The following is a 55,871-nucleotide window of genomic DNA, read 5'->3' as shown; positions in this document are numbered from 1 at the left end:
CGGTCGCGACGCTTGGCGTCGAAGGGGCTCGCGTCTCGGTCCGCGAGCGGTTGCCACGCCACGTCGGCTTCGGCAGCGGGACACAGCTCGCGCTGGCGGCAGCCGTCGCCGTCGCGCGGGCCCACGAGATGGAGGTCGACCCCCGCGAGCTCGCCCCCGACCTCGGCCGCGGGGGGCGCAGCGGCGTCGGCGTCGCGGCCTTCGAGGACGGCGGATTCGTCGTCGACGGCGGCCACCCGACGGAGCGCTTTACCTCCGAGCCGCCCGCCAACGGCGACTGGACGGTCCCGCCGGTGATCGCACGCCACGAGCTCCCCGACGACTGGCGGTTCGTACTGGTCGTGCCCGACGCGGAGCCGGGAGCCAGCGGGGCCGAGGAGGACCGCCACATGCGCCAGGCCGTCGAGCGGGCCGATCCCGGTATCGCCGACGACGTGGCCGCGACGCTGACCCGGACGCTCCTGCCGGCCGCCGCGGAGGGTGACCACCGGCGGTTCGGGACCGCCGCAGCCCGAGTCGGACGGCTCAACGGAGCCTGGTACGCCGACGAACAGGGAGGGGTCTACCGCCCGCCGGCCGGCCGGATCGTCGAGCGACTGGCCCAGCAGCCGACCATCGCCGGTGCCGGCCAGTCCTCGTGGGGACCGGCGGTGTGGGGGCTGACGACGCGTGGCGACGTGGAGGCAGCCAGGACGGGCGTCGAGATGGCCCTGAGCGACCTCTCGGTCGACGCCGACGTACTGGTCGCCAGCCCACGCAACGAGGGCGCGACGGTCGAGGACGGGCCGACGCTGGGCTGACGCCCTCGGATAATCGTTCGCGATAACTGCGGCCGAAGCGTTAAGCGACGCCACGGGTCACTGGGCGGTATGGACCGCATCCCGTTCGGCGTTCGCCAGCTCGACACCACCATCAAGGGGGGTGCTCCGAGGGGCAGCGTCGTCCTGGTCTCGGGCGAGTCCGGTGCCGGATCGCGGGAGTTCATGTACACGAGCGCGCTCATCAACGGGCTCGCGGCCGGCGACAGCGACGAGCTGTACGACCTCTACTACGGGTCGCCCACGGCCGACGCCGTCGATCCCGACGGCGTCCACTACATCTCGTTTACCGCTTCGAAGGAGGATCTGGTCGACGAGATGCGCCTGGCGATGGACGACGAGATCGTCGAGAACGGCGCAGATGCCATCCAGTTTCACGAGCTGACAGAGCGGTACTTCCACGTCAGTCCGGTGCCCCGCGACTGGTACGCCGACGCCACCGAGAGCATCACCGATCTGCGCAAGCGTCACGAGCGCCAGGGGCTGCTAGAGGCACTGGGAAGCAAGCTCAGCGAGATCGCGCCGAACAACCTCGTCGTCATCGACTCGCTGTCCGATCTCGTCGGGGCGATCGGCGACGACATGGAGTGGTCGGACATCAGCTACCTCGTCCAGGGGCTCACCAAGGCCGCGAACCACTGGAACGGACTCATTCTGGTCCACCTGAACCACGAGACAGTGTCCTCGACGCGGTACGCCCAGCTGACCGACGCGACGACCGGTGCGATGCGCTTCGAGTGGGAGTCCGGCGGCTCGACGCGGGCACGGACGCTCGTCGTCTCGCAGTTCCGGGGCGTCCTCTCGCAGATCGAAGACGAGAACATCGTCCGTTTCGAGACCGAGATCGGCGACAGCGGCTTCGACATCAGTGACGTGCGCAAGATCCGGTAGCGACGGCGGCCAGCGGGTGTCGTATCCGCCTATCAGCGCCTGAAATCGGCGGCAAACGCTTAACTGTCTGGTTCCGAAACCGGTCCACAATGGCGAGTGAGTCGCGTGAAGAGCAGTCTGTCTCGGTCGATCTCTCCGACGAGCTCGACGAGTGGCTCGACCAGCAAGCCGAGCGCACCGACACGGAGCGGTCGGCGATCGTCAGACAGCTCCTGGAGACCTATCACGCGACAGAGACGCTCGACGAGACGGCCATCGAGGAGATTCAGGCCACCGTCGAGGAGACCGTCACCGCCGAGGCGACGAAGGCGACGCGGGCGATGGTCGCCGACCGACTGGAGTCCGAGCTTCCGGCCCAGATCGAGGCGGAACTCGACGAGCGCGTCGAGCGAGCGGTCGAGTCGACCCTCGACGATCGACTGGCAGCGGCCGTCGAGCGGGCGATCGGGGACGAACTGCCCACCATCGCCGACGCCGTCGAGAGCCGACTCGACGAACAGCGCTCGACGACGATCGACGAGGTCGGGGCACAGGTCCAGCAACTCGACGCGGAGTTTCAGGAGAAGCTCGACGACGTCCGCCAGCGGGTCGTCCAGGTGAAAAAAGAGGCCGACGCCAAGGCACCGGCCGAGCACACCCACGAGGCCTTCGAGCGGTTCGACGAACTCGACGGCGAGATCGAGACGGTGGAGACCGATCTGGGGGCCGTTCGGGACGACCTCGAAGACCTCGACGGGCGCGTCGACGAGACCGACGAACGCCTCGACGACGTGGTCGAACGCCTCGACGACGCCGAAGACAAGCTCAAGCGGGTGGCGTGGGTCGTCAGCGACCTTCGCGACGAGACACAGGGGAAAGACAGCCACGAGCGGGCCGTCGCCCGGATCAAACGCGCCGCCGCGCAGGAGGGGCTCACGACGGCCCGCTGTGAGAACTGCAGCGAGTCGGTCGAGATCGCACTGCTGACCGACCCGGAGTGTCCCCACTGTCACGCTGCGGTCTCGGACGTGCGCCCCGAGGGCGGGATCTTCAGGACGAAAGCGCGGCTCGTGACGGCGTCGGAGCTGGAGGCCGGTGACGAGACGTGAGCGACGACGATCCCTTCGAACGGCTCGACGATATCGAGCGGGAGGGCGATCCCTTCGAGCGGTTGGACGACGAAGCCACGGCCGGCGACTCCGACGACTCCGGGGACGAGCCCGGCGATTCCGCTGGCGCGCGCGAGAGCAGTGACGAATCCACGCCGGCAGACGATCCCTTCGCCGCGTTCGACCGCGACGACGCGGCGACGGCCGACCGGGAGGACCCGGCGGTCGATCCGTTCGCGGACGTGCCCGACCGCGACGGCGACCCCTTCGGCGACGGCGAGAGTGCCTTCGAGCAGGTCGACGTGGGCGAGATCGACGCCGACGCCGTCTGGGAGTCGATCGACGAGGATGGAGCGCCCGAGGTGCCCGAAGCGAGCCGATACGCCGAGGTGTCGAAACACGCCTACTGCGAGCAGTGTCCGTTCTTCTCCGAACCACCGGAGGCCCACTGCACCCACGAGACCGCCGAGATCATCGAGTACCTCGACATGGACCGGGTCCGGCTACTCGACTGCCCGGTCGTCGCCGAGCGCGAAGACCTGGAGTGAGGCTGGACCCCCGCAGCGATCGCCGGTGTCGGTGGTGGTTCACAGAGGGGCGGCCACGGCCTATCTACGCGGCGTCGGTGACCAGCTCGACGGCCAGCTGTGCCGCCGACTCGGCGGTCTCGCCGAGCACGTACGTGATCGGCTCGATCCCGAACGCTCCCTCGTGGTAGACGACCCGTGGCACGTCGCCCTGTCGCTCGAACTGTTCGCGGAGCCGCTCGGCGCGGTCGTCGTAGTCGGCGTCGAACTGTAACGGCTCGATGCCGCGTTCGCGAGCGGCCGAAAGCAGCGCGTCGTCGGTCGCGAGGTTGAGTGCCCCTCCGATCGACGGATCGACGGCCCGAGCCGCGAGGATCACCGTCGAGACGTTGCTCGAGGCACCGAACTCCGGTTCGGAGGGGACCTCGACCCGGCCCCGCATCGCGTGGATGCGGCCCGGAATCGCCGCCACGTCGGTCAGGTCAGTCGCCTCGGGGAGTGCCGTCCCGACGTTCGTGCCGACGTTGGGGATCGCCGCCGCCATCCCGTCGGCCGTCGACAGGAGCCGGGCGGCTCGCCGGACGGTCGCCAGCGTCTCGCGTTCGGTCGCCAGTGCGGGATCGTCGCCGCGGACACAGAGGTCACAGCCAAGTCCCTGCAGGGCCGGCATCGCGTCCTCGTGGAGCGTACAGATCGGGCCGCGATCCTCGAACGCGGCGATCAGGTCCAGCAACTCGGCCAGCGCGTCGTAGCCGTCCATCGATCCACTCGCCAGCCCGGCGGCGATCTCCTCGACGGTCGCCTGTGTCCGGGGATCGCCCGCGACTGGTCCCGTTCGGTCGAGGTCGCCGTCTAGATACGTACTCACCGCGGCCTGGGTCACGCCGAGGTGGTCGGCGACGGCCTGCTGTGTCAATCCCTCGTCGGCGAGTTCGCGTGCGAGCATCGTACGGACCTGCGGGAGGACCTCCTCGACGACGATCTCGCTCGGCAAGACCAGCGACATACCCGGGGTTCGATCCACCCCGACAAAAGTCGTGTGGGGTCGCCTGGAATAACTGGCTAATATCGGTAGATTATAAGACCGCGAACCGAGGAGACATACGCATGACGGGGACCGACGAACTGGCGACGATCGGCGAGCCGATCTGGGAGGCGATCCTCGACCACCCGATGGTGCGACGACTCGGTGCGGGCACGCTCGACGAGGAGCCGTTTCGCTACTGGGTCCGGCAGGACTATCGCTACCTGATCGACTACGCGCGGGTGTTCGCCCACGGGGCGGCGACGGCACCGACCCTCGACCGGATGGGCACCTTCGCGGAACTGCTCGACGAGACGATCAACACAGAGATGGATCTCCACCGGGCGTACGCCGCCGAGTTCGGCATCAGCGAGGCGGAACTCGAAGCGACCGAACCGTCGCCGACGACCCGGGCCTACACCGACTTTCTCGTTCGGACGGCCGCGACGGGCACCTTCGGGGACCTCGTCGCCGCACTGCTACCCTGTATGTGGGGGTTCAACGTCACCGGCAAACGACTGGCCCAGCGGGGGCGGCCCGACGACGAGCGCTACGCCGAGTGGATCGACACCTACGCGGGCGAGGAGTTCACCGAACTGACAGAGTGGTGCAAAGAGTGCATGGACGACGTGTGGGCACGGGCCGGCGAGCGCGAGCGCGACCGCTACCGCGACCTGTTCCGAACGTCGGCCCGGTTCGAGTACCGCTTCTGGGACGCCGCCTGGCGACAGGAGGGGTGGGACGTATGAGCGACACCGTCCCCGAGGACTTCGCCGTCTATGCCGACGAACGGGACGCGGCTCGTTTCACGGACTGGTGCCGCCAGCGGGCCGAGCCCGACTGGACCGCCGCCGTCGAGCATCCCTTCACGGCGCGGCTCCGCGACGGAACCATCGAGGACGCGGCCGTCCGGCGCTATCTCGTCCAGGACTACGCCTTCCTCGATTCGCTGGTGGGCGCGATCGGGCACGCGCTGGGCGACGCGCCGTCGATGGCGGCCAAGCGTCGACTCGCCGACTTCCTCGGGACGCTGACCGACGAGGAGAACGACTACTTCGAGCGCTCGTTCGACGCACTCGACGTGTCCGAAGGCGAGCGCACCGATCCCGACCTGACCCCGACTACGCGGGCCTTCCAGGACCTGCTGGGCCGGGCGGCCCGCGAGGGCGGCTACGCGGAGACGCTGGCCGTCCTCGTCCCCGCAGAGTGGATCTATCGCGAGTGGGCCGGCCGCGAGAACGCCGCTCCGGACCGGTTCTACCTCGCCGAGTGGATCGCTCTCCACGACAATCCCGCGTTCGACGAGACCGTCGCGTGGCTGCGGCGCGAACTGGATCGAGCGGGAGCGGCGGCCCCACCGGCCCGCCAGGGGCGACTCGCCCGGCTGTTCGAGCGGACCGTCGAACTGGAGGTGGCCTTCTTCGACGCGGCGATGGCCGACGAGCGACCGGCAGCGGTGACGGACGGCGGTGATCGGCAGTGGTGACGACGACGCTCGCGCTCGGGCTGACCGTCGCGACGCTGGTCTGCTTTACCGCCGTCGGCCTGTGGTTCTCCCGCGGATCGGTCGGGAGCGTCGAGGACTTGCTGACCGCCCGCGGCTCGGCCGGCCGCGGCCGCATGACTGCGACGCTGGTCGCCTCCGTGATGGGCGTCTGGATCCTGCTGTCGGCACCGGAAGCGGGCGCGAGCTTCGGGATCGCCGCCGTCGTCGGCTACGCCATCGGCGAGGCCGTCCCGATGCTGGCCTACGCGAAGATCGGGCCGCGGCTCCGAGCGCTCGTCCCCGACGGCCACTCGCTGACCGAGTACGCCCACGCCCGCTACGGCTCGGCGATGTACGCGTTCGTTCTGCTGGTGAGCGGACTCTACATGTTCGTGTTCGTGGCAGCCGAACTCACGGGCATCGCCAGCGCACTCTCGCTGGTGGCCGGCGTCCCGCAGTGGCAGACCGCAGTGCTGGTCGGCGGGTTCGTCCTGCTGTACACGAGCTACGGCGGACTCCGGGCCTCGATCCTGACCGACACCGTGCAGGCCCTGCTGGTGCTCCCGCTGCTGGTGCTCGCGCTGGGCGGTGCGGTGTGGGCGCTGGGCGGAGCGGGGACGATCCACGCCAACGTCGTCGCGACGAACCCGTCGCTGCTCGATCCGGGCTACGTCCCCGGCCTCACCTTCGGACTCGCGCTGTCGTTCGCTATCTTCGGGGCGGAACTCATCAATCAGACCTGGTGGCAGCGGATCTACGCGGCCGAAGACGACGCCACCGTCGGTCACAGCTTCAAGATCGCCAGTCTCACAAACGGTGCGATCATCTTCCTCGCGGCCCTGTTCGGTCTGGTCGCGGCCGGCAACGCCGACGTGGTGACGGACGTGACCAGCTCCGGGTACAACGCCGACGTGGCCTTCTTCGTCCTCTTGGAGTCGGCCTTCCCCGAGTGGCTCGTGCTCGCGGTCGTCCTGCTCGCGCTGTTGCTCGTGATGAGTTCGGTCGACTCGCTGTTCAACGCGCTGGCGAGCGTGGTCACCGCGGACCTGCCTCGCCTGCTCGACGATCCGGACGACCGGACGCTGCGGCTGGGTGCCCGCCTGCTCACTGTCGGCGTGGCCGTCGGAGCCGTCTACGTCAGCCTGCGAGCCCGGAGCGTCCTCCGACTCTTCTTCCTCGCCGACCTGCTGGGTGCCGCCGTCGCGGTGCCGCTGGTCTATGGCCTGTTCTCCGAGCGACTCACGGGGTTCGGCGCGCTGGCCAGTAGCCTCGGCGGTCTCGCGGTCGGGCTGACCTTCTTCCCCGACTTCAGCGGACTCGTCCGTTCGATCCCGGTCGTGGGCGGTCTCCTGCCGGCCCCCGACCCACTGTACCTGCTGGCCTTCGGCGGCGCGGTCGTCGTCTCGTCGCTCCTGACGGTCGTCGCCGCCCGGCTGTCGGCCCCGACGTACGACCACGACCGGCTGGGCGAGGAGATCAGATCACTCGACGACGCCGCGGGGGAACGCCCGGAGGTGGGTGACTGATGGCCGTCATCGGTGCGACGGCCTTCGCCGTCATCCTGTGGGGGGCACTCCTCGCCGTCGCTGCCGTGTTCTGCTACGAGTGTTACACCGTCGCGGCCGAGGTCGGGCTGCTAGCCCGGGACTGATACCGCCGGCTGTCACTGTTGCAAGCGATCCGCGACCACGGGGTCGCGAAATTATTCACAGATTTACAGCCGGCAGTACGTGACGGCGTATCGTCGCCGTCCGGCCGACCGTACACCACTCGATGGTACAACTGGGTTCAGCAGACTTTTACGTCGGTACGTGTAGGTGGTGGCAATGAGCAACGAGACGACCGAACTGTCGGGATTCGGGCGTGGGACAGTCCGTTCGTACATCGACGAGATGGGTCCGGCCTGGGTCGCCGGTGCGATCGCCGCCGGCCCGGCGACGATGGGGAGCCTGCTGTCGGCGGGGGCCGGCTTCGGCTACACGCTGCTGTGGGTCGTGATCGTCTCTGCGGGGGCGGGCGCGCTCTCGCAGTTCCTGGCGATGCGACTGGGCCTGCTGACCGAGCGTGGCATCGTCGCCGTCGTCGAGGACGCGCTCGGTGAGAGCTGGGCGTGGCTGCTCGTGGCCGACGCGGTACTGGCCTCCGGTGTCGCACAGCTGGTGATCATGAAGACCGTCGCCGGGGTTTCGGCGACGATGACCGGGATCGACGCCGGCATCTGGGGCGTAATCTGGGGGCTCGTCCTCGCCGTCGGACTGGCCGGGCGGGGCTATCGCTTCCTCGAACTCGCTGCGAAGGTGCTGGTGTCGCTGGTGGTCCTGGCCTTCGTCGCCTCGCTGTTCGTCGTCCCGATCGACGCCGGTGCGGCCGCGGCCGGACTCGTTCCGTCCCTGCCCGCCGGAAGCGCGGTGATGGCGGCCGGCATCGTCGGCGGGGCCGTCCACATCACGCTCATCACGATGCACTCCTACACGATGCGGGCCCGCGGGTGGACCGAGCGAGACGGCGACCTGGCGACGTTCGACATCGGCGCGTCGATGCTGCTCGTCTTCGGGCTGTACAGCCTGGCGATCTTCCTGGTCGCCGCGAGCGTCCTCACGTCGACGGATCTGACGACGATCGGCGCGGCACAGGCGCTCGGTCCGATCGCGGGGGACAGCGCCCAGTGGCTCTTCCTCGTCGGCCTGGCCGGCGCGGCCGTCTCGACGCTCGGCGCGAACACGATCGTCCCGCCCTTCCTGATCGCCGACAAGTTCGACTGGGACACCGACGTGAGCGACGCCCGCTACCGGGCGCTGCTGGTCGCTGTCGCGCTGCTGTCGATCCCCGGCGCTTTCATCCCCGGCAACGTGCTCGGACAGCTGGTGTTGATCCTGGCGGTCGGCACGCTCGGGACGCCCTTCGCGATCGCGATCGTCCTCTACCTGCTCAACACCGACACGGTCTCGCGACAGAACTCGACGGCGACCAACCTCGGCGGCGTCGCGCTGCTTGCCGTCACCGGCGTGCTCGCGGCGAACTTCGTCCGCGAACAGGTGGCTGCCGGCGTCGGCCCGCTCTCCGGGTTCGTCGTGGCGTTCGGCGCGGCGATCGCGCTGGCGACGCTCGTCCTCGGGGGCAAGTACGTCCGCGAGGAACTGCTGGCCTGATGGCAGTCGAGACCGGGCGGACCCTGATCGTCGGACCCGCCAACGTCGGCAAGACGACGGCGACCGGGGAGCTGCTGGAGCAGTGGTGTTCTGAGCACGGCACAGACGGCGTCGTCGCACTCGATTTCGCCCCCGAGGTCGAACGCGACGGCCGGATTCTGGGCGGTCGCCTCGACCGCGTGACGGCGCTTCCGGCGGCGGTCGACTACCGCCCTCTCGACGCACACGCACCGCGCTCGGAGGGGGCCGACGACGAGGCGGCGCTGGCGCTGGCCCGGGACAACGCCGACCGCGCCAGAGCGCTGCTCGCGGACGCTCCCGACGATCCGGCGGCGGTGTTCGTCAACGACGCCACCATCCCGTTCCAGGCCGACGGCGACATCGGACCGCTGTGTGAGTACTGCGAGACGGCCCAGCTGGTCGTCGCCAACGCCTTCGAGAGCGACGAACTCGGCACCGACGATCCCGTGTCGAGACGCGAACGGACCGCACTGGCGGCACTGCGCGAGTGGGCCGATCGGATCGTGACACTGGACGAACCACGCGGGTGAGAGCCTCATCGGGACGGCGCTCTCCCGTCCAGCTGCGCCCGGTCAGTCCTCTTCGCCGGGCGTTTCGAGGACGAACTCCCACTCGTCGCCGATGTTCGGGTAGTGGGCTGCGAACTCGACGATCTTTTCGCGCCCCTCGCCGACGAACACCGTCTTCTCGTCGAACGTCGTCCGTTCCGCTGCTCTCGACTGGAGGCGTACGGTGACCTCTCCCGGGGACCCGTCGTTCCGTATCCGGACGGTTCGGGTCGCGATGTCGGCCGTGAAGTAGTAGCCGTCGGCGTCGCTGGGTGGCTCGCCGGTCACTTCGACCGTCCGGCGTTCGTCGGCGTCGAAGAACACGGTCTTCTGTCGGTGCTCGCGGAAGCCGGCGGCGATACGCTCGAGTCGCGAGTCGGGTATCTCGTCTTCGTCCGCCGACGTTCCCTCCGGGAGCCACCACATCGTCACCCGGATGTCCCCCGCGACGCCGGTGTTCTGGAGCGTGAGTTCGAAGGTGTCGGCACCAGACGCGTCCGGGACGTGGTCAGACGAGACGATGCGGGGTTCGGTGTGGTCGACGGCGACGATCTCCATCGACGCGTCCCTCTCATCGGAGACCGTCCCGAGGTCGTCCATGTCGATCCCCTCGACGGGCGTCTCGGTCGCCGTCTCCGTCTGTGCGGCTTCTGCGGCGTCGTCGCCCACCTTCGCACCCGTCTTTGCCAGCTTCGAACAGCCAGCCAAGGCGGAGAGACCGAGCGTCGCGACGAGCGACCGTCTGGTTACCATGTGCGCTCCTCATTTTCGATCGCAAAAAGCACCGGGGTCACGGCACCGAATACGAGTCTATATCCGTTCGAAGCGAGAACTGAGGCGGTACAATGCAGTTCTGCGACGACTGCGGTTCGATGATGCACGCGGACGGCGACGAGATGGTCTGCAAGTCCTGTGGCAGTCGCGTCCAGAAGGACGCCGACCGGGCCGCCGAGTTCGTGAGCACCGCCGCACAGAGCGACGACGACGTGATCGAGACCGAGGAGGGCGCGAACTTCGAGGGCAAGCCGACTGCCGAGGACGTGACCTGCGCGGACTGTGGCCACGGCAAGGCCTGGTACACGATCAAACAGACCGGCTCGGCCGACGAGCCGCCGACGCGCTTTTTCAAGTGCCAGGACTGTGGGAACCGCTGGCGCGAGTACAACTGATCTGTCGGCTGGCGCTGTTTCGCGGTGCTCCCGACGCGACGGATCGCGGCGACACACGTCCCAGACGACCACCTCGGCCGGCAGTTATTAGTTCCTGATATTGGGACCGCGGCTATTTATCCGCAAGCAGACTAGCACCGAACGACCGAATGTCAGCACTACTGGGGTTCTCGATGCAGGCTGTCTACGGCGTTTTCTTCCTGGTTGCTGCACTCGCCTGTCTCGGGAGTATCGCCAGAGCGCGGACCGTCGACGATCGAGATACCCGGCACGGACTGATCGGACTGTTGCTCACCTCGGGACTGTGGGCGCTGACGTATCTGGGCATCATCTACAGTCCCACGACGACGCTCAAGGAGGCGTGGTACACCGTCGGCCTCGTCGTCGGCTTCGGGACGGTCTTCGCGTGGCTGTACTTCTGCTCGGCCTACACCGACCGGACCTACCACGAGAGCCGGTCGACGCAACTCGTCGGGCTCGGGCTGTACGCCTTCGTCGTGGGGATCAAACTCACCAATCCCCTCCACGAACGGTACTTCACGGCTCGAATCGTGCAGGAGCCGTTCACGCATCTCGCGATCCAGCACGGGACGGTCCACTGGCTGGCGACCGGGCTGGCGTACGTCCTCGCGGCCGTCGGCCTGTTCATGCTGTTCGAGGCCTTCGCCAACGCGGGGTACGACACGCGGTCGCTGGGCGGGCTGACCGCGCTGACGGCGCTGCCGATCGCGCTGGATCTGGTGGCCTTCGAGTCGACGGCGCTGATCGACATCATCTACGCGCCCCTGGGGGTCGCCGCCTTCGCCGTCGGCGTGTTGTTCGTCGCTCGCGACCGGTTCCTCGCGGTCCAGTTGACCGGCAACATCCCCGAGCCGGTCGTCTTCCTCGACGAGGACGACCGGATCAGAGAGTACAACGATGCCGCGGCCCGGCTCTTTCCGACGCTGTCGGGGACGCGCGGTCAGTCGGTCACGGCGGCGCTTCCGATGGATCAGGACCTCTCGGGCCAGGAGATCGTCGCCGTCGAGGGCGAGGAGACGCAGTACTTTCTGGTCAACGCGAGTCCGCTGACCAGCGTCCAGTCGAACATCTGCCGGATGCTCGTGTTCGTCGACGTGACCAGACTGGAGCGCCAGCGCCAGGAGCTCGAACGCCACAACGAACAGCTGGAGGACTTCTCTGCGGGCATCAGACACGAACTGCTCAACTCGCTGCAGGTCGTCGGCGGCCAGGTCTCGGCGGCGGGTACGGCACTGGAAGCGGGCAACGTCGGACAGGCTCGCGAGACGCTGTCGACGGTCTCGCGGCGCGCCCGCGAGATGGAGACCGTCGTCGACGGACTGTCGACGCTGGCTCGCCACGGCCAGACTGTCGACGAACTGGAACCGATCCGTCTGGACGACGTCGTCGCCGACGCTCGCAACGCGGCCCAGCAGGCGGAGGTCGCTGTCGACGTTCCGCCAGCGACGACCATCGAGGCCGATCGCACGCGGCTCCACGAACTGTTCGTCAGCATCTTCCAGTTCCTCTCGCACAACGGCGGCACGGACGTCCGCGTCGCGATCCGACCGGACGGGTTCGCCGTCGAGACCGACTGGGTCCCGCCCGAGGAACTGGCCGACGACGAGCTGTTCGAGTACTCGGGTGGGTTGACCGACACGAAGACCGGGCTCACGCTGCCGAAAGTGCGAACGCTGGTGCGAGTCCAGGGCTGGGAGGTGGCCCTGGAGCGGACGGGCGAGGGCTCGCGGATCGTCGTGTCCGGGGCGCGCGTCCGCGAGGGCGTGCCCCCATCGTCCTGAGCCGTCGCCCTTTTGCTCGCCGGCCGCCAAGAGCTGGCAGTGTCGACCCAGCCCACGACAGTCGAGGTCTACCCCGGCAAGGAGGCCGTGATCGACTTCGACCCCGCGCTGACCTTCGAGTGCGTCGAGGAGTGTACGTGGTGCTGTCACCACGGGGTCCTCCTGTACGAGAAGGACCTCATGGAGCTGGCCGCCCGGGAGAACCTCAACGAGTCGACGACCCAGTTCCGCGGGCAGGACTTCGTCCGCCAGGAGCACAAAGACCGCGAGGACCACGTCGACGAACAGGGCCAGGCCTGCTTTTTCCTGCGCGAGGACGGGCTCTGTGCGCTGCACGACGAACACGACTGGAAGCCCGCCCGCTGTTCGGTGTTCCCGCTCCACGTCACCGTCGAGGAGGGTGACGCGACCGCCCGCGAGGGCGGGGACATGCACGTCTCGATCCGCGACACCGCCCACGAGCACTGCGAGGGGCTGAACGTCTCCGAGCGCCGGGTGATCGAGCACCTCGACGGATTCTTACCGGAGTTGCTCTGGGAGCTGGACGACCCCGAGACCTACCGGGAGCTGTGAACGTGTGCTTCTCATACTGCCGGCTGTCACTTCGTGAAGAGCTTCGCCACCGCGGGGTGGCGAAATCGTTCACAGATGTACAGCCGGTCGTATCAGCGGCGGGAGTGGCGCGGTCGCTGTGACTGTCGCAGTGACCGACGCCCGTAACGGTGAATCGGCGGGCGACGGTTAGACCAGTCCCCACGCGGCCACGACCGCGACGACGCCGACGATCGTCGAGGCGACGGCGTGGGTCCGGAGTTCGTCCAGCAGGTGGTGTGCGCCTTCCTGTAGCTGGACGACCTCGTCGATCTCGCTGCCGGCCTCGCACTTCGGGAGGAAGTCCATCGCGATGTGGAGGAAGATTCCGGCGGCGAAGCCGAAGACGATCGCCTTGACTGCCGGTGCGTCCGGAACGGACAGCAGTGCCATGGGGATCGCCGTCAGTCCGACGCCCGCCGCGGGGAGCAACAGCGCCGTCGTCGACTTGTCGGCGCGGGCGAGTCGCCGGGCGGCGGCGTAGCCGGCGGGGCCTTTGTGGGAGACGATCGCGAGCCCGAGCAGGTAGCCGGGGTCGGGCATCGAGGCGTAGACGAGGCCGATGATCAGGCCGGCCGACAGCGCGTGAGCCGTGATCTCCAGGGTGGTCACGTCGAAGGAGGTCTCGACGTGGGTCAGCCGGTGACTGATCGTGTGCGAGCTGTAGCCGACGGCGATGCCGGCGGCGACGCCGATCCCGCCCAGCCGTGCGGAGCCGGCCCCTTGTCCCAGCCCCATCGCCTGGGGGAGCAGGAACATCGCGGCGCTCGTGACCATCGCACCGCTGGCCAGTCCGTACCCCCAGACGAGGCGGTAGGCGTTGGTGGTGTCACTTCGACCGCCGAACCACGCGCCGACGGCCATCGCCGCGAACGCGACCCACGCGATGACCAGGACCTTCTCCGCGTCCAGCGCGACAGCCAGGGGCGAGAGCACCACCAGCGCGACGACGCCCGCGATGCCGGGAAGCGAGAATCGATCCCCGATCGTTGTGAACTCTGACGCTTCGTTTGCAGCCATGTTAATAACACAAATACCTTCGTTAATAACTCCGTCGGTCACCGGTCGACCGGTGGTCCCGGCTCGCCGACCCAAGCCCCTACAGGTTTGGGCCGCAATTTAACACCGACGCCGTCTTTCGTTCGCGTAATGAGTGATCTGTCCGGTGACGAGATCGTCGTGGTCGGTGGCGGCGTCGGCGGGCTCTCTGCCGCCTGTTTCCTCGCCGACGCCGGTGCCGACGTGACACTGCTCGAAAAGAACGAACAGCTGGGCGGGCGTGCCAGCCGACTGGAGGCCGAGGGCTTCCGGTTCGACATGGGGCCGTCGTGGTACCTGATGCCCGACGTGTTCGAGCGCTTCTTCGCCCACTTCGACCGCGAGCCCGGCGACTACTACGATCTCGAACGGCTCGATCCACACTACCGCATCTTCTTCAAGGACGGTGACCAGCTCGACGTCAACGGCGACCTCGAGGCCATGCGGTCGAAGTTCGAGGCGTACGAACCCGGCGCGGCCGAGGCCTTCGACGACTACCTCGCGACCAGTCAGGAGCACTACGAGACGGCGATGGAGGACTTCGTCTACACGGATCGGCCGCGCCTGCGAGACTGGGTCGACCCGAGCGTCATGCGGGCTGCCCCGATCGGGCTCTCCCTGATCGGGTCGATGCATGGCCACGTCTCGGACTACTTCGAGCACCCCAAACTCAAGCAGATCGTCCAGTACACGCTGGTCTTCCTCGGTGGCTCGCCGAAGAACACGCCGGCGCTGTACAACATCATGAGCCACGTCGACTTCAACCTCGGCGTCTACTACCCCGTCGGCGACGACGGCGAGGGCGGGATCGGCGTCGTGGTCGACGCCTTCGTCGAACTGGGCCGCGAACTCGGCGTCGAGTACGTCACCGACAGCGAGGTCGACGAGATCACGAAGCGACGCGACAGCTTCCACGTCGAGACGGTCGACGGCGACGTGTATCGGCCCGACGAGACCGTCGTCAACGCCGACTACGGTCACGCCGAGCGCGAACTCCTGCCCGACCACGAGAGCCAGTACGAGGACGACTACTGGGACGACCGGACGCTGGCCCCGTCTGCCTACCTCATGTATCTGGGCGTCGAGGGCGACGTGGAACCGCTCGAACACCACACGCTCGTGTTCCCGACGGACTGGTCGGACCACTTCGACGCGATCTTCGACCGCCCGCGCTGGCCCGACGATCCCGCCTACTACCTGTGTGTCCCCTCGAAGACCGACGACACCGTTGCACCCGAGGGTCACTCGAACCTCTTCGTGCTGGTGCCGATCGCCCCGGACCTCCACGACGGCGACGAGATCCGGGCCGAGTACCGCGAGCAGATCCTCGCCGACATCGCCGAGAACACCGGCGTCGACCTCCGGGACCGGATCGTCTTCGAGGAGGGCTTTGCCGTCTCCGATTTCGCCGACCGGTACAACGCGACCGAGGGGACGGCACTCGGACTCGCACACACGCTGCGTCAGACCTCGCTGTTGCGCCCGCCGATCCGTTCGTCGGCCGTCGACGGGCTGTACTTCACCGGCTCTTTCACTCGACCCGGCGTCGGCGTCCCGATGTGTCTGATCAGCGGTGAACACACGGCCAACGAACTGATCGAGGACCAGCGCTAAGAGGGCTCACCGATTGAGTGCCACCATGAGCGCCGCTCTCAGCGACCGGCTGGCGACCCTGCTCCCCTCCGAGGAGTCGCGCCTGGGATATCTCCTCTGGCTCTCGCGGCCGCGCTTCTGGCTCTACCTCGCGGGGCCGGTCATCATCGGCGTGACCTACGCCGCCGACTCCTCTGCCCAGTTGTTCGCACCGATCGCCGTCGCGCTGTTCGCGTACTTTCTGGTCCCCGCGAACGTCTTCCTCTACGGCGTCAACGACGCCTTCGACGCCGACGTCGACGAGTACAACCCGAAGAAAGACGACGAGGAGGGCAAAGAGGTGCGCTTCCAGCGCGATCCGGTCGTCCTCGCGGCCATCGCGCTGTCGGGTCTGGCCGCGCTGGCGTTCGTCCCCTTCCTGCCGACCGTCGCGCTGGTCGTCTTCGCCGCGTGGGCCGTCCTCTCGGTCGAGTACAGCGCCCCGCCGGCACGCTTCAAGACGACGCCGCTGCTCGACTCGCTGTCGAACGGGCTGTACATCCTGCCGGCGGTGATCGCCTACACCACGATCGAGGGCGCGCTGCCGCCGACGCTCGCGGTCGTCGGCGCGTGGCTCTGGTCGATGGGGATGCACACCTTCTCCGCGATCCCCGACATCGAACCCGACCGGGAGGCCGGGATCCGGACGACCGCGACGTGGCTCGGCCAGCGCCGCACCTACTACTACTGTGGTGCCTGCTGGGTCGCCGCGGCGGCCACGTTCGGTCTCGTCCACCCGGTCTTTGGCGTGTTGCTCGGGCTCTACCCCGTCCTGATCTTCGGGATCACGCTGGCCGGCGTCGACGTGCATCGAGCCTACTGGTGGTACCCCGCGATCAACACGCTGGTGGGCATGTCGTTCACGCTCGTCGGTCTGTGGGTGATGTTGCATGGATGACCTGCTGGCGACGCCGACCCGCGAGCGGGCGCTGGACCGCCTCGACGAGCTGGTGCTGGAGAATCGCTTCACGATCGCCGTCGTCTTCCCGGTCACCGGGGCGATCTTGCTGACCGCCAGCGCGCTCCGGCCGCCGTGGCTGCCCGATGTGCTCGTCTTTCATCCCCTGTTGATCCTGCTGGGGACGCTGGTCATGCGGCTCCCGCTGGGGGCCGGACTCGCGCCCCTCGTCGACCGCAGGGCGGGACTCGCGCTCGTGTCGCTGACGGCCTACGCCTACGCGATCGAGTTCGTCGGTATCGCGACCGGCTGGCCCTACGGCGAGTTCGCCTACGGCGTCTCGCTGGGTCCCATGCTGGCCGGCGAGGTGCCCCTGGGACTGCCGATCTTCTTCGTCCCGCTGGTGGTCAACAGCTACCTGCTGTGTACGCTGTTGCTCGGACAGCGAGCGACGAACCCGTGGCTCCGCCTGCCGGCCGTGATCGCGACCGTGCTGGCGATCGATCTGGTGCTCGACCCCGGCGCGGTCGCGCTCGGCTTCTGGGAGTACGGCGGCGGGAGCTACTACGGCGTGCCCCGCTCGAACTACGAGGGGTGGATCCTCTCGGCGACGGTGGCGGTCCTGCTGCTCGACTGGGGGTTCGACTGGCAGACGCTGGGCGAGCGACTACGCTCCTGCGTGTTCATGCTCGACGACATGGTGAGCTTCGTCATCCTCTGGGGGGCCATCAACGCCGTCTTCGGCAACTGGCTCCCGGTGGGGATCGCCGCCGTGCTGGGGCTGGGGCTGGTCGTGACCGACCGCTTCGACGTGCCGACTCGACCGAGGTGGCTGGGATCGTGAGCGACGCCTTCCCAGCACCCGAGACACTGACCGTCCTCGGCGTCGCCGCCGTCGTCGTCGGTGCGCTCCTCCCCTGGGAGGTCACCGCCGCGGGGACGACGGTCGGTCTCGGAGCCAACGGCTTCGTCGCGGTGCTCGCGGCCTTCGCCGTCCTGGCGACGGTCGCCGTTATGCGCGGTTCGGCGACCGCCGGCCGGGTGGCACTCGCGGGTGGACTGGTCGCGACGCTGGTCGCGGGCCACTGGATCGCTCTCGTGGCCGGACTCGACGGGGCCGGACTCGGGGTCGTCGTGTCGCTCCTCGGCGGCGTCGTGATCGCCGTCGGTGGCGGGCTCCGCCTCGTCCGTGGCGACTGACACCGTCGACACGCGTCCACACACGTGATACTGCCGGCTGTCACTTCGTGAAGAGCTTCGCCACCCCGGGGTGGCGAAATCGTTCACAGATGTACAGCCGGTAGTATGAGTCGACGCGACCGCTCTCTGGCTACTGTAGCCACACGCTCGCGAACGAGTCGAAGTACTCCTCGCCTGTCTCGACCAACACGTGGTCCCCACCCAGTGCCGTGACGCGGTTCGATACCGAGTCGACGTGGGCGTCGAGACGCGACCGGTAGGTCTCGGCGAGCGAGCCGCTGAAGTACGACCGACGCGTCTCGTCGCTCTCGGGGTCGGCAAACAGCACGTCACCGACGACGCCCGGGTCCCGTTCTTCCGGGGCGACGACGCGGACCAGTAGCACGTCGGCGTCGTTGCGTGCGAGTGCGGCGATACCGGCTTCCAGCTCCTCGGGCTCGGTCAGACAGTCGCTGAACACGACGACGAGCGACCGCGAGCGGATGCGCTCGGCGTAGGCCGCGAGCGACGACTCGAACGCGGCTCGCCCGGCGAGCGTCGACTCGTTCAACTGGTCGATGAGAGAGAGGAGCTCCCCCCGGTTCGACTGGCCGGTGTCGATACGGTCCACCCGGTCACGGAACGTACAGAACTGGAAGTCGTTGTTCTCTGCCGCGGTCAGGTAGGCGAACCCGAGCGCGAGCTTGGCGGCGTACTCGAACTTGTGGCTCGACGCTTCCCCGTAGTCCATCGACGCGCTCGTGTCGACGAGCAGGTGGACGGTCAGGCTCCGCTCTTCCTCGTACTGTTTGATGAAGTACTCCTCGGTCCGGGCGAACAGCTTCCAGTCGATCCGTCGCGTGTCGTCCCCCGGCGAGTAGCGGCGGTAATCGCTGAAGGTGAGGCCGTCACCGACCCGCGGCGACTGCTGGTCGCCCTGTCGAATCGAGGTCGTCTGGCGGTTCAGCGCGGCGGTGAACTGTCCGAGTTCGTCCAGAAAGTCCGGTTCGATCGTCACAGTTCGTCCTCCCGAAGTAGCTGGCCCGTCCGCGGAACTGCGATTACGGCGGGACTCATTCCAGTAGCGACGCGACGAGGTCGTCCGCCGTCCGCCCCTCCCGCTCGGCCCGGAAGTCCACGACGATCCGGTGACGGAGTACGGGGGCGGCCAGCGCCTCGATGTCCTCGCCCGTGACGTGCGAGCGGCCGTGGAGGAACGCCCGCGCTTTCGCCGTCTGTACGAGCGCCATGCTCGCTCGCGGGCTGGCCCCGAACTCGATGTCGTCGGCCTCGCGGGTCCGGCGGACGAGCTGGACCGCTCGATCGCGCAGGTCGTCGGCGATGGGCATCTCGCGGACCAGCTGCTGGACCGCTCGAATCTCCGTGCGTGTCAGCGAGCGCTCGACGGGCACCTGCTCTGCCCCGGCGGTGTTCATGTCGACGATCGTCCGCTCCTCGTCGTAGTCGGGGTAGTCGACCAGCAGCTTCAGCATGAAGCGGTCGGTCTGGGCTTCCGGGAGCGCGTAGGTTCCAGACTGGTCGATGGGGTTCTGAGTCGCGAGGATGAAAAACGGGCGCGGCAGTTCGTGGGTTTCGCCCGCAGCTGTCACCTGCTTCTCCTGCATCGCTTCCAGCAGGGCGGCCTGTGTCTTCGGCGTCGCCCGGTTGATCTCGTCGGCCAGCACGACGTTGGCGAACACCGGCCCCTTCTCGAAGACGAACTCCCGTCCGCTGTCGGTCTCGCGGATGATCTCGGTCCCGGTGATGTCGGACGGCATCAGGTCGGGGGTGTTCTGAATCCGGGAGAACTCGAGGTCGGTCACCGCCGCGACCGTCCGGACCATCGTCGTCTTCCCCAGTCCGGGGTTCGATTCGAGCAGGGCGTTGCCGTCGGCCAGGATACAGACGAGCAGTTGCTCCAGTACCTCCTCCTGGCCGACGATTCGCGTGCCGATCTGTTCACGTGCGTCCGCGATCTTCCGCTGTAGCGCGTCGATGTCTTGCTCTGAGCTCATTGGTCGGTGTCTCCGTCGTCAGCGTCTCCTCTGATTCTGAGATTGTACTCGCGGATGAGGGCCGCATCCTCGACGTCGTCCTGGCCGGCGAACCCGGCCTGCTGGCTGTCGACCGTATCGGTTGCGCTCCCCGGTCCGCCGGTGTCCGAGGACGGGAACGACTGGCTTCGATTCAGTTCCTGGTCGCCGCCCGTCGAGTCGATCTCGGCAGTGAGATTCTCTTCGCCGGCCTGGACGTCCTCGCCGTCGCCGAGTATGGCGTCGCCGTCTTCGAGTCCCCCGTACTCGTCGGGCCGGTCGTCCGTCGATTCCGTCTCGACCGGGTCGCGATCGAGCAGACTGACGTCGACGACGGCCACCTGCACCGTCGCCAGGCTCAGCAGGATCACGACGACGAGCGTCCCGAGCAGCCGCCGGCTATCGACCAGTGCAGTGCTGGAACTCTGTTTCAGGCCCGCGAGCACGTCCTCGTAGAGCCGGGCCGCCATCCGCGTCTCGGCCCCGTCCTCGACGGTGTCTCGGGCCGTACGGAGCGCGTCGGTGACGTTCGCGTTGGCCGCCTCGAACTGTTCGACGAGGGGCTGGCGGACCCGATACAGGTACTCGCCGAAGAGCCAGAGTCCTCCGAGGGCGATGCCGACGACTGCGCCCGCGGGGAGCGAGAGCGCCGGTATCGAGCGGCCGACGGCGGCTCCGATCGGCTCCGTCACCGCCGTCGGGACCGACACCTGTGTCGGGAGGCCGGCCGGGGAGAGGGCGGTCAGGACGACGTTCGCCAGCAGAAAGGCCACCACCGCGTCGACGACGGCGTAGACCAACGCCGCCTTCTTGCCCTCGTATCTGACCTCGGCGATGGCTGCGGCCATGCGCTCGCGTGCTCGTTCCCGTTCTTCTGGAGACTGTTCACCACTTTGTTCGCCAGTGTCGGTGTCGGGTTCGTCCATCAGGAGTCCTCACAGCTGACTTTGCCCTGGTTCTCCGGCTGGTTACAGAGCGTCTCGATGTCGTCTCGTAGCTCTCGGTTTCGGTTTTCGAGTTCTGCGACCTCGGTTTCGAGCGTCGTTATCTGCGATTCCAGACGGTCTATCTCGTCTTCCAGGTCGGACACCTGGTCTTCGAGTTCGTCGCGCTCGTCGACCAGCTCCTCGTTTTCCATCTCTAGATCGTCGACCGTCGATCTGAGGTCGTCGACCTCGTTCTGGAGGGCGTCTCGTTCGTTCCGGAGAGAGCCAACTGTCCCCTCCAGCTCTTCGACGCGGTCCTCGCTCTCACGGAGCGACCGCCTGGTCTCTGCCAGTTGGCTTTCCGTGGCGTTCAACTGTGACTCGGTCCGGTTCAGGTTGGTCGCGACCTGATCGACGTCTTTCGATCGCGTCTCCAGTCGCTCTTCGAGTTCGTCGACGCGAGTCTGGGCGGATTCGACCTCACTTCTGGTGTCGTCCAGGTTCTCACGGAGCTCGGCGTTTTCCTGTCTGAGTTCCTGATTCTGCGATCGAAGTTCGCTCGCGGAGTCCTGGTACAGCACCGTCGTCGCGCCGGTGCCGACCATCGAGAGGACGACGAACGCCACGAGCCCGAGGTTGATACGGCGGCCGATTGCGCTCACGGGAGACCACTCTCCAGAGTGGTGCGACCGCGGTACACTTGAACACGACGGGCGACCACCTCGGCGGTGAACACCAGGAGCGCGCCGAGCAGGGCGACCCACTCCCAGGTCTCTCGGACGGTGCGGACGCGGGTGGACTGCTGGCGGGCCCGTCTGGCTATCTGTTCGCCCTCGTCCGGGCTGAACGTCTGGCCTCCCGTCCGTTCGACGAGCGCGTCGAGGCTGTCGCTCGGGCCGAAGGACGCGTACTCCACGGGGTAGTTGGCCGCGTACTCGGTGTCGAGCACCGTCTGATACCCCGCCTTCCGGGGCGTGAACTCGCCGCGATACCGGCCCTCACCCACCTGGCGGACGGACACGTTCGCGGCCTCCGGGCGGCTGTCGCCCTGGTAGGTCAGTGTCGTCGGCCGCCCCACGCGGGCGTCGTCGACCGACGTGACGCCGGTCTGTGTACGCGTGGGATCGCCCACGGCGTAGTTGACCGACTTCGTGACGACCAGCGAGTCCGGCCGGTCGAGCAGACCGCCCATCGTGTTGTCCGAGTCGTAAGCGGTGATAGAGACCACGCGGCCGAGACCGAACCGCCAGGAGGCGATCGCCGGCTTCCCGTCGGCGGTGGCGACCTGGTAGTCGGCCCCGGGCTTGACGCGGACGTTGTTGGCTCGACCGGGATTGGCCGTCAGCTCGACGCCGGCAGTGATGAACGTGTCCTCGGTGACGACGGTGAGGTTCTCTCCCTGGTAGCGCCGCGAGGAGCCGCCAAAGAGGAGTCGCAGCCGCTCGGTCTCGTCGGCGGCGAAGTACGAGCCGCCGGACTCGTCGGCGATCTGACGCATCGTCGAGACGCCGACGCGCTTGCCGACCCCGACCGAGACGACGCGCGTCCCTTCGCGGCCCAGCTGGTTCGCGACGGCCGCTGGCGGCCCCAGGCGGTCCTGGCCGTCACTGAGGAGGATGATCGTCCCTTCGCGGTCGCCCAGCAGCTCGTCGGCCCCCTGGAGGCCGACGGCGATGTCCGTCGCGCCGCGGCTCTCCAGTTGCCGTATCTTCTCGGCGGTTGCCGCTCGGTTCTGGCCGAGCGTTCGCAGCTCCGAGACGCGGTACGCGTTCTGGTTGAAGGCGACGACGCCGACCCGGTTCTCGTCGCCGAGCTGGTCGAGCACGTCCAGTGCGACGGCCTTCTGTACCGAGAGCCCGCTCTCGGCGCTACTGGAGACGTCGACGAGGAGGACGATGTTCGACTCGCCGCCGGTCGCGTTGCCGACCTGGACCGGGAGCATCGAGCCCATCGGCGACGTCTCGTAGCCGCCGTTCTCGTAGGCGTTGTCACCGCCCGCGACGACCAGCCCGCCGCCGTTGACGACGAAGTCCTGGAGCGCGGTGGCGTTCCCCACGTCGCTCGCCGACGTGTCCTGCACGACGACGGCGGCGTAGTCGTCGAGCGCCGCCGGGACCGACGCGGCCGTCGTGACGTTGTACAGCGAGTCGAGGTAGTTCCGGAGGGGGTACTCGCCCTGTGCGACGTACAGTACGTCGGGCTGTTCGACGACGCGGACGCTCTCGTAGAACACGTCGTTTCGGGCGTATTCGTCCTCGCCCGACAGCGTCGCGGTCACGCGGTGTGCCCCCAGTTCCTCGAACGTGTGATCGACGGCGAGCGTCCCGTCCGGTCGAAGTTCCCCCTCAGTGACCGTCTCGCCGTCGATCGTCACCGTCACCGGCACGGGCTCGGAGACGCTCACGCCCCGCATCGAGACGGTGTACCGGGACTGGACGCCGCGGCTCACCGTCGCCGGTCCCGCTATCGCCACGGCTCGCTCGGTGCGTGGCGACTGGGGCGTGACGCCGTGGACGGTCGCGTCGAGCGCGTCGGCGTCGGCGGCGGCTGTCGACAGGCTCCGTCCCGCCGTGACGCGACCGTCGGAAACGACGGCGATCGTGCCGTTTTCCCGGAGGTTCGCCGCCACGGCGTCACCGATCCGCGACGCAGAGTCGCTGCCGACCGTCACCCGCGTCACCGGGACACCCTCGTCTTCGATGTCCCGTACCAGTTCGTCGGTCGTGTTCGGATAGATCCCCATGCTCGCGGATTCGTCCGTCAGCAGTGTCACGCCCGGCTCACCCGGCGTCTCGCGGGTCTGGGCGGTGTACGGTCCCATCGCGCCGAGGACGAGCAGGCAGACGACGAGTACGCGACTGGCGAGCAGGAGCCGACGGCTCCGGTTCGATGCCGACCGTGGCCCGCCGCTGCCACGCCGGATCAGCGACGCGAGGACGCCGACCGCGATCGGCAGGACAAGCAGCGGCCAGAGGTGTTCGACGCCGACGGTGAGCCCCTCCGCGACGGTGGCGGACACTCGCATCAGAGATCACCCCGTCGGCGGAGGTAGCCGACCTCGACCAGGACGAGCACCAGTCCGCCCAGCGCGACGTACTCGGTCAACGGCTGTGGCACCGACCGTCGTTCGGTCCGAGTGAGGTTCCCGGCCGTCCCGGAACGCCGATCGAGCGCTTCGACGGCGGTGTTCGACTCGCTCTCGTCCAGCAGCGACGCGCTCACCTGCCGGCTCTCGCTCCGGTAGTGGCCGGCCCGCTGGAGCGTGACTGCGTTGCCGGTGACGGGGCCGTCTGGCCCCTCCACAGTGGTGTTGCCGAACCGAACGGTCTCGCCGGTCTCGTGGTTCAGGGCCGGCAACGGCTCCCTATCCGAGAGGTAGTACACCGCCCGCTTCCAGAACACGGGGTACTGGTAGTTGAACTTGAAGCTGGACCGATCCTCGATGTAGCCGTAGTACATGACGCGGCCGCCGCTTCGGTCGTCGGTCGCGATCAGGGGCGTCCCGTCGCTCAGCCCCACCTGGACCGAGCCCGAGCGCAGCGAGCCCGCGACGTACTCCTCTGGGGGCTGGAAGTCGATGCCGCGGGTGAGCTGTGTCTGTGCCGTCTGGCCCACTGTCGCGCCCGTTCGGGTCTCGCCGGGGTCGACGAGGAGGAGATCCCGGTACCGCTGTGGGAGGTCGTCCTGTGCCAGCACCGCCACGCCGCCACCGTCTTCGACCAGTTCGCGCCCGCTCTCGACGTTGCCGGGCAACAGCGCGCTCGGCTCGACGTTGCTGTACAGGATGACGTCGTACTCGCCCTGGATCGTCGTCGGCGGCTGCCTGACGGTCACGTTCACCCGGTCGACCACCGACAACGCGGTGGTGAGATACCGGTTCCGATCGTTGGTCACCACCAGTACGTCGACGGCCGCGTCCGGCGGCGCTGCGACGTAGACGCTGTCGTCAGCCGGGAAGCTGTCACCCGAGTCGAGTCGGGCCTCGCTCCCCCCGGCCGGGACCGGCATCGTCACCGAGCCGACGTCGTCGGGTCCGAGCTGCAGCTCGCGCTGGGCGTCGCCGAGCCGGACGGTCCGCGTGACGGTCGCGTCGCCGTAGTTTTTCACCGACAGCGTCACCTTCGAGCCGGTGAACCGCCGGTCGACGAAGCCGACGTTCGCGTCCCCGCCGCGGTCGAACTGTCGAAGATCGACGGAGAGGCCTCGTCCCCGCGCCGTCGTGATCGCGGTCGTCCACCCCTCGCCCGCGAAGTCGCTCAGGACGACGATCCGGCCGTTCTCACCGGCGAGGGACGCGGCCTGTGAGACAGCGCCGCCGAGCGTCCCCGGTGCATCTGTCGGGCCGAGTCCCGCCAGCGTCTCCCGCGCCGTCGTCGGCGTGCCCCGCTGGAGCAGTACCTCTCCCCCGTCGGTCGTGATAACGACAGAGGTCGACCCCGTCACCTCCCCCCGGGCGGCCGCGACGGCCCGCTGGAAGCGTGTCTCGCCGTCGGCCTCGGTCTGCATGGACGCGCTCGTGTCGAGGACCACGACCGTCTCTTCGACCGTCGCCCGCTCGGAGACGGTGACGTACGGCGTCGCCAGTCCGACCGCGAGCACGAGTACGACGAGCACCTGCAACGCCAGGAGGAGACTCCGTGCGATCCGTTCGAGAAACGGCGTCGACGACTGCTGGCGTTCACCGGCGACGAGAAACCGGAACGTCGGCAGCGTGCGTTCCTGTGGATCCGGACGAACGAGATACAACACCACGATCGGCACTGCCAGGAGGAGGGCCGCCAGTCCCAGCGGGGCGAGCAAAACGTCGGAGAGGACCATTGTCGGTGTGTCAGACGTGGGACAGCATTTATTTTATGCATTCAGTGACAGCAATCGCTGCGCGATGGCCCCTCTCGACGGTGGCCAAACACCTCACGGAGCGACGCTCCGATTCGCACGCCGGAGAACAGAGCTCATACTGCCGGCTGTCACTTCGTGACGAGCTTCGCCACCCCGGGGTGGCGAAATCATTCACAGACTTACAGCCGGTAGTATCAAACGCGTTGAACGGACCGTTCGATCCATCGAGAGACACGTCTGGCTTATACGCTGAACAGGCGCAATACCACGGCGTTCACGCCGTGGATACGTGCCGTCACTTGGGGAAAGTATCCACGTTCGACAGCACTCTGAGTTTCAGAATACTGGTGTTTAAGCGACAGGAAACCCTATCAGTAGGTAGGAATCGGTCGGAACGGAGCGGATTCCGAACCGTCCTTCGGAGATGGCCTGTCCACCCACCCAATGAGACAGTATCCGAAAGGGTAGTCGGTGAACGCACATTCCAGCAGAGTGTGTCTGTGCCGACTGCTCAAAGCGAGTCAGAAGGTACCCCCGACTCTGCTGACGCCTACTGGCGTCCCTGTGGCAAAAACAACACCGGGACGCCATGTACGGTCGAGGATAGGGGTAACGGCCACTTGGCATGGCCAGCAGTCCACCAGTCCGACACTGTGGGACTACCCGTGCCCGAAAGGACTGGGAGTCCGGTGATTGGACGACAGACCTGAAACTCCCACCGCTCGGGATTCCTCCGCGTTCACGCGGAGGAGGATGTCAAACACGTCGTGAATCACAGGGACTGGCAGTCGGTCATGGGCTTTTCTGCTCGCTGCCCGACCAGCAACTGTAAAAAAAGGAGTCGATTCGCTTCTTCCGGTGGAAATGTTACCTTCTCACTACTCTACTCGTTCCCACGGCCCCCACTGGGAGCTACCGGGTTCGTCACCCTGCGTCCACCACGTGGCTTCCCACGTTTCGCCGTCGTAGCTCACCTGGTCACCACTTGTGTAGGCCGTACTCGAATTCCACTTGGGCACGTCCGGCTGATCGGGCGTGTCAGTTGGCGTGTCAGTTGGCGTGTCAGTTGGCGTGTCAGTTGGCGTGTCAGTTGGCGTGTCAGTTGGCGTGTCAGTTGGCGTGTCAGTTGGCGTGTCAGTTGGCGTGTCAGTTGGCGTGTCAGTTGGCGTGTCAGTTGGCGTGTCAGTTGGCGTGTCAGTTGGCGTGTCGGGCTGATCTGGCGTGTCATCGCCGGAGACCTGCTCCCAGGGACCCCACTCGGAGGAACCGGGTTCGTCACCCTGCGTCCACCATTTGGCCTCCCACGTTTTGCCGTTGTAGGTCACCTGGTCGCCGCTCGTGTACGTGGCTTCGGAGTCCCACGCGGGCACGTCAGGCTGATCTGGCGTGTCAGTTGGCGTGTCGGGCTGATCTGGCGTGTCATCGTTGCCACCATCAGCGCCGGCAACGTCAACATAGGAGCACGAATAGAACGCTTCTGGCGAATCGGATCGCTGCCAGACCATGTAGATGATGTGCTCTTTGTTGTTGCGGTCAGGGACATCCACACCACTGATTTCCGTCGTTTCAGTGGGACTCATCGGATCAGTCTCGTGGATCAGTTCCAGGTCATCCCACGCAAGCGCGGTGTCTGGATCCCATCCATCCTTGGTCATGTAGAACCTGAAGTACTTGGCTTCGTGTGGCGCGGTCAGATCGAGAGTAAACGTCTGCGTACCGGGCTCGATCGTCGTCGAAGGCCAGTCTCCTGGCTCATCGTACGGAGCGTATCTTTCGCTTCCAGCACTACAGAGTTCACCGTCGTCGATGTTCTCCCGGTGATCGCCGCCCGCATCACCGTCGCGAATCCCCTGCCAGTTGTAGATTGCCTGTCCGCTCTGCTCGCGTGCAAACTCACACATCTCGTTTGTCTCTCCCTCACTCTTAACCTCCTCGTAACAGGCCAACCCCTGGCCAATCGGATCCGACGGTGCTCCATGGGCGGCGGCCGTCTGTACCACAAAGAGACCAAGAACCGTCAAAAAGAGGATCAGTACCCCTGTCTTTGCGACACGTGACTTGGTGACACGTGGTAGGCTACTCCCCGCAACTCGTTTGCGTATTACCGGATCTTCCCCCATTGTTGATCCAGTTTTTGTTGCGTTAGGGTTGTATATATAATTTTCGTCAAGGAACTAAAACAAAGACGATTTGACTCTTTCAAATTCCATTCACCCTTATGATAGTATTGTTTGTGTGGGCCCCATCCTCGGCATTTCGTCGGGTCCCACGTCGATCAATAGCATCTACCAGTCCCTCGAACACAAAGGCGAGATGCGTGGCGTCGAGGTGCTGAAGGAGAACGAGTGGGACACCTCGAAAACGTGTTCACGATGTGGTGACGACACGAAGTCGAACCGTGTCGAGCGTGGACTGTACGTCTGCTCGTCGTGTGAGCAGGTAGCTCTCTCAGCGGGTCGTAGACGCGATTCTCTGACGTTCGTTCACGTCTTTCTCGAAATGTACGGACGGAAAGCTGGCCTCGGCACTCATAGGGTTCGTCGCTGCGCGGTGGTCATCCACACTCGGAACCGCGATCGCTCGTCATCGGCCACTCGGTCGTAGTGCGTCCCCGCCAAAGACGGTTGCTCATCGCGGACGGGTACCGACGGGGAAGTCGACCGACGGGGGAGAAAGGCCCATACCCCAGGCGCTCACAGTGTGGTGTATGAGCGAGCGCACCGACGACCTGACGATCGACGAGGAGGCTGTCGACGAGGTCGGTGTGGGCGAGACGGACGCGTCGGTCGGCGCGACGGAGGACTTCGCCGGGCTCGACGACGGGTTCGACACGGCGACCGACTTCGAGACCGACACCGACACGGCCGACGAGACGACGGCCGGCGGCGGGCTCCGGGGGCGCGTCGGCGACGCCGTTTCCCCGGTCTCGTTCGCCCTCCAGCTCGCGGGCGCACTCGTGGGGACGTTCGTGGTCGGCGGGGCGCTCCCGCTGGGACCCCTGAGCGGCGTCGTCGGCGTGCTGGCGGTGCTGTTCGTGCTGGGTGTGGTCTCGACCGACGCACGGTACGTCGAGGCGGGCACTGCCGGAGCCCTGGTCGGCGTCCTGACGACCGTGCTGGGATCGATCACGCTCTCGGTCGTCTCGGGCGGCCTCGTTCCGGTCGCGGGCGGCGTCGCCGGCGGGCTGGCCGCGCTGGTGGGCCACTACGCCGGCCGTGACCTCCGCGACGGGCTGACGCGAGACCTCTAGTCGGCCAGTTGCCAGCCGTCGGCGTGGCGCTCGACGATCCCCTCCTCGGCGAGCCACGCCAGCGCGTCCTCGACGAGTTCCGGTGGGGCCTCGACCTCGCTGCTGATACGCTCGACCGAGTGGATGCCGTTCGCGAGCGCGCTGACGATTTCGGCGGAGAGGCGGCCGTCTTCCCGGCCGTCGTCGATGCGCTCGCTGATGCGCTCCCGGAGGTCGGTCACCTGGCCCTGGACCCAGCGCTGGGCCAGCGACAGCTCGTTTTCGAGCTGTTCGAGTCGCTCCAGATCGCTGGCGAGTGACTGCAAGTCGTCGCCGTCGTCGTCGCCCACGTCGATGGTGAGGTGTCGACAGGAGCTCATGTCGAAGCCTCTACGGGCCGGATACGCGCTCTTGGTCCCGAACTCGTAGGGCGAGACCCGGACTTCCAGCCGGAGGTTGCGGGCGATCGAGAAGTACTTGCGCCGCTGGTCGTCGGTCCGGCTCTCGATGAGTCCCGCGTCTTCGAGCTTCTGGAGGTGGTCGATGACTGCTTTCGGGCTGACGCCGATGTACTCGCTGATCTCGGTCACGTAGCAGGGCTTGTGTGCTAACAGGCGCAAGATGCGACGACGGTTCGCGTTCCCGAGGAGATCGAGCAGCTCGGCGGAGTCCATTCACCCCGGGGTAGGCTACCAGTGGGGAAAAGGGTGTCCCCTCGCCCGATGGGGATTACGGACCGTTGCCAGGGGCGTCGTCCGGCGGTCCTCCCGAGGAGTCTCCCCCGGGCGGACCGTCGTCAGATGGTCCGTTCCCGGACGACCCGCCGTCGGCGTCGTCGCCACCGTCGCCGTTCGCTGACGCACCGTCGCCGCTCGCCGACTCGCCGTCGTCCCGGTTCGAGTCGTCGCTCGTGCTCTGATCGGCGTCGTCTGTCGATCCCGTGTCGCTCTCGGACGCTGTGGACTGGGCCGTCGTTTCGGAGCCGTCGTCTGCCGTCCCACCGTCGGACCCGTTTTGCACACCCCCGCGCCTAGGGTCTGTCGTCCCACCCCTGTCAGCGCCGTCGTCTGCCGGGCCGGTCTCGTTGGGCGGCCCACCGCCGGGTCGTTCTCCTTCGGACGCCGGTCCGTCGCCCGCGGTCCCGTTACCGGGGCCTCGGTCGCCGGCTCCCGGCCCTCGCGTCGCGTTAGCGGCCGGTCCTCGCGTCGCGTTGTCCCCCGACGGCGGGCCGGCCTCGTCTGGCGGTCCCTGTCCGTCGCCGATCGAGTCCGGTGGTCCGGCGTTCGCCGGTGGCCCCTGTCCGGTTGCGATACCGCGGGCGACGCCCGGTACGTCGCCCGTCGTGACGTTCCGGGCCTGCCCCCGGAGCCGTTCGATCCCGGTCGGGTCGACGCCCGCGGTCCGTGCTGCGGTCGCGGTGTCGTCGATGCTGTGTCGGAGTGCGTTGATCTCACCGGCGAGTCGGCTGGTCCGGACCAGATACTCGGTTTCGTCGATCGAGCCGTTCTCGTAGCGCTCCTGGAGTGTCTGGTTGCGCTCCTGGAGGCGCTGGAGTCGCCGCTCGATCTCGGTCGTCCTGTCGGTCGCCAGCCGCGCCTGCTCGGACTCGTTTGCCCGTTCGAAGCCGGCGGCCCACATCCCCGACTCGACGGTGTCGTTGGTCTCGGCGGCACTGGCCTGCATGAAGGCTGTCAGCTGTGCCCCCATGTCCGCCTCGGTCCCGTTCTCGGCTGTCTCGTTGGTGGCCTGCGCGTTCGCCCCGCTCGCCGGAAGCGCCGCCACGCCGACGGCGACGACCGCGAGGACGGCGACGAACGTGGCCTGCCGACTGTTCATGTTCACCTGCATGTGGTCGGGAGTGCATAAAAAACGATACTCACTGTTCGCACTGTTCAGCGCGGGCAGGTGTCGACTATGAACCGTTCACGCTGCTGATCGAGCGACCCTGCGGCGTCGAGAGCGTTCATTCGGCCCCGTCGAGCGGTTGGACCCGCTATCGCCGCCCGCCGTCGATCGCGACGGCTGTCTGGTGGACGACACGGCCAGCGGTGTGATTGCCCGACGTGATACCGTTCACGGCGAGGGTTTATATCATGGTATCACATACCACGAAACGTACTGTATGTTCGAACGATTCTCCCGTGGCTACTATCTGGGGCGACTGTACGTCGAGCCCAGCGCGGACGGCTCGCCGGCCATGTGCCGCGAGCAACACGAGCAGGTCAACCGACAGCTGTACACGGACGGTGAGGGCCTAGAGCGGACAGACCGTCCGCTCGTCGTCAAGCTCGGCACCCGTCACCTCGCGGTCGAGGGCGACGATGCGGTGCCAGCCGACACGCTCGCCGTGCCGGAAGACGTACTCGCCGAGGTCGACGTGGCCAATCCACCGACGCTCCAGGAGGTCCTGCTCGCGAAGGCCGACCGAGCCCGACAGCTCCTCTCGATGACCGGGACCGCGTTGTGAACGCTGGACGCGGTGTGAACGTTTATACGTCAGGCCGTTCCGGTCTCAGTCGATGCTCGAAGAGCTGTTCGGCCGTCGATCGCTGAAAGCGCGCATCGAGGAGCTAGAGGAGGAGAAACGCCACCTCCAGCGCCAACTCGACGCCGAGCAGGACCGCCGTGCCGACGCCGTCAGCGACCGCCAGGCCGCACAGGAGCGCGTCAACCGACTCGAAGACCGCGTGACCGAACTCGAAGATCGCGTCCAGCGCCAGCAAGGCCAGTCCGGACGCGGCGAGTTCCGCCGGGAAGAGACCCTCTCGGGCGAGCGACTGGAGGGCGTCCTCGATCGACTCGACTCCGTCGAGACCGGGCCGGAGGGGGCACTGACCGCCTACGTCGCCGACGAACACGACCTCCCCGCCGCCGTCCGGGACGCGGTCGGCGACGACGCCCCGCTCGTCCGACGGGCCGCTCCGTGCCTGCTCGTCGTCGACGACGCGGGCCTCGTCGCGACGACCCTCTCGACGCCCGTCTCGCCCGAACCGTTCGCCGAGTGGCGCGACGGGTTCGCGATCGATCGCACGTGGTTCGAGCCAACGGGCGAGTACGCGGTCGCGCTCGTGCGCTCCGACCTGTTCGCACTCGGCGAGTACGACGGTCGGAAGCGGATCGCCTTCCACGGCTTCGACTCCGAACTCAAGAGCCAGCACTCGAAGGGCGGCTTCTCGCAGGCGCGTTTCGAACGCCTCCGGGACGCCCAGATCGACTCCCACGTCGACCGCTGTCTGGCCGCCATCGAGGAGCGCGACGCCGAGCGGCTCTACGTCGTCGGCGAGCGCAGCCTGCTCCCGAAGTTCGCCGACCGAGCCGACGCGACCCAGCCCGTCGACGCGACGGGCGAGCCCGAGGCGGCGCTCGCGGACGCCGTCCACGAGTTCTGGCGCGTCCAGCTGCGGGTGCTGTGACTGTCGGCGGCCGGGCGAGGTTTTACTCGGTGGGCGTGCGAGGTTCGACCTATGGACATCGCACTGCTCGCTCACGGACAGTTCCCCGGCCGGGCGAAGACGGCCGTTGGCGTGTTGCGCTACGGCGACCAGAACGTGCGGGCGGTGATCGACCGCGACACCGCTGGCGACCGCGTGAACGACCACGTGGCCGACGGACAGGACGCGCCGATCGTCGAGAGCATGGACGACGTGCCGGCAGTCGACGCGCTGGTGATCGGGATCGCACCGATCGGCGGCGGGTTCGTCGAGTCGTGGCGGCCGGACGTTCGGACGGCGATCGAACGCGGCTGTGACGTGATCGCCGGGCTCCACACATTTCTGGCCGACGACCCGGAGTTTTCGACGCTGGCCGAACAGTACGACTGCGAACTCCGGGATCTGCGCGACCCGCCCGACGACCTGTCGGTCGCCGACGGGACCGCCGGGGCGGTCGACGCCGACGTGGTGCTGACCGTCGGCACCGACTGCTCGTCGGGGAAGATGACCGCCAGCTACGAGCTTCGCGACGCCGCCAGAGCACGGGGGATCGACGCCGCAGTCGTCCCGACCGGACAGACCGGCGTCCTGATCGAAGGGTGGGGGATCGTCGTCGACCGAGTGATCGCCGACTTCGCCGCCGGTGCCGTCGAGCGACTCGTCGAGGCGGCGGCCGAGGACCACGACCTATTGATCGTCGAGGGCCAGGGGGCACTGGCACACCCCGCGTACTCCGGCGTGACGACGAGCATCCTCCACGGCGCACGACCGGACCGGCTCGTGCTCTGTCACGTCGCGGGCCGGACCGCGGTCAACGGGTACGAGGACACCGCGATTCCGCCGGTCGCGGAGTACGCCAGCCTCTACGAGTCGGTCGCTGCCCCGGTCGCGGACGCGCCCGTCGTCGCCGGCACGCTCAACACGCAGTCGTTGCACCCCGAGGCCGCCGATCGGGCTGTCTCGACGTACGCCGACGAGCTGGGCGTTCCCGCGACGGATCCCGTCCGGTTCGGCGTCGACGAGGACCTCCTGGCGGTGGTGACGTGAGGCTCTCGTTCCAGCGCCACGAGCTGCCGACAGACGATCCGTTCGGGATCGCGCGTGGCACGACGACCACCGCAGCCGTCGTGACGGTCGAAATAACACACGAAGGCACTACCGGCGTCGGTGGGGCAGCGCCCAGCGAGTACTACGGCGAGACGGCGGACTCGGTCTGTGAGGCCCTCGAAGACCTCCGGCCGGTCGTCGAAGCGTGGGACGATCCCCACGCGAGCCAGCGCGTCGCGAACACGCTCGCGACCCGGCTTCCCGACGCCGCCGCGGTCCGGGCGACCGTCTCGACGGCGCTCGCGGACCTGGCGGCGCGGGACCTCGGCGTCCCCTGCTATCGGCAGTGGGGGCTCGATCCGGCGGCGGCCCCCCGAACCTCGTACACGGTCGCCATCGCCGATCCCGAGACGATGGCCGAGCGCGCCGAGCGCGCGGTCGAGGCCGGGTACGACACGCTGAAAGTGAAGGTCGGGACCGACGACGACCGGAGTCGCATTCGAGCGGTCCGGCGCGGCGCACCCGACGCGACGCTGCGAGTCGACGCCAACTGCGCGTGGAGCCCCGCAGACGCTATCGAGCAGGCCGACTGGCTGTCCCGGCGTGACGTGCAGTTCCTCGAACAGCCAGTAGCGGCCGACGATCTGGACGGTCTGGCACGGGTCGCCAGCGCCACGTCGCTGCCGGTCTGTGCCGACGAGAGCTGTGTCGCCGCCCCGGACGTGCCACGCGTGGCCGACGCCTGCGACCTCGTGACGGTGAAACTGATGAAGTGTGGCGGCGTCCGTCCCGCAGTCGAACAGATCCACGCCGCACACGCACACGGGCTCGACGTGCTGCTCGGCTGTATGCTCGAATCGAACGCGTCGATTGCGCCGGCCTGGCACCTCGCGCCGCTCGTCGAGTACGCGGACCTCGACGGAGCGGCCCTCCTGTCGACGGACCCGTACACTGGCGTTCCCCTCGATGGCGGACGCGCAGACCTCGAGAGCGTCACGCGGGGGACCGGCGCTCGTCGGTGCTGAGTACGAGCGGCCGGGCCGTCGATCCGTGAAACGGACGCCGTCGGCAGACGGCAAACAGTGTCGCTCGACCTCACAGCCAGTCGGCGAACGTGTCGTGCTCGCGGCTCAGCTCGTAGTAGTCGCGCTGAGCCTCACAGATCGCGTCGGGCAGGTCGTGTTCCGAGAGGTACTCGCCGACCCGGTCGAGCTTCCACTGGCTCGGCGTGGTCCCGAGTGCCCGTCGTCGCTCGATCGGTGCCAGCATCTCGTCGATCTGGCTCTCGGGCACGTCCTGACTCGCCAGCCCCCGCCGGGCGTATTCGAACACCTCGTCGTAGATCGCGTCGTGGTCGGTCGTGCGCTGGCCGTCGGCGGTCACCCAGGCGAGGTCGGCGTCCGGTCCCTCGCGGGCGGCGCTGTAGAAGCTCGCTTCTGCGTCCTGCCAGGGGAGTTCCGCGAGCGGATGGTCGGCGACGACCAGCCCGCGGAGCAGGCCGGCCGTCAGGACCTGGACGGCGATCGTGTCAGCGACCGTCGGCTGGGTGGGGATCGGCCGGTACTCGATGCGCAGGGACCGCTCGTCACCGGCTCCGTCGACGGGATCGCCCCCGATCACGCAGCGCAGCCACCGCCAGTAGGTCCCCCGCTTGTGGTCGAATTCCCAGTAGGTGTCGTGGAGTCCGCTCCGAGTGCCGTCCTCGATCCACTCCCGGAGGAACGGGGCGAACAGGTCGTCCTCGACGACGCGGTCGACGACCTCGGTCGTCGTCTCGATGTCGCTGGGGACTCGTACCTTGGGGTTCTCGCTGGTGTTGACCGACTGCTCGAAGGCGGCGATCCGGAGCTCGTGGTGGGTGTCTTCCAGCAGCGCCCGCGGGTCCTCGACCGCGTCGTACATGTCCGCTGGCAGGAGCGGCGAGTTCGCCGTCAGCGCGACCATCGGCCCCAGCGTCCGGATCGCCGCGTTGTAGTAGGCCGGGAACGCGTCGCTGTCGGGGATCTGGAGGTGTGGCTGGATCGAGGCGGTCAGCGACTCGAAGAGGATCGTCGGGAACGAGTGACTCGCGCCGGGCACCGAGAAGTCGATCTCGCCCCCAGCGTGGCCCAGCGCCTCGTTGTCCAGCGCCACGTAGCGTGGGTCCTGTCGCATGTTCTCGGCGAAGACGAACCCGTCGCGTTCCTCGACGTCCGAGAGGTACGACACGCTCCCCGCCGCTGGCGGGATCGTCCACATCGCGTCCAGCACGAGTTCGCGGTTGGCCTCGCGGGCCGCGTCGCGGGCCTTCTTGATGCGCATCTCGATCGAGGTCGTCTGGACCGCCAGCCCGGTCGGACCGAGCACGTCGGGATCGGTGTTGATCTCCGCGTTGTGGACGCCCAGTTCCTTGGCCGCAGCGGTCCCGAAGATCGACTCCGGGAGCTCGGCGAGTCGCCCCTCCCAGTCGTCGGGGTCCATATAAGGCTCGTCGGCCTCGTCGTCCCCGTCGGATTCGAACGAATCGTCGACAGCGTCCTCGCCCGCCGGTTCGAGTGAACCCAGATCACCGACGCTGCCACCACTCAGGTCGGCGTCGAGTGTCGCCTCGTCGGGTTCGTCCTCGCCGTCGTCGTCCGTGGCGGGTTCCGGCTCGGCGTCGATCGCGTACACCTCGACTTCGAGTCCGACTGCGAAGTCCTCGTTGTCGAAGGTGCCCGCCTCGATCGCGTCGCGCAGTTGGTCGGCCTGCTCGGCGATCCGTTCACGAAACTCCGCGTCGCTCTCCCCCGACAGCGACCGTCCAACCAGGTCGACCACGTCGTCCATGGCAGTGGTATGCGCGACCGGGGGAATTAGTGTTGTGTCTCTTTGGTCCGGTCAGAGTGCCGAGACACCGGGCTCGCGACGGTGAACGACTCGTGGACTCGCCGTCGGACCGATTCGTGCTCTTCCCGACCGCCCCGCGCTACTCGAACAGCTCCTCGTGGCGGGCCGCGAGGTTGGCGTAGTCGCCCGACGAGAAGGCTTCGAACACGGCTTCGGGATCGATGGTCGTCTCGGACAGCGGCGTCACGGAGGCGGGGCTCCCACGGACGAACGAGTCCGGGGGCACGTCGTATCCCGGCGGCACGACCGTCCCCATCGCGACGATGGAGCCGGAGCCGATCGTCGCCTCGCTGACCGTCGAGTTGAACCCGACGAGCGCGCCGTCCTCGACGGTCGCGTCGTTGAGCACGGCCCCGTGTCCGACCATCACGTTCTCGCCGACCGTCGAGGCGTGGAGCGTGGCGTTGTCGCCGATGGCGCTCTCTCGCCCCACCTCGACCGGCCCCACGTCTCCCCGGAGGACGACGCCGGGCCAGACGTTCGCGTTGGCCTCGATCCGCACGTCGCCGACGACGGTCGCGTCGCTGCTGACGTGTACGTAGCCGTTGATCGTCGGCGTCTCCCCTTCGAACGAGTACTCGCGACTGTCCATACACAGTGTAGGGTGGCAGTCGGCAAAAAGTGTCGGTCGAACTATACGGCCGTCGGCGACGGGTGAGACGCCCACCGACACGCGACGACGCCCCTCGCTCACACTGCCGGCTGTAACTCCGTGACGAGCTTCGCCACTCCGGGGTGGCGAAATCGGTCACAGATGTACGGCCGGGAGTATCAGTTCGCCCGGACCGCGTCGTCGAAGACGGGCTTGAGCCGGTGGACGGTCTGGTCGTCTACGGCGTTGGGATCGAGGTGGAAGTGAGCGACGGCGTCGACGCTGCGGAGCTGCCCGGTGAACATGTGCAGGAACTTGAAGGCCGCTTGCACGTCGGTAAACTGCAGCAGTTCGGTCAGCGAGTCGAAGCAGACCACGAGCTGGCAGTCCGTATCCAGATCGTTCAGGTAGTTGTTCAGCTCCATCCCCAGTCCGGTGATGTCGTTGGGGTTGGCCGTGGTCACGGCGACGCTCGCGGGCAGCTCCTCACCCCCGCCGCCCATGCCGGCTCGGTCGGCGACGTCGACGATTCCCAGCCGCGCCGGCAGTTCCTCGTGGGCCGACAGCCACGCATCGACGCGATCGCCCGCCGAGTCCGAGTAGGTGATCTGTAACACGTCCAGCGTCGCGGGCGGACCGACGTTCAGCAGCTGCGTACACTGCCGGTCTCTGGCCGCACTGAGCGACGGTGCCAGCGTGAGGACGTTCGTGCCGGGTGTGGCGGTCATGTACCGTCTCCCGCAGCGCCGAGCTGGCGATCCCACGGTGTGGGTGTCTGGACTGGCATTCAGCACAACGTCGCCCCAGCGAGACATATAGCTACGGGCTGGCGCTCACGCGGTGGTCAGATGAGAGAGCAAAACTGGACGGAGCGCCCTCGCAGTGCTCGACCGCTCGGTGACTCGCTGTCGTCCGAAGACGCCGGTGCCTCCCACCTCTCGCTGCTCTCTGTGGAGGGGGATTTCACTCGTCATCACGCTGGACTACTGCCACCGCCCCGTCTAGTAGTGCCCGAGAACGCCTCGCTTGCGTGCCTTTGCCGTCCCCACTCGGAATACTAGCAGTCCAATTGCCAGGTAAACACCCGACTGGCCGACCAGCAGTCCGAGGTCGAACGCCGGCAGTTCCCACACGTGGAGGCCAGCCGTCGTCGTCCGTTGCAATAAGTCACTGCCCAGCGATAGCGGGAGGAGTTTCAACAGTGCGTACTCCTGGACCGGCAGGGCGATCAGCCCCGCAAACGAGAGCTGAATCAGCGGAAACACCTTCTCGATCTGCTTGTAGACGAGCGCCGCTCCTCCGAAGACGAACCCGAGGCCGACCACCGGGATCAGCGTCAATACGCCCAGTACGACGGCTGAGAGCGGTGCAATGGAAAACCACGTCTCCGTCGTCACCATCATCACCAGCAGGAGGACGACGCCGGTGACGAACGTTCCAAGGAGGTTGACCACGGTCTTCATCGTGACAACCGCTGTGAAGCCGAACGGAGACATCGACAACTGCTCCAGAGTTCCCCACTGCGCCTCATCAGTTAGGTCGTGCGTGAGATCGGCATATGCCGACACCGCCATCGTAAAGAGGAGATACCCGACGACGAGCGATTCCACCGACCGGGAAATCACATCTTCTGCCACAAACTGCCCGCCGAAGAAAATGAGCGCGAAAAATACGTAGAGGGTCACGAACCCCACCACCGTGTTCACGAGATAGCGACGCGAGAGCGTCAGTGATTTGCTCGCGATCGCTCGAAACAGGACGAGATGGCGATTCACGACTCTCCCTCCCCTCGTGACGGCGATGCAGGTGTCGTCAGATCGACGAAGATGTCTTCCAGATCGGGCTCGATTTCGGTGAACGATCTGACCGTCGCGTCTGCCGTCCGCAGTACTTCGACACACTCGTAGAACTCCTCGCTGCCCGCGAGCGCGATTTCGAACGCCACGGAGTCGGTGTCGGTCTCCCAGTCGTGCAGCTGGAAGCGGGTTTCGAGTTGCTCTCGGAGCTGTGCTTGCGGTCTCCCAGCGAGTTTGACGTGGTATGATTGGGCCCGAAAGACATCGAGCAAGCTATCGACTGAATCGTCAGCGACGATGTCGCCGTCACTGAGAACGATCACGCGGTCGCAAACGGCTTCGATGATGTCCATGTCGTGACTCGTGATTACGATTGTCCTGTCTTCCTCCCTAGCGAGGCGTCGTAATTCGGTCTGGAGGTCGCGGGTCGTTTCCACATCGAGGCCGAGCATCGGTTCGTCGAGGAAGAGGACGGGTGTTTCGCGGGCGAGCGTACAGCCGAGGGCGACTTTCTGCTTCATGCCACGAGAGAGATTTTTGGCCGGCTCGTCCGCCTTTCTGGTGAGTCCGAGCGTGTCGATAATTGCCTCGTGTCTGTCGACACGTGTCTGTGGAGCGATGCCGTGGAGGCCGGCGAAAAACGCGAGGTTTTCACGAACGCTCAGCCGCCAATAGACGTTGCGTGCGCCTTCGAGGACGGCACTCACGTAGTTGTACGCGCGTGAACGGGCTTCGTGTACGGGGACTCCGTGAATGGAGATCGTACCACTCGTGGGTGTGACGAGTCCGAGGATCGTTTTGACGGTCGTCGTTTTGCCAGCGCCGTTCGGGCCGAGCAGCCCGACAATGTGCCCAGCTCCGATATCGAACGAAACGTCATCTACGGCCGTGACACGACCACTCTCACCCGTATAGGTCTTTGTGAGCGACGAGACCGAAACTGCGGGGCCACCTTCTGGAGGGTCCGTTGGGCGGGAACACATCGTTCAGTGTCGGCTCGCTACTCGGAGAACTAATTTAAAAGTACGTACTAACTGGAAGGGAAGGAAGACAATCGGTAACAGTACGGGCGTACGTCTACAGGCGGTGCAGGCCGAGTGCCACGGGACTCGATCCCGAGACAGTTCACAGACGGGACGGAGGCGAGTACCCGACGCGGCTACGGGCGGCTCACGCAACGGTCTGGCACTTCTATCTCGGGCGTCGAGATGAACAGAGAGGTCGTGCCGTCGGCTGGAGTCGCGAACCGCACCACAGACGGCCGTCGGTCGGAATCGCTCTCCCACCGGTCATACGGAACATTGTCGTTGCGTACCGGTGAGTATCTCCCCCGTCTAGCGCTCACCGGGACATCGCTACAACCGTCCGTATCAGTCCAAACGACGGCGGACTCTGGTTCCCAGTGACGCGTTCCCGCCCTCACGGACCCTGACGGTCCGGAACCCGACGACGCGACTCACCACGAGCGTCGTGACGCCCACCAGCACGGCGTTGACCGCGGCGAGTGCGAGCAGCGGGTGTCGCTCGTGGAGCGCGGCGACGACCGGGGCGGGCAGCACGTGGAGATAGCGATACTCCGTCACCGACAGGACGGTCTGCTCGCCCGGCTCGGGTGCGGTCGCCGACACCGACAGCGTCGCGGCCTGTCCGGGCCCTACGGTCAGTTGCTCGTCGAGGACGCTGGTGCCGGCACTCTCGCCCTCGAACACGAGCACGATCGGGACCAGTCCGTAGTTGTCGACACCGATCTCCCAGGTCGCGTCGTCGCCGGGGACGATGTCCGGGCTCTGGGCGACGGTGTCGCCGTCGACGACCAGCTCCTGCGTGCCGTTGCCCACGAGCATGGCGGCGTTGGCCGGGACCAGCACTGCGAGCACCAGCAGTATCGTCGCGGTCCGCGCGTTCAGCAGTCCGGGCCGGTCGCGCGACCGCTCGGTGCTGCGCTTGCGGTCGTCGTCCACCACGAGCGTGAGGGCGAACAGCACGAACCCCACCGCAAAGAGGACGACGCCCGAACCCTGCCGGTCCAGCGAGTCGCCGAATCCGACGAGCTGTGCGAAACTGGACTGTAGCGCGAGGACGCCCTCCTGGACCGCACCGACCCCCACGCCGAGCGCCGGGATGACGACGACCGTGCCGTCGATCTGGAGTGCGTGGGCGACGATCTGGTCGTCGGTCACCGGCGGTTCGGGACCGTCCTGGTCGGTAAAGGGGTTGGCGTCGCCCTTCGTGATGTACCCCTCGTCGGTCTCGCCGACGACGCGGTGGGTGGTCAGTCCACCGCCCTGGAGCTCTCGGGCCTCGTAGACGACGACGTCGCCTTCGTCGACGCTGCCGGCGAGCACCGACGGCACCGCGACGAAGCCGTCGCCGGTGTCGATCGTCGGCTCCATGCTCCCAGTCTCGACGTACGAAAACAGGATCGGCTGGCCGAGGATCGCCCCGAGCACCAGTGCCGCGACGGCGACGATCGCGGCCACTTCGAGCACGGTCCCGACGGTCGCGCGAACTGACACGGGGCGACGTAGACGCCCGAGCGACAAAAGCGTTCTCGGCCGTCAGATGGTGGTGTTCAGATAAGGATGAAAAGTGAGGCGGTCCGTTTTCAAAGTGATTCATGCCCGAAAACGGCCGCCTCATCGGGAATTTAGACGAGATCGACTTAGAGTTTGTTGAACGAGAAGCGACACCACGATTTCTGATGAAATTCAGTATTCAGTTGCATCTTGCTGGATTATCGCTTTCGAATACTGTTTCGGTTCTTGAGATATTTGGTGTCGAACGTTCTCGATCCACTGTTCATAATTGGGTTCACAAGGCCGAGCTACAGCCAGAATCTGGTCAATCTCCGGATCACGTTGCGGTCGACGAGACCGTGATCCGAATCGACCATGAACAATATTGGCTGTACGCCGCCGTCGATCCAGAGTCAAACGAATTACTACACACAAAGCTTGAACCGACGCGTACAAACGCTATTGCTTACGTTCTTTGCCGAACTGCACGAGAAACACAACGTCGACGATGCCGTGTTTCTCGTTGATGGTGCGACTCCGTTGAAAGACGCGTGTTCACGTCACGGTCTCGATTTCAAATACCAAAAGCATGGAAATCGGAATAGCGTCGAACGTGTCTTTCGAGAAGCGAAAAGACGAACCTCTTCGTTCTCAAACTGTTTTAGCCACGTCGATCCAGACACAGCTGACGACTGGCTCAGATCATTCAGCTTCGCATGGAATCAGCTAATCTGAACACTACCCGTCAGATCGGTGTTTCCTCGCCCGGCAACTGGGCCCCGACCTCGACGGTCGTGTACGTCGCGATGAACCCCAGCGCGTACCCCAGCAGGTGAACGTAGACGTTGACCACGGTCGCCCCCGTCGCCGCCGTCGGCGGGAAGGCGACGAAGAAAAACGAGACGAAGACGACGCCGGAAAAGCCCAGTAGCTCGGCGCTGCCCGGCCGGTAGGAGATCCCCCGGAGCTTCCGGACGACATCAGTCACACGATCCGGTGCCGAGAGCCAGTACAGCAGCGCCGCCAGAATCGCGGTCAAGATTAGTCCGGCAGTGCCCAGCCACACCGTCGCCCGATCTTGCTGGACCGACTGGACGCTCAGCCCCGCGACGAGTGCGATACCCAGGAAGAAGAGAGTCGGCGCGACCGTCTCACTGGGTCCCACGTCGGCGTGGGCTTCGAGGTAGTCTGCCAGTGCCAGCGGGAGGTAGCCGACGAAGGCCATCGTCACTCCCGAGAAGCCGGTGCCGGCGGCCGGGCGAACGACCGCCAGATTGAGGTACGACAGCAAGACCGGGAACACCAGGACGAACGTGAAGAAGGCCGCGAAAAAGCGACTCCGACGCCCGCTCGCGACGCTGAGCAGGTACGCCACCGGGACGACGAGGAAGTATCCCACGACGTTGACCGCGAGGTGGGACGCACTGAGGTGGACGAACGGCGCGGTCGCCGCCGTCAGCAACGTCGGGTCCGTATACTCGAAGACCAGCGACTGCCGCGTCGACAGCGGCAGGAGAAAGACCAGTCCCAGCAGTATCGGGACTGAAAACAGAACCGCGATGTCGGTCGGGTGGAAGCCACTCCAGCGTGGCGTGATCCGATCAGACCTCTCGACGGGGCTCCGATTGCTCATAACGCGCTCGACCGGAGATGCGCCCGTCTCACGCTTGAGCGTTCTCACCGAAATATCAGCGCTGAAAACTGGACTCGGTCCCAGAGTCGACCGTCTCGACGCGGAGGGTCGCGATCGCCTCGACGGCGTCGGCTTCGAGCACCAGCCGGACGGCGAGGGAACCACCGGCCGGAATCGCGTTGGGCGACGTATCGTCGTCGGGGAACTCGGTCACGTCGTCGCCGTCGGTGCTCTGGACGGTCACACCGTCCGTGACCGGCGCACCCTCCTCGTCGACGGCGACGACTCGCACGCTCGCGGCGCTGGCTGCGGTGTTTCTGATCGTAAACGCGGGATCGAGCGTCACGGTCTCGCCGTCGGGCACGTCGTAGCCGAGGATCGTGCGCTCGTCGTCGGTCTCGCTGACCGTGGCGGACCCGTCGCCGACGAGTTCCAGCGTCGGCGGGCTCTCGTCGGCGAGGACGACCACGAAGTCGGCGTCGTCGGACCGCCACAGGACGAACAGTACCAGACCGGCGGCGAGCAGGACCAGCCCGCCGAGCAGCGCCGGGGCGAAGCCACCGATCTCCAGTGGCGACTGACTCTGCTCGCCGACCGTGACGGTCACCGACTCGTTCTGGCCCTGAATCTCGTAGGACCCCGGCGCGTCGAAGGTGACTGTGCCGCTGACGGTCGTCCGTTCGCCCGGCTCGAGCGTGACCGTCTCGGACGCGATCGCGCCGCCACCGCCGCGAATCTCGATCGTCCTCGTCGCGGTGTCGGTCCCGCGGTTCTCGACGGTCGCCGTCACTGTGACCGTCTCGCCGACGGTCGGCGACTCGGGGGTGGTCGTCAGATCGACCACCTCGATCCCCGCCGTCGACGCGTCTGTCGGCTGGCCGCCGCCACCGACCTCGGTCTGGGTCGGCGTGGGCGTCGCGGTTCCGGGAGTGGCGGTGCCGTCGTCCGTCGACGCCGTCGGCGTCGCGGTGTCGCCCGTCGTGCCGCCGCCGGTCGAGCCACCCGTCGAGCCGCCGCCCGTGCCGCCGCCTGTGCCGCTGCCCGCGGTGTCGGTCGTCTTCGCGGTGTCGGTCGCGTTGTCGCCAGGGGTCTCGGTGGGTGTCGGAGTATCGGTCGGCGTCTCGGTCGCGGCTGGCGGTCCGCCGGTGTCGCCGCCGCCGGTGTCGCCACCACCCGTTCCGCCGCCGGTGTCGCCACCACCCGTTCCGCCGCCGGTGTCGCCGCCGCCCGTTCCGCCGCCGGTACCGCCCTCGCTGGTCTCGTCTGGGATCTCTCCCCGGAGCGTGATCGACTCCATGACGATGCCGGGGGTCCCACTCTCGACGGCGAACCCGATGCGTACGGACTCGCCGTCGGTGAGCGTCACCGGATCGGTCTCGTCTTCGACGGACGCGCCGGTGTCCATCCGGTAAAAGTCGACGGCGGAACGGTCGTCTTCGATCCAGACGCTGGCCTCCGCCAGATCGGTGCCGAGGACGAACACGTCGTCGACGACGGTCCGCGAGTCCGGATTCAGGTTCGATATCTCGACGCGAAGCTGCCCGTCCGGTCCGATCTCGGCGTACTGCTCTCCGTTGGCCGTGTCGGCGGGATCGAGGTAGACGCCACGGACGGCCTCGTCACCGGTCGTGAACGCACCAGTGGTCGTGGCGATGGCGAAAGCACCGACTACCAGGAGTGCGAGGAACAGCGACCGATGAGTGTCCATCTCGTTACCTTACCATTCGTCGAGTTCGTTTTGCCGTCGGCTGGGCAGTCGCTACGGCCTTATCGTCTGGCTGTCTGACGAGAGACCGAGCTTAGTTCTCGTTCGCGACGATCACGAGCGATCCGTTTCCGTCGGTGTCGGGGGAGTCCGGCACTTCTTTGCCAGCCTTGACGGTCGCTTTGAGGTCGAGCGAGTCTCCGCTGGAGCCCCCGGATCCGCCCGTCAGTGGGTTCTGTGCGCTATCGAGTTCGAAAGTCACGATCGCGTCGAGATCGCCGACGGTACCGATGCCGATCGTCGCGCTGTCACTGGGAGTACTGCCCGAGGGTCCGTTCAGCTGGATGTCCACGTCGGTCGTGGAGTTGTTCGTGATCGTGACGACGGAGTCGATGATCGTCGTCGCGTCGTCGTTCAGTCCCTCTGCACTACCACCAGTATTCGTACCGAGTGCTTCACCGATGTTGATGGTCAGCGTGTCGGTGTTGTCGTTCGTGACGTAGGTGCCGTCCCCTTCGAGACCGATCAGACCGTTCGCGTCACCGACGGTGGTGACTTCGACCGTTCGGTCCGCCTGGACCTGTGTCAGGGCACCGCTGCCCAGGACTGCGCCGCTTCCAACTGCTGCTGTGCCAATGCCGATGAGTAGGTTCCGTCGATTCATGATTCACTCGACCACCCACCAAGGTGGTTACCATAACATGTTTGCCCACTCATAAATAACTTGTGCGTCTATCGCGTCCCGAAACGGAAATATCGGACGATTCATACGGTCTATTGCGTGTTTGTCGTTGCCACACCCTCAGTACGACGGCGTCGGATCACTGTTGGCGATGTGATATGGCGGTCGACCGGACGGCCCCGAATACGATCGCCGTTCCGACCGTCACGTCTTTGGTAGTGGCCCAGACAGTAGCGTGCAATGGGAACGGGCGACGATTCGGCGTGGGTACTGCGTTCGCGCCACCTGCTCGCACAGCACCTCGCGGTCGCGGTGGTCGTCTGCCTGGTGCTGGCCGGGGCCGGTGGGTTCGTCGCTTACGCCGAGTACAGTGCGCCCGATACGACGACCGAGCAACGCGTCACCGCCTCGTGGACGACCGACAGCTCGTTCGCCCACCAGGCCACCGTCGAGCGCTCGACGCGGGCCTTCGAGGCGGGCACGGTCCTCCGGAACCGATCGGCGTACCTGTTCCGCGTGACGCCGGCACTGGCCGGCGAGCACCGCTTCCGGCACGAGGGCGCTCCCGAGGCGGCGACCGTCGCGACGGACGTGCGACTGATCAAACGCTCGATCGGCGGAACCGGCGACGACCGGACCGAGTTCTGGCGCGTCACCGACTCGCTGGCCTCGAAGGAGACGACGGTCGCACCCGGCGAGAGCGCACGTACGAGCTTTCGAGTGAACGTCTCCCAGCAGCGCAACGAGACCAGAGAGATCGAGCGCGAACTCGGCGGGACGCCAGGGCGCATCGAGCTGTTCGTCCTCGTCACGACGCGGGTGACGACCACCGTCGACGGGGAGCAACTGGAACGGAGCCGGACCGAGCGACTGACGATCCGGCCCGGTACCGCCACGTACGCGGTCGCGGCGAACACGACCGGACGACAGGAGGAACCGGTTCGGACCGAGACTGTCTCCGTCCCCGTCGAGAAGAACACTGCCCGGATCTACGGCGGCGCGGCCTTCGCGGTCCTCTCGCTGCTCGCCGCGGCGGGACTGGTCTTCGCCGACCGTCGCGGTCGGCTGGCCGTCCCACCCGAAACGGTGGCCGCCTTGCAGACCGAACGGACGCGCGACCGCTTCGACGAGTGGATCTCGGTCGGGCGCGTCCCCGAACCGGACGACGACGAGCGCGTCGTCACCGTCGACTCGCTGGCGGATCTGGTCGACGTGGCGATCGACAGCGATCGTCGCGTGATCGAGGACGGCGACGACGGCCGGTTCGTGGTGCTCGTCGATCGGGTGCGGTACTGCTACGAGCCCCGAGCCCCGACGATCGACTCGACGGATTCGGTGGGCGACGGCTCGAACGGGGCGACCGACGCCGTCGGCGAAGACGACCCGACAGGAGACGACGACAACTGAGCCGCCACGCCGTCTCCGGTGTCACACCTGCGCTATCTTCCAGAACTGATTTTTGACGCTCGGATTCGATCCCTTCCAGGGCCACTGGATCGCCGCCGCGCCCGATTCAGTATCACCGCCATCGATGTCGATGACGTATCCGCTCCCCTGGTTTTCGATCCGATACCGATCTGGTGCGTTCGGTATCGGCACGACGTTCCAGCGCTGGTATTCCGTTCCGTCTGGCGATTCGAGTATCAGTGGAGACCCGCTGCTGTCGCGGTTCTCCGGCGCGATAACGCCGTCACGCCAATAGTGCTCTATCGTGTACGCACAGCCGTCGTCGGTCGGGGTAAGTATCCACGAAATCGAGTACCCGACTTGCTCGACTCTGCCATCTCCCCACCAGCCAGAGTCGTACCCCAAATACAGACCAGAGTGGACCGGTGAGAGCCGGTACTGTCCTTCACTGAGCGGTGGCGTCGTCACCCGTCGCGTCAGATCGATTTCCGTGCCTGGTCCCGTCGCGCTAATTCGCACCTCGTCGGCGGTGCCACTGGCCGGAGCGAACTGCACGTCGACGGTGTTGCCGGGCCCCGGCGGCAGCGGGAACTGGACGCGCTTGCGCCGCCGTTCCGTTCGCGGATGCAACACGTCGATAGCGTCGGTCTCGATTTCGACGACGAACTGGTCCTGGCCGTTGTTCGTCAGCGAGAACCCGCCACCACATCCCGACGTACCCTCGATACCCAGTAACGCGTCGGCGTCGGAAACGACGTCGACGGACGCCTGTCGATTCGCCGTGGACTTCGTCAGCCCGAGCGTCTGTCCCGCGAGGAGAGCGCCACCGCTCCCCATGAGGGCCAGCGCACCGCGACGCGTGAGCGTTCGCCTGTCCACCACCAGTCACCACCGAAATATACGGTTGGTAACAGGAACTTACCGAGGGGGAAACATTAAGCTTGTTCTCCATTCACCGGTCGATATCGACCCGTACTGTTGGCTGTCACTTCGTGACGGTCCGGCACCTGGGGGTGGCGAAACCGGTCACTCGATGTTGACGACCAGTACCGGCACGTCGACGCCCTTCAAGACGCGTTCGGTGACGCTGCCCAGCGTGGCGACCCGATCACGACCCGTCTGGCCGTGGGTCCCCATCGTGACCACGTCGATGTCGTTGTCCGTCGCGTACTTCTGAATCGTCTTGTGGGGAATCCCCTCCTCCATCGCGGTCTCGACCGTCACCCCGGCGTCCTCGGCGGTGACTGTCACGTCGTCGATCGCGACCTCGCCCTGTTCGCGCAGCGCCTCGATAACGTCGTCCTGGGTCTCCTTGTCGGCCGCGAGGAAGCGCCGACGGTCGACCACGTACAGGACGTGCAGCGTCGCGTCGTGGTTCCGGGCCAGCGTGAGCGCGTGGCCAACGGTGTCTTCGGTGCCCTTGCTTCCGTCTGTCGGCAGCAAAATGTCGTCGTACGTCTCCATCGTTCGCCCCTTCGTCGGCCTCCCCAATATGTGTGGTCCCGTCGTGGCGTCCCCCGTGACGATTCACTGCCCACGCAGCCGACGAACAGGCCGGCCGCTCCGTCTCAATACACTTATCCCACCGTGTCGTTTTGTGCCGTCCATGAGCACGGTCACGGTCACGCTACCGGATGGCTCCCCCCTCGAACTCGAGGCCGGGGCCACCGTCGAGGACGCCGCCTACGAGATCGGCCCGGGTCTCGGCTCGGACACGGTCGCCGGCGTCGTCGACGGTGAGCTCGTCGACAAACACACCCCGCTGCCCGACGACGCAGCGCTCGAAATCGTCACAGACGGGGCCGACGAGTACGTCGACGTGCTTCGCCACTCGGCGGCACACGTCTTCGCACAGGCGCTCCAGCGACTGTACCCGGAGGCGGAGCTGACACTGGGACCGTGGACCGACGACGGCTTCTACTACGACGTGACCGGCGTCGACCTCGACGAGGACGACCTCGAAGACATCGAGGACGAGGCCCACGAGATCATCGCGGAGGACCTCGACATCGAACGCGTCATGCTCGACCGCGAAGAGGCGCTCGATCGCTACGAGGACAACGAGTACAAGCAGGAGATTCTGGAGACCGAAGCAGCGGGCGAGGACCCCGTCTCCTTCTACGAACAGGGCGAGTTCTACGATCTCTGTCAGGGCCCCCACGTCGAGTCGACCGGCGAGATCGGCGGCTTCGCGCTGCTGGAGATGTCGGCCTCGTACTGGCGCGGCGACGAGGACAACGACACCCTCACGCGGGTGTACGGCACCGCGTTCCCGACCGAAGAGGAACTCGACGAGTACATGGAGCGCCGCCAGAAGGCCAAGGAACGCGACCACCGCAAGATCGGCCAGGAGATGGACCTGTTCTCCATCGACGAGACGACGGGTCCGGGACTCCCGCTGTACGAGCCCAACGGGAAGACGGTCCTCAACGAGCTTTCCGACTACGTCGCCGAACTGAACCGTGAGGCCGGCTACGACGAGGTCGAGACGCCCCACGTCTTCCGCACCGAGCTGTGGAAGAAGTCGGGCCACTACGACAACTACGTCGACGACATGTTCCTGCTGGACGTCAACGACGAGGAGTACGGCCTCAAGCCGATGAACTGTCCGGGCCACGCGACGATCTTCGACCAGCAGTCCTGGTCCTATCGCGACCTGCCGATCCGCTACTTCGAGGACGGGAAGGTCTATCGCAAGGAGCAGCGCGGCGAACTGTCGGGACTCTCGCGGACGTGGTCGTTCACGATCGACGACGGCCACCTGTTCGTCCGACCCGACCAGATCGAGGCGGAGGTCCTGTCGATCATGGACATCATCCTCGACATCCTGGACACGTTCTCGCTCGACTACACCGTCCAGTTCGCGACCCGCCCCGAGAAGTCCACCGGCAGCGACGAGATCTGGGAGAAGGCAGAGTCCCAGCTCGAAGCGGTGTTAGAGCAAGAGGGCATCGACTACGTCGTCGAGGAGGGCGACGGCGCGTTCTACGGCCCGAAGATCGACTTCGCCTTCGAGGACGCGCTGGGTCGCCACTGGGACGGCCCGACCGTCCAGCTGGACTTCAACATGCCCGACCGGTTCGACCTGACGTACACGGGCGAGGACAACGAGGACCACCGCCCGGTGATGATCCACCGCGCGCTCTATGGCAGCTACGAGCGGTTCTTCATGGTGCTCATCGAGCACTACAACGGGAAGTTCCCGCCGTGGCTCGCGCCCGAGCAGGTCCGCATCCTCCCCGTGTCGGACGACAACATCGACTACTGCGAGGAGATCGCGGCGGCACTCGACGACTTCCGCGTCGAGATCGAGGACCGCTCGTGGACGGTCGGCAAGAAGATCCAGGTCGCCCACGACGACAAGGTGCCCTACATGATGGTCATCGGCGACGACGAGGAAGCGGCTGGCACGATCTCCGTCCGGGACCGCAAGGAACGCGAGGAGAAAGACCTCGAACTGGCCGACTTCAAGCAGCACCTCGAACGCGAGGTCGAGCAGAAGCGCACTGCCGTCACGTACCTCGTGTAGTCACGCGTCTCCGTTTTCGTCGCCCCCGGAGTGGACGGTGTCTCTGAGGACGAGCGGACCGATCGACAGCGTCCGCTTCGCGACGGTGACGATCCGCAGGATGTAGGCCAGCAGGAGGACGAACGGGACCAGCGCGACCGTCGTCGCGGCGCTGACCAGCCAGACGACGCTGTCGACGCCGAGGACGCCTCCCTGCACGACGGCCGTCTGTCCGCCGTAGAGGATCATGCCGGCCGAGACGATCAGCGCCGGGACGGCGGCGTACGCGATCGCCCGCGAGAGCTCGATCAGTTCCCACTGAAAGTACAGCGTCTTGACGTGCTCGCGGGCCGGCCCGAAGAGCGTCAGCGTCTCGACGAGGTCGTCGAGCGTCTCGGCCGCGTCGTCGCCGGTCCCGTCGGCCGCCCTCAGCCGGCGTGCCTCGTAGATCTTGCTCGCGTAGTTGAAGTTCAGTGCGGCGAACACGACCTCGAAGGTACCGAACTGGGTGTCTTCGAGGTCGTCACCGACGGCGTCGGCGTCCGCGACGAGGTCGTCGGCGAACGAACGCAGTCGCTCGTCGCCGCTTCCCTCGGCTGCCGTCTGTAGTGTCGCGGCCTGGCGACCGACTGCCGCGACGAGCGATCGGAGAAAGCTCGCCGGATCCGGCGGACTCACGTCGCTGTCGATGACCGACTCGACCGACCGCCGGAACGACATGGCACCGTCCATCCGTTCCCGTTGGTCCCCCAGCGCTCCGAGTTCCTGTGACAGCACCAGCTGAGAGAGCGTCACGACGAGCGTGACGCCGGTGATGATCGCCGTCAGCAACCCCTGGAACAGCGTCTCGACCGGGTCCGAGCTACCGATGGCCGCCCGCAGGTCGGTCCCGACGACCTGACTCAGTCCCACGAGCGCGAGGAAGACCGACAGGAGCGCGAGTGCCGCCACCACGCGCCGATCCGCGCCGAGCAACAGCCAGAGCTTCCACCGGCTCTCGTCGGCCCGTTCTCGCATCGTCCCGGCACCGACATCACTGTCGGCAGTTGGCATAGCTGCCCGTTCGAAGGCCACGCCCTTATAGCACCGATCGGGGCGACAGACGAGACGGCGATCCGGTGGTTGGCGCTCGCAAACTGCTTATACGACCGGCTGTACATCTGTGACCGATTTCGCCACCCCGGGGCGGCGAAGCTCGTCACGAAGTGACAGCCGGCAGTATTAGGACTGTTCGTCCTCTTTGAGGTCTTCGAGCTCGCTCTCGACTTCGCTGTCGGAGACCTCGGGCGTCTCCACGTCGGCCTCGCCGTTGCCCGCCAGCTCGGCTTCGAGGTCGTCGGTCGTGACCTCGGCGTCTGCGCTCTCGTCGGTCGTCTCGTCGGCGTCGCCTTTGCCCATCTCGGCTTTCAGCGTGTCGAGTTCGGCGTCGACCTCGCCTTTCGACTGGACCTCTTCGAGTTCGCGGTCGAGCTGGTCTTTGTCGCTGAGCGCGTCCTCGAAGACGCCCTCGTCTTGGAGTTCGTCCATCGCCTGGGAGCGGGCCTCCATCTTCTCGGTGCGTTCCTCCGCGCGCTCGATCGCACGTCCCACGTCTTTCATCTCGTCGCCGGCTCCCGTCATCGCCTCGTTGACTCGCTTGGAGGCCTCGGCGGCCTCGTAGCGTGCCTTCATCGTCTCTTTCTTGGTCTTGAACTGCTCGATGCGCTGCTGGAGCTGGTCTTTCTGTTCGACGAGCCCCTCCTGCTGGCTCTGGAGTTGCTGGATCTGGCTGTCGAGCTCCTCGATCTGGCTCATCTTCTGCTTTTTCTTTTCGAGGGCCTTCCGGGCCAGATCCTCGCGATCCTGCTCGATCGCTTGCCGGGCCTGTTCGTTGTGGTTCTCGACGTTCTCTTCGAGTCTGCGTTTCTGGATCTCCAGGCGCTTTTTCTGGGTGGTCAGGTCGGCGATCCCTTCCTTCACGTCCTGGAGTTCGTCCCGCAGTTGCTCGTAGGAGTAGTCGAGCGTCTCGTTCGGGTCCTCGGCGCTGTTGAGGACGGCGTTCAGTTTCGACCGGATGACGTACGATGCGCGCGAGAGGATTCCCATACCCCGTCTTCGGGGGCCGCGCCTTAAAATTCTTACATCCATCTGCCCTGAGGTACAATGTGGAACGTATTCCGATTCCAGGTGGGCGTGACGTGCGGGCCGTCCTCGACGACCCGGGAGCGGACCGCGTCGTCGTCGCGTGTCCGCCCCACCCACAGATGGGCGGCTCTCGTAGCGACCGGCGCTTGCAGGCGGTCGGCGACGCGGTCGGCGAGCGAGGCGTGGCGTGTCTGCGCTTCGACTACGGGCCGTGGGACGAGGGCCGCGGCGAGCGCCGTGATTGTCTCGCGACGCTGGAGTGGGGCCGCGAGCGGTTCGACTCGGTCGCGCTCTTTGGCTACAGCTTCGGCGCTGGCGTCGCGTTGCTCGCGGCGGCCGAGGCCGACCCACAGCCCGCCGCCGTCTCGGTGCTCGCACCGCCGGCACGACTGGACGACGGCACGGAGACCCCGCCGGCCGTCGGCGACATCGACTGCCCGCTCCAGGTGTGCTACGGCGAGCGCGACGACACCGCCGACTGGCGGCCGGTGGTCGACGCTGCCCGCGAGCGCGGGGCCGCTGTCGAAGGGCTGCCGGCGGACCACCACTTCGTGGGGCAGGGCGAGCGTGTGGGCTCGCTGGTCGCCCAGTTCGTGACGCGGTGATCGCGACGCGGTGGTCGGCGGTTCCCGCGGACGACGCTGGCCCGTTCCGTGGGGCCGCTCGGCCCGACGGCCGCACGTCTGGGGGTGTGGTTCGGGTTCGCTAACCACGCCGCTCGCCGCTTCGCGCCCGACCACAGGCCGGTCTCGCCATCCCGAAATGGTTTTGACGCCACGGAGTCCACCGTCGGTATGCCGACGGAACCTGAGACTGACTACGACCCGGAACTGGGTCGGAAGTTCATTTTCGTAACGGGAGGCGTGATGTCCGGGCTGGGCAAGGGGATCACCGCCGCCAGTACCGGCCGACTGCTGAAAAACGCGGGCTTCGACGTGACCGCGGTCAAGATCGACCCGTACCTCAACGTCGACGCCGGGACGATGAACCCCTTCCAGCACGGCGAGGTGTACGTGCTCAAAGACGGTGGGGAGGTCGACCTCGACCTGGGGAACTACGAGCGGTTCCTCGACATCGACATGACCTTCGACCACAACATCACGACCGGCAAGACCTACCAGCACGTCATCGAGAAAGAGCGGGCCGGCGACTATCTCGGCAAGACGGTCCAGATCATCCCCCACATCACCGACGACATCAAGCGCCGGATTCGAGAGGCTGCGAAGGGCAACGACGTGTGTATCATCGAGGTCGGGGGCACCGTCGGGGACATCGAGGGGATGCCCTACCTCGAAGCCCTGCGCCAGTTCGCCCACGAGGAAGACGACGACGACATTCTCTTTACCCACGTCACGCTCGTCCCCTACTCGATGAACGGCGAGCAAAAGACCAAGCCGACCCAGCACTCGGTGAAGGAACTGCGCTCGATCGGGCTCCAGCCCGACATCCTCGTCGGCCGCTCGGAGGACAAACTCGACATCGACACCCGCGAGAAGATCGCGCTCTTCTGTGACGTGCCGACCGAGGCGGTGTTCTCTAACCCCGACGTCTCTGACATCTACCACGTCCCGCTGATGGTCGAAGAGGCGGGGCTCGACCAGTACGTGATGGAGCAACTCGACATCGCGGACGAGGCGCTCCCACCCGAGCAACGGGAGAACCGCTGGCGCGAACTCGTCACCCAGCAGACGACCGGCGAGGTCGACGTGGCACTGGTCGGTAAGTACGACCTCGAAGACGCCTACATGTCCGTCCACGAGGCGCTGAAACACGCCGGCCTCGAAGCGAACGTCGACGTGAACGTCGAGTGGGTCGACTCCGAGGAGATGAGCGACCACCACGTCGACCGACTCCACGACGCCGACGCCGTCGTGGTCCCCGGTGGCTTCGGCTCTCGCGGGACCGCGGGCAAGGTCGAGGCGATCCGCTACGCTCGCGAGAACGACGTGCCGTTCCTGGGTCTGTGTCTGGGCTTCCAGATGGCCGTCGTCGAGTTCGCCCGGAACGTCCTCGGACTGGCGGGCGCACACTCCGCAGAGCTGGACGAGGAGACGCCACATCCGGTCATCGACATCCTCCCCGAACAGTACGAGGTCGAGGACATGGGCGGGACGATGCGACTGGGGGCCCACGAGACCGACATCGAACCGGGGACGCTGGCCCACGAGCTGTACGGGGCCGACAGCTGTACCGAACGCCACCGCCATCGCTACGAGGTCAACCCCGAGTACATCGAGCGCATCGAGTCCGAAGGGATGACCTTCTCGGGGCGCGCCAACAACCGTATGGAGATCCTCGAACTGCCCGATCACCCGTACTTCATCGGGACACAGTTCCACCCCGAGTTCCGCTCGCGACCGACGCGTGCCAGCCCGCCGTTCGTCGGGCTCCTCGAAGCAGTGCTCGACGACACCGCGGCCGCCGATCCGGAGGTGAGCCACTGATGGTCGACGTCGACTCGTTCGTCGACGAGAAGGTCGACGAGATCGCCGACGCCGTCGGCGAGAAAAACGCCGTCATCGCGCTGTCCGGTGGCGTCGACTCCTCGACGGCCGCCGCGCTGGCCTACGAGGCCGTCGGCGACCAGCTCACGCCGGTCTACGTCGACACGGGACTGATGCGCAAAGGCGAGACCGACGAGATCCGCGAGACCTTCGACTACATGGACTCGCTGCGGATCGTCGACGCCACGGACCGCTTCCTCGACGCCCTCGAAGGCGAGACCGACCCCGAGGAGAAGCGCCACATCATCGGCGAGCAGTTCATCAGGGAGTTCGAGACCGTCGCCAAGGAGGTCGAGGCCGACTACCTCGTCCAGGGGACGATCTACCCGGACCGGATCGAGAGCGAGGGGACGATCAAGTCCCACCACAACGTCGGCGGACTCCCCGAGGTCGTCGACTTCGAGGGGATCGTTGAGCCGATGCGTGATCTCTACAAGGACGAGGTCCGCGAGGTCGCCCGCGCGCTCGACCTGGAGGAGATCGTCTCCGAGCGGATGCCCTTCCCCGGCCCCGGCCTCGCGGTGCGGATCATCGGCGAGGTCACCGAGGAGAAACTCGAAGTCGCTCGCGAGGCCAACCACGTCGTCGAGGACGAACTCGAAGAGTACGAGCCGTGGCAGGCACTCGCAGCGGTGATCGGCAAGGCCACGGGCGTCAAGGGCGACAACCGCGTCCACGGCTGGGTCGTCGCCGTCCGCTCGGTCGAATCGCGAGACGGCATGACCGCCCGCGCCCAGGAGATCGACTGGGAGACCCTCCAGCGCATCCAATCGCGGATCACCGGCTCCCACGAGAACGTCGCCCGCGTCGTCTACGACGTGACCCACAAACCGCCCGCGACCATCGAGTACGAATGAACGTCGTCGTCGCCGGCCCGGACGAGGGTGCGATCGCCGACGCGATCGCGGCCGAGGGCCACACGATCACGGAAGCGCCGGTCGGCAATCGACCGGGACTCGAAGAGGCGGGCGTACACGAGGCCGACGTGTACCTGCTGACGGATCTCGAACAGGCGACGTCGATCGCCGTCGCGAAGGACCTCAACCCCGAGGTCCGCGTCGTCGTCTACGCCGAGGGCTCGCTGCCCGACTTCGCCAGCCGACAGACGGATCTGGTCGTCGATCCGCAACTGCTCGGCCCCGAAGCCGTCGCCGAAGAACTCTAGTGGCC

At 66.6% G+C, this 55,871-nt stretch carries 54 protein-coding genes and 2 pseudogenes (2 of these 56 only partly in view); 30 read left to right on the top strand and 26 right to left on the bottom strand.

The window, feature by feature from the left end:
- The 4 genes from ACAH01_RS14055 to ACAH01_RS14040 all read left to right on the top strand — a co-directional run.
- A protein-coding gene (locus ACAH01_RS14055) for a beta-ribofuranosylaminobenzene 5'-phosphate synthase family protein (protein WP_170093483.1) crosses the window boundary here: on the top strand, positions 1-800 show its 3' portion. It extends 181 nt beyond the left edge of the window; 800 of the gene's 981 nt are visible here — the last part of the coding sequence; its start codon lies beyond the left edge, outside the window; the stop codon is at positions 798-800.
- Between the two features lie 69 nt (positions 801-869).
- Entirely contained in the window at positions 870-1,709 is an 840-nt protein-coding gene (locus tag ACAH01_RS14050; protein ID WP_170093484.1) for an HTR-like protein, read from the top strand.
- Positions 1,710-1,798: 89 nt separating this feature from the next.
- A complete protein-coding gene (locus tag ACAH01_RS14045; RefSeq protein ID WP_372479619.1) occupies positions 1,799-2,797 on the top strand; it encodes a ribbon-helix-helix protein, CopG family in 999 nt (332 codons plus the stop codon).
- A complete protein-coding gene (locus ACAH01_RS14040; RefSeq protein WP_153552486.1) occupies positions 2,794-3,345 on the top strand; it encodes a hypothetical protein in 552 nt (183 codons plus the stop codon). Before ACAH01_RS14045 ends, ACAH01_RS14040 begins: the two co-directional genes overlap by 4 nt.
- A 64-nt stretch (positions 3,346-3,409) precedes the next feature.
- On the opposite strand, the gene ACAH01_RS14035 is transcribed toward ACAH01_RS14040, so the two are convergent.
- On the bottom strand, positions 3,410-4,330 hold the full coding sequence (locus tag ACAH01_RS14035; protein WP_170093487.1) for a thiamine-phosphate synthase family protein: 921 nt from the start codon (positions 4,328-4,330) through the stop codon (positions 3,410-3,412).
- A 101-nt stretch (positions 4,331-4,431) separates the two neighbouring features.
- Between ACAH01_RS14035 and tenA the strand changes: the two genes are divergently transcribed.
- From tenA to ACAH01_RS14005, 6 genes are all read left to right on the top strand, one after another.
- Complete coding sequence (tenA, locus tag ACAH01_RS14030) at positions 4,432-5,097, top strand: thiaminase II (protein WP_372479618.1); 666 nt, start codon at positions 4,432-4,434, stop codon at positions 5,095-5,097.
- A complete protein-coding gene (locus ACAH01_RS14025) occupies positions 5,094-5,834 on the top strand; it encodes a TenA family protein (RefSeq protein WP_372479617.1) in 741 nt (246 codons plus the stop codon). Before tenA ends, ACAH01_RS14025 begins: the two co-directional genes overlap by 4 nt.
- Positions 5,828-7,360: a sodium:proline symporter gene (locus ACAH01_RS14020; RefSeq protein ID WP_372479616.1), complete on the top strand. Its 1,533-nt coding sequence runs from the start codon at positions 5,828-5,830 to the stop codon at positions 7,358-7,360. The genes ACAH01_RS14025 and ACAH01_RS14020 overlap by 7 nt, the downstream gene beginning before the upstream one ends.
- The gene (locus ACAH01_RS14015) at positions 7,360-7,485 is read left to right on the top strand and encodes a hypothetical protein (RefSeq protein ID WP_277347270.1); all 126 of its coding nucleotides are present in this window, start codon (positions 7,360-7,362) and stop codon (positions 7,483-7,485) included. The genes ACAH01_RS14020 and ACAH01_RS14015 overlap by 1 nt, the downstream gene beginning before the upstream one ends.
- A 175-nt stretch (positions 7,486-7,660) precedes the next feature.
- The gene (locus tag ACAH01_RS14010; RefSeq protein WP_170093491.1) at positions 7,661-8,983 is read left to right on the top strand and encodes an NRAMP family divalent metal transporter; all 1,323 of its coding nucleotides are present in this window, start codon (positions 7,661-7,663) and stop codon (positions 8,981-8,983) included.
- Entirely contained in the window at positions 8,983-9,534 is a 552-nt protein-coding gene (locus tag ACAH01_RS14005) for a hypothetical protein (RefSeq protein ID WP_372479615.1), read from the top strand. The genes ACAH01_RS14010 and ACAH01_RS14005 overlap by 1 nt, the downstream gene beginning before the upstream one ends.
- A 42-nt stretch (positions 9,535-9,576) precedes the next feature.
- On the opposite strand, the gene ACAH01_RS14000 is transcribed toward ACAH01_RS14005, so the two are convergent.
- Positions 9,577-10,305: a hypothetical protein gene (locus ACAH01_RS14000; RefSeq protein WP_372479614.1), complete on the bottom strand. Its 729-nt coding sequence runs from the start codon at positions 10,303-10,305 to the stop codon at positions 9,577-9,579.
- 92 nt (positions 10,306-10,397) lie between these two features.
- Here ACAH01_RS14000 and ACAH01_RS13995 point away from each other — a divergent pair, with 92 nt between their 5' ends.
- From ACAH01_RS13995 to ACAH01_RS13985, 3 genes are all read left to right on the top strand, one after another.
- A complete protein-coding gene (locus ACAH01_RS13995; RefSeq protein ID WP_372479613.1) occupies positions 10,398-10,721 on the top strand; it encodes a transcription factor S in 324 nt (107 codons plus the stop codon).
- Positions 10,722-10,870: 149 nt separating this feature from the next.
- On the top strand, positions 10,871-12,523 hold the full coding sequence (locus ACAH01_RS13990) for a histidine kinase N-terminal 7TM domain-containing protein (RefSeq protein WP_372479612.1): 1,653 nt from the start codon (positions 10,871-10,873) through the stop codon (positions 12,521-12,523).
- Positions 12,524-12,562: 39 nt separating this feature from the next.
- Complete coding sequence (locus ACAH01_RS13985) at positions 12,563-13,096, top strand: YkgJ family cysteine cluster protein (RefSeq protein WP_372479611.1); 534 nt, start codon at positions 12,563-12,565, stop codon at positions 13,094-13,096.
- A gap of 168 nt (positions 13,097-13,264) precedes the next feature.
- On the opposite strand, the gene ACAH01_RS13980 is transcribed toward ACAH01_RS13985, so the two are convergent.
- Positions 13,265-14,134, bottom strand: a complete 870-nt coding sequence (locus ACAH01_RS13980) for a ZIP family metal transporter (protein WP_372479610.1) — start codon at positions 14,132-14,134, stop codon at positions 13,265-13,267.
- A gap of 129 nt (positions 14,135-14,263) precedes the next feature.
- Here ACAH01_RS13980 and ACAH01_RS13975 point away from each other — a divergent pair, with 129 nt between their 5' ends.
- Genes ACAH01_RS13975 through ACAH01_RS13960 form a run of 4 tightly spaced genes read left to right on the top strand, consistent with a single transcriptional unit; the run spans position 14,264 to position 17,882 of the window.
- Positions 14,264-15,766, top strand: coding sequence for a phytoene desaturase family protein (locus ACAH01_RS13975; RefSeq protein ID WP_372479609.1), 1,503 nt, complete (start codon positions 14,264-14,266; stop codon positions 15,764-15,766).
- A 25-nt stretch (positions 15,767-15,791) separates the two neighbouring features.
- Positions 15,792-16,682: a prenyltransferase gene (locus ACAH01_RS13970; RefSeq protein WP_372479608.1), complete on the top strand. Its 891-nt coding sequence runs from the start codon at positions 15,792-15,794 to the stop codon at positions 16,680-16,682.
- Positions 16,675-17,526: a bisanhydrobacterioruberin hydratase gene (gene cruF / locus ACAH01_RS13965; protein ID WP_170093502.1), complete on the top strand. Its 852-nt coding sequence runs from the start codon at positions 16,675-16,677 to the stop codon at positions 17,524-17,526. The genes ACAH01_RS13970 and cruF overlap by 8 nt, the downstream gene beginning before the upstream one ends.
- Positions 17,523-17,882, top strand: coding sequence for a hypothetical protein (locus tag ACAH01_RS13960; RefSeq protein WP_372479607.1), 360 nt, complete (start codon positions 17,523-17,525; stop codon positions 17,880-17,882). The genes cruF and ACAH01_RS13960 overlap by 4 nt, the downstream gene beginning before the upstream one ends.
- Positions 17,883-18,012: 130 nt before the next feature.
- On the opposite strand, the gene ACAH01_RS13955 is transcribed toward ACAH01_RS13960, so the two are convergent.
- The 7 genes from ACAH01_RS13955 to ACAH01_RS13925 form a co-directional block, all read right to left on the bottom strand.
- A complete protein-coding gene (locus ACAH01_RS13955; protein ID WP_372479606.1) occupies positions 18,013-18,879 on the bottom strand; it encodes a DUF58 domain-containing protein in 867 nt (288 codons plus the stop codon).
- A 55-nt stretch (positions 18,880-18,934) separates the two neighbouring features.
- Positions 18,935-19,876 carry a MoxR family ATPase gene (locus ACAH01_RS13950; protein WP_208628355.1) on the bottom strand — a complete coding sequence of 314 codons (942 nt, stop codon included), beginning with the start codon at positions 19,874-19,876 and terminating at the stop codon, positions 18,935-18,937.
- Positions 19,873-20,820, bottom strand: coding sequence for a hypothetical protein (locus tag ACAH01_RS13945; protein ID WP_372479604.1), 948 nt, complete (start codon positions 20,818-20,820; stop codon positions 19,873-19,875). The genes ACAH01_RS13950 and ACAH01_RS13945 overlap by 4 nt, the downstream gene beginning before the upstream one ends.
- Positions 20,820-21,482 carry a chromosome partitioning protein gene (locus ACAH01_RS13940; protein ID WP_372479603.1) on the bottom strand — a complete coding sequence of 221 codons (663 nt, stop codon included), beginning with the start codon at positions 21,480-21,482 and terminating at the stop codon, positions 20,820-20,822. Before ACAH01_RS13940 ends, ACAH01_RS13945 begins: the two co-directional genes overlap by 1 nt.
- A complete protein-coding gene (locus ACAH01_RS13935) occupies positions 21,479-23,845 on the bottom strand; it encodes a VWA domain-containing protein (RefSeq protein WP_372479602.1) in 2,367 nt (788 codons plus the stop codon). The genes ACAH01_RS13940 and ACAH01_RS13935 overlap by 4 nt, the downstream gene beginning before the upstream one ends.
- Complete coding sequence (locus tag ACAH01_RS13930; protein ID WP_372479601.1) at positions 23,845-25,638, bottom strand: BatA and WFA domain-containing protein; 1,794 nt, start codon at positions 25,636-25,638, stop codon at positions 23,845-23,847. The genes ACAH01_RS13935 and ACAH01_RS13930 overlap by 1 nt, the downstream gene beginning before the upstream one ends.
- Positions 25,639-26,537: 899 nt before the next feature.
- Positions 26,538-27,779 carry a lytic polysaccharide monooxygenase gene (locus tag ACAH01_RS13925; RefSeq protein ID WP_372479600.1) on the bottom strand — a complete coding sequence of 414 codons (1,242 nt, stop codon included), beginning with the start codon at positions 27,777-27,779 and terminating at the stop codon, positions 26,538-26,540.
- Between the two features lie 151 nt (positions 27,780-27,930).
- Between ACAH01_RS13925 and ACAH01_RS13920 the strand changes: the two are divergent.
- Positions 27,931-28,263: pseudogene (locus tag ACAH01_RS13920) on the top strand (zinc ribbon domain-containing protein); the annotation flags it as partial.
- A 103-nt stretch (positions 28,264-28,366) separates the two neighbouring features.
- The gene (locus tag ACAH01_RS13915) at positions 28,367-28,909 is read left to right on the top strand and encodes a hypothetical protein (protein WP_170093507.1); all 543 of its coding nucleotides are present in this window, start codon (positions 28,367-28,369) and stop codon (positions 28,907-28,909) included.
- Here the strand turns inward: ACAH01_RS13915 and ACAH01_RS13910 are convergent.
- Both ACAH01_RS13910 and ACAH01_RS13905 read right to left on the bottom strand, forming a co-directional pair.
- Entirely contained in the window at positions 28,906-29,562 is a 657-nt protein-coding gene (locus ACAH01_RS13910) for a metalloregulator ArsR/SmtB family transcription factor (RefSeq protein ID WP_153552501.1), read from the bottom strand. The two genes, ACAH01_RS13915 and ACAH01_RS13910, sit on opposite strands and share 4 nt — an antisense overlap.
- 55 nt (positions 29,563-29,617) lie before the next feature.
- Positions 29,618-30,724: a hypothetical protein gene (locus tag ACAH01_RS13905; RefSeq protein ID WP_372479599.1), complete on the bottom strand. Its 1,107-nt coding sequence runs from the start codon at positions 30,722-30,724 to the stop codon at positions 29,618-29,620.
- A 286-nt stretch (positions 30,725-31,010) separates the two neighbouring features.
- On the opposite strand from ACAH01_RS13905, the gene ACAH01_RS13900 reads away from it, so the two are divergent.
- The 4 genes from ACAH01_RS13900 to ACAH01_RS13885 are packed head-to-tail and all read left to right on the top strand — an operon-like array spanning position 31,011 to position 34,391.
- Positions 31,011-31,355 carry a DUF5802 family protein gene (locus ACAH01_RS13900; protein WP_170093509.1) on the top strand — a complete coding sequence of 115 codons (345 nt, stop codon included), beginning with the start codon at positions 31,011-31,013 and terminating at the stop codon, positions 31,353-31,355.
- 52 nt (positions 31,356-31,407) lie between these two features.
- Complete coding sequence (locus ACAH01_RS13895) at positions 31,408-32,301, top strand: Vms1/Ankzf1 family peptidyl-tRNA hydrolase (RefSeq protein ID WP_372479598.1); 894 nt, start codon at positions 31,408-31,410, stop codon at positions 32,299-32,301.
- Between the two features lie 51 nt (positions 32,302-32,352).
- Complete coding sequence (locus ACAH01_RS13890; RefSeq protein WP_372479597.1) at positions 32,353-33,366, top strand: DUF1611 domain-containing protein; 1,014 nt, start codon at positions 32,353-32,355, stop codon at positions 33,364-33,366.
- Entirely contained in the window at positions 33,363-34,391 is a 1,029-nt protein-coding gene (locus ACAH01_RS13885) for a dipeptide epimerase (RefSeq protein WP_372479596.1), read from the top strand. Before ACAH01_RS13890 ends, ACAH01_RS13885 begins: the two co-directional genes overlap by 4 nt.
- Before the next feature lie 70 nt (positions 34,392-34,461).
- On the opposite strand, the gene ACAH01_RS13880 is transcribed toward ACAH01_RS13885, so the two are convergent.
- From ACAH01_RS13880 to ACAH01_RS13855, 6 genes are all read right to left on the bottom strand, one after another.
- Complete coding sequence (locus ACAH01_RS13880; RefSeq protein WP_372479595.1) at positions 34,462-36,174, bottom strand: hypothetical protein; 1,713 nt, start codon at positions 36,172-36,174, stop codon at positions 34,462-34,464.
- Positions 36,175-36,313: 139 nt separating this feature from the next.
- Positions 36,314-36,826 carry a gamma carbonic anhydrase family protein gene (locus ACAH01_RS13875; RefSeq protein WP_372479594.1) on the bottom strand — a complete coding sequence of 171 codons (513 nt, stop codon included), beginning with the start codon at positions 36,824-36,826 and terminating at the stop codon, positions 36,314-36,316.
- A gap of 179 nt (positions 36,827-37,005) precedes the next feature.
- Positions 37,006-37,554 (bottom strand): hypothetical protein, encoded by a 549-nt coding sequence (locus ACAH01_RS13870; protein ID WP_170093514.1) that lies wholly within the window; start codon positions 37,552-37,554, stop codon positions 37,006-37,008.
- A gap of 273 nt (positions 37,555-37,827) precedes the next feature.
- Positions 37,828-38,601: an ABC transporter permease gene (locus ACAH01_RS13865; RefSeq protein WP_372479593.1), complete on the bottom strand. Its 774-nt coding sequence runs from the start codon at positions 38,599-38,601 to the stop codon at positions 37,828-37,830.
- Positions 38,598-39,605, bottom strand: a complete 1,008-nt coding sequence (locus ACAH01_RS13860) for an ABC transporter ATP-binding protein (RefSeq protein ID WP_372479592.1) — start codon at positions 39,603-39,605, stop codon at positions 38,598-38,600. The genes ACAH01_RS13865 and ACAH01_RS13860 overlap by 4 nt, the downstream gene beginning before the upstream one ends.
- Positions 39,606-39,992: 387 nt before the next feature.
- The gene (locus ACAH01_RS13855; protein ID WP_208628373.1) at positions 39,993-41,138 is read right to left on the bottom strand and encodes a signal peptidase I; all 1,146 of its coding nucleotides are present in this window, start codon (positions 41,136-41,138) and stop codon (positions 39,993-39,995) included.
- A gap of 101 nt (positions 41,139-41,239) precedes the next feature.
- Between ACAH01_RS13855 and ACAH01_RS13850 the strand changes: the two are divergent.
- A pseudogene (locus ACAH01_RS13850) lies at positions 41,240-41,873 on the top strand (IS6 family transposase).
- Positions 41,874-41,883: 10 nt separating this feature from the next.
- Here the strand turns inward: ACAH01_RS13850 and ACAH01_RS13845 are convergent.
- From ACAH01_RS13845 to ACAH01_RS13835, 3 genes are all read right to left on the bottom strand, one after another.
- Positions 41,884-42,771, bottom strand: a complete 888-nt coding sequence (locus ACAH01_RS13845) for a hypothetical protein (protein ID WP_372479591.1) — start codon at positions 42,769-42,771, stop codon at positions 41,884-41,886.
- Positions 42,772-42,826: 55 nt separating this feature from the next.
- Positions 42,827-44,479, bottom strand: a complete 1,653-nt coding sequence (locus tag ACAH01_RS13840) for a CARDB domain-containing protein (protein WP_372479590.1) — start codon at positions 44,477-44,479, stop codon at positions 42,827-42,829.
- 91 nt (positions 44,480-44,570) lie between these two features.
- A complete protein-coding gene (locus ACAH01_RS13835) occupies positions 44,571-45,140 on the bottom strand; it encodes a hypothetical protein (RefSeq protein ID WP_372479589.1) in 570 nt (189 codons plus the stop codon).
- Between the two features lie 258 nt (positions 45,141-45,398).
- On the opposite strand from ACAH01_RS13835, the gene ACAH01_RS13830 reads away from it, so the two are divergent.
- Positions 45,399-46,565 carry a DUF5305 domain-containing protein gene (locus tag ACAH01_RS13830; RefSeq protein ID WP_372479588.1) on the top strand — a complete coding sequence of 389 codons (1,167 nt, stop codon included), beginning with the start codon at positions 45,399-45,401 and terminating at the stop codon, positions 46,563-46,565.
- A gap of 21 nt (positions 46,566-46,586) precedes the next feature.
- Here the strand turns inward: ACAH01_RS13830 and ACAH01_RS13825 are convergent, their stop codons facing one another.
- Positions 46,587-47,444: an RICIN domain-containing protein gene (locus tag ACAH01_RS13825; RefSeq protein ID WP_372479587.1), complete on the bottom strand. Its 858-nt coding sequence runs from the start codon at positions 47,442-47,444 to the stop codon at positions 46,587-46,589.
- A 147-nt stretch (positions 47,445-47,591) separates the two neighbouring features.
- A complete protein-coding gene (locus ACAH01_RS13820) occupies positions 47,592-48,029 on the bottom strand; it encodes a universal stress protein (RefSeq protein WP_372479586.1) in 438 nt (145 codons plus the stop codon).
- A gap of 142 nt (positions 48,030-48,171) precedes the next feature.
- On the opposite strand from ACAH01_RS13820, the gene thrS reads away from it, so the two are divergent.
- Positions 48,172-50,094 (top strand): threonine--tRNA ligase, encoded by a 1,923-nt coding sequence (gene thrS / locus ACAH01_RS13815; protein WP_372479585.1) that lies wholly within the window; start codon positions 48,172-48,174, stop codon positions 50,092-50,094.
- Here the strand turns inward: thrS and ACAH01_RS13810 are convergent, their stop codons facing one another.
- Both ACAH01_RS13810 and ACAH01_RS13805 read right to left on the bottom strand, forming a co-directional pair.
- Positions 50,095-51,126, bottom strand: coding sequence for a hypothetical protein (locus ACAH01_RS13810; protein ID WP_372479584.1), 1,032 nt, complete (start codon positions 51,124-51,126; stop codon positions 50,095-50,097). It abuts the gene before it with no gap.
- Positions 51,127-51,294: 168 nt separating this feature from the next.
- Positions 51,295-52,158, bottom strand: coding sequence for a PspA/IM30 family protein (locus tag ACAH01_RS13805; RefSeq protein WP_170093525.1), 864 nt, complete (start codon positions 52,156-52,158; stop codon positions 51,295-51,297).
- Positions 52,159-52,217: 59 nt separating this feature from the next.
- Between ACAH01_RS13805 and ACAH01_RS13800 the strand changes: the two genes are divergently transcribed.
- The 4 genes from ACAH01_RS13800 (at position 52,218) to ACAH01_RS13785 (ending at position 55,866) form a co-directional block, all read left to right on the top strand.
- The gene (locus ACAH01_RS13800; RefSeq protein ID WP_372479583.1) at positions 52,218-52,802 is read left to right on the top strand and encodes an alpha/beta hydrolase; all 585 of its coding nucleotides are present in this window, start codon (positions 52,218-52,220) and stop codon (positions 52,800-52,802) included.
- A gap of 189 nt (positions 52,803-52,991) precedes the next feature.
- A complete protein-coding gene (locus ACAH01_RS13795; protein ID WP_170093527.1) occupies positions 52,992-54,641 on the top strand; it encodes a glutamine hydrolyzing CTP synthase in 1,650 nt (549 codons plus the stop codon).
- Complete coding sequence (guaA, locus tag ACAH01_RS13790; protein ID WP_372479582.1) at positions 54,641-55,558, top strand: glutamine-hydrolyzing GMP synthase; 918 nt, start codon at positions 54,641-54,643, stop codon at positions 55,556-55,558. The genes ACAH01_RS13795 and guaA overlap by 1 nt, the downstream gene beginning before the upstream one ends.
- Complete coding sequence (locus ACAH01_RS13785; RefSeq protein WP_372479581.1) at positions 55,555-55,866, top strand: CTP synthetase; 312 nt, start codon at positions 55,555-55,557, stop codon at positions 55,864-55,866. The genes guaA and ACAH01_RS13785 overlap by 4 nt, the downstream gene beginning before the upstream one ends.
- Here ACAH01_RS13785 and ACAH01_RS13780 read toward each other — a convergent pair.
- Positions 55,863-55,871, bottom strand: the end of a protein-coding gene (locus ACAH01_RS13780) for a hypothetical protein (RefSeq protein ID WP_170093530.1). The gene runs 261 nt beyond the window's last position; the window shows 9 of its 270 coding nt (coding positions 262-270); the start codon falls outside the window, past its right edge; its stop codon occupies positions 55,863-55,865. The genes ACAH01_RS13785 and ACAH01_RS13780 overlap by 4 nt on opposite strands.

It is taken from the genome of Halomicrobium sp. HM KBTZ05, from assembly GCF_041530035.1.
Taxonomy (GTDB): domain Archaea; phylum Halobacteriota; class Halobacteria; order Halobacteriales; family Haloarculaceae; genus Halomicrobium.
The sequence above is the reverse complement of the archived record's forward strand: the minus strand, read 5'-3'. Positions and strand labels throughout refer to the sequence as shown.

Excerpts from the sequence above, each read along its gene's own strand:
- ACAH01_RS14050 (WP_170093484.1), top strand. The coding sequence starts at position 870 with ATGGACCGCATCCCGTTCGGCGTTCGCCAGCTCGACACCACCATCAAG.
- ACAH01_RS14045 (WP_372479619.1), top strand. The coding sequence starts at position 1,799 with ATGGCGAGTGAGTCGCGTGAAGAGCAGTCTGTCTCGGTCGATCTCTCC.
- ACAH01_RS14035 (WP_170093487.1), bottom strand. The coding sequence starts at position 4,330 with ATGTCGCTGGTCTTGCCGAGCGAGATCGTCGTCGAGGAGGTCCTCCCG.
- tenA (WP_372479618.1), top strand. The coding sequence starts at position 4,432 with ATGACGGGGACCGACGAACTGGCGACGATCGGCGAGCCGATCTGGGAG.
- ACAH01_RS14025 (WP_372479617.1), top strand. The coding sequence starts at position 5,094 with ATGAGCGACACCGTCCCCGAGGACTTCGCCGTCTATGCCGACGAACGG.
- ACAH01_RS14015 (WP_277347270.1), top strand. The coding sequence starts at position 7,360 with ATGGCCGTCATCGGTGCGACGGCCTTCGCCGTCATCCTGTGGGGGGCA.
- ACAH01_RS14010 (WP_170093491.1), top strand. The coding sequence starts at position 7,661 with ATGAGCAACGAGACGACCGAACTGTCGGGATTCGGGCGTGGGACAGTC.
- ACAH01_RS14005 (WP_372479615.1), top strand. The coding sequence starts at position 8,983 with ATGGCAGTCGAGACCGGGCGGACCCTGATCGTCGGACCCGCCAACGTC.
- ACAH01_RS14000 (WP_372479614.1), bottom strand. The coding sequence starts at position 10,305 with ATGGTAACCAGACGGTCGCTCGTCGCGACGCTCGGTCTCTCCGCCTTG.
- ACAH01_RS13995 (WP_372479613.1), top strand. The coding sequence starts at position 10,398 with ATGCAGTTCTGCGACGACTGCGGTTCGATGATGCACGCGGACGGCGAC.
- ACAH01_RS13990 (WP_372479612.1), top strand. The coding sequence starts at position 10,871 with ATGTCAGCACTACTGGGGTTCTCGATGCAGGCTGTCTACGGCGTTTTC.
- ACAH01_RS13980 (WP_372479610.1), bottom strand. The coding sequence starts at position 14,134 with ATGGCTGCAAACGAAGCGTCAGAGTTCACAACGATCGGGGATCGATTC.
- ACAH01_RS13975 (WP_372479609.1), top strand. The coding sequence starts at position 14,264 with ATGAGTGATCTGTCCGGTGACGAGATCGTCGTGGTCGGTGGCGGCGTC.
- ACAH01_RS13970 (WP_372479608.1), top strand. The coding sequence starts at position 15,792 with ATGAGCGCCGCTCTCAGCGACCGGCTGGCGACCCTGCTCCCCTCCGAG.
- cruF (WP_170093502.1), top strand. The coding sequence starts at position 16,675 with ATGGATGACCTGCTGGCGACGCCGACCCGCGAGCGGGCGCTGGACCGC.
- ACAH01_RS13950 (WP_208628355.1), bottom strand. The coding sequence starts at position 19,876 with ATGAGCTCAGAGCAAGACATCGACGCGCTACAGCGGAAGATCGCGGAC.
- ACAH01_RS13945 (WP_372479604.1), bottom strand. The coding sequence starts at position 20,820 with ATGGACGAACCCGACACCGACACTGGCGAACAAAGTGGTGAACAGTCT.
- ACAH01_RS13935 (WP_372479602.1), bottom strand. The coding sequence starts at position 23,845 with ATGCGAGTGTCCGCCACCGTCGCGGAGGGGCTCACCGTCGGCGTCGAA.
- ACAH01_RS13930 (WP_372479601.1), bottom strand. The coding sequence starts at position 25,638 with ATGGTCCTCTCCGACGTTTTGCTCGCCCCGCTGGGACTGGCGGCCCTC.
- ACAH01_RS13925 (WP_372479600.1), bottom strand. The coding sequence starts at position 27,779 with ATGGGGGAAGATCCGGTAATACGCAAACGAGTTGCGGGGAGTAGCCTA.
- ACAH01_RS13915 (WP_170093507.1), top strand. The coding sequence starts at position 28,367 with ATGAGCGAGCGCACCGACGACCTGACGATCGACGAGGAGGCTGTCGAC.
- ACAH01_RS13910 (WP_153552501.1), bottom strand. The coding sequence starts at position 29,562 with ATGGACTCCGCCGAGCTGCTCGATCTCCTCGGGAACGCGAACCGTCGT.
- ACAH01_RS13905 (WP_372479599.1), bottom strand. The coding sequence starts at position 30,724 with ATGAACAGTCGGCAGGCCACGTTCGTCGCCGTCCTCGCGGTCGTCGCC.
- ACAH01_RS13900 (WP_170093509.1), top strand. The coding sequence starts at position 31,011 with ATGTTCGAACGATTCTCCCGTGGCTACTATCTGGGGCGACTGTACGTC.
- ACAH01_RS13895 (WP_372479598.1), top strand. The coding sequence starts at position 31,408 with ATGCTCGAAGAGCTGTTCGGCCGTCGATCGCTGAAAGCGCGCATCGAG.
- ACAH01_RS13890 (WP_372479597.1), top strand. The coding sequence starts at position 32,353 with ATGGACATCGCACTGCTCGCTCACGGACAGTTCCCCGGCCGGGCGAAG.
- ACAH01_RS13880 (WP_372479595.1), bottom strand. The coding sequence starts at position 36,174 with ATGGACGACGTGGTCGACCTGGTTGGACGGTCGCTGTCGGGGGAGAGC.
- ACAH01_RS13875 (WP_372479594.1), bottom strand. The coding sequence starts at position 36,826 with ATGGACAGTCGCGAGTACTCGTTCGAAGGGGAGACGCCGACGATCAAC.
- ACAH01_RS13870 (WP_170093514.1), bottom strand. The coding sequence starts at position 37,554 with ATGACCGCCACACCCGGCACGAACGTCCTCACGCTGGCACCGTCGCTC.
- ACAH01_RS13860 (WP_372479592.1), bottom strand. The coding sequence starts at position 39,605 with ATGTGTTCCCGCCCAACGGACCCTCCAGAAGGTGGCCCCGCAGTTTCG.
- ACAH01_RS13845 (WP_372479591.1), bottom strand. The coding sequence starts at position 42,771 with ATGAGCAATCGGAGCCCCGTCGAGAGGTCTGATCGGATCACGCCACGC.
- ACAH01_RS13840 (WP_372479590.1), bottom strand. The coding sequence starts at position 44,479 with ATGGACACTCATCGGTCGCTGTTCCTCGCACTCCTGGTAGTCGGTGCT.
- ACAH01_RS13835 (WP_372479589.1), bottom strand. The coding sequence starts at position 45,140 with ATGAATCGACGGAACCTACTCATCGGCATTGGCACAGCAGCAGTTGGA.
- ACAH01_RS13830 (WP_372479588.1), top strand. The coding sequence starts at position 45,399 with ATGGGAACGGGCGACGATTCGGCGTGGGTACTGCGTTCGCGCCACCTG.
- ACAH01_RS13820 (WP_372479586.1), bottom strand. The coding sequence starts at position 48,029 with ATGGAGACGTACGACGACATTTTGCTGCCGACAGACGGAAGCAAGGGC.
- thrS (WP_372479585.1), top strand. The coding sequence starts at position 48,172 with ATGAGCACGGTCACGGTCACGCTACCGGATGGCTCCCCCCTCGAACTC.
- ACAH01_RS13810 (WP_372479584.1), bottom strand. The coding sequence starts at position 51,126 with ATGCCAACTGCCGACAGTGATGTCGGTGCCGGGACGATGCGAGAACGG.
- ACAH01_RS13805 (WP_170093525.1), bottom strand. The coding sequence starts at position 52,158 with ATGGGAATCCTCTCGCGCGCATCGTACGTCATCCGGTCGAAACTGAAC.
- ACAH01_RS13795 (WP_170093527.1), top strand. The coding sequence starts at position 52,992 with ATGCCGACGGAACCTGAGACTGACTACGACCCGGAACTGGGTCGGAAG.
- guaA (WP_372479582.1), top strand. The coding sequence starts at position 54,641 with ATGGTCGACGTCGACTCGTTCGTCGACGAGAAGGTCGACGAGATCGCC.
- ACAH01_RS13785 (WP_372479581.1), top strand. The coding sequence starts at position 55,555 with ATGAACGTCGTCGTCGCCGGCCCGGACGAGGGTGCGATCGCCGACGCG.